The sequence below is a fragment of the Methylobacterium sp. D53M genome, assembly GCF_053345625.1.
The window spans coordinates 54,129-108,577 of sequence record NZ_JBKFAL010000015.1 but is presented as its reverse complement, the minus strand read 5'-3'; the positions used below and the strand labels follow the sequence as shown (position 1 = coordinate 108,577).

The following is a 54,449-nucleotide window of genomic DNA, read 5'->3' as shown; positions in this document are numbered from 1 at the left end:
GCTCTGGCGCTTGAAGCTGCGGCCGCCATCCGTCGAGGCTGCGGCCGTGATCGTGTTGTACCAGCAGGCCATGTAGCTGGCCGCCGGGCAGCGGCCGGGATGCTCGTTGGCCTGGTACTCGTGGTGGAGGAGCGCGGCCACGCGGCTCCCGTCCTCGGTCCAGGTGGCGGTGATCCAGGAGCGGTCGTCGTAGGTGGCCGGATCGGGCTTCTCGCCCGAATCGAGCACCACCGCGCAGTCGATCTTGAGATGCTCGAGGTCGGGACCGCGCAGCGCCCGGTTGCGGTAATGCATCCCGTAGAGCGCCACCGCGCCCGACGCGTCCCGGAAGGCGCGCGCCGGCGCGTCGGGCACGTCGGCGCCGTCGCAGGCGTCGCGCCCCGCCTTGAAGACGAGCGCGGGTGGCCCGACCAGCGTCAGCGCCGAGAGCGGCGGCTCCGGCGCTGACGCTGCAACGCGCGGGATGAGCGGCAGAAGCGCCAGGGGGAGCGCCAGAGTGAGCGTCGGCAGGATCCGGCGCGCCGCCGTCCCGGAGCCGGTTGGGCGCGCGGCGCGCGTCCGTCCGGCGATCCCGTTCGCCCAACCCATGATCGCCACCCGGCTGCGTCCCGGCCGCGCCTGGACAAACAGGCGGAGATTCGCTTGAGAACCATTACAGAGTGCTTGCCGCCGACTGGACGCGCGGCCCGACCGAAAGTCATCCATGGTTCTCCTGATCCTCGGGCTGGTGCTGTTCCTCGGCACGCACGCCTTCTCGATGGCCCGCACCCGGCGCGCCGCGATCGTCGGCCGGATCGGCGAGGGCCGCTACAAGCTCGGCTACACCGCCCTGTCGCTGCTCGGGCTCGTGCTGATCGGGATCGGCTTCCACGATTACCGGCTCGCCGGCTACATCCCGGTCTGGGATCCGCCGGTCTGGACGCGCCACCTCGCCCTGGCGCTGGTCTGGCCCGCCTTCGTGTGCCTCGCGGCCGCCTACCTGCCCGGCCATATCCGCGCCAAGGCCAAGCACCCGATGCTGCTCGCCGTGAAGATCTGGGCGACGGCGCACCTCCTCGCCAACGGCGATCTCGGCTCGATGCTGCTGTTCGGCGGCTTCCTCGCCTGGGCGGTGACCGCCCGGATCAGCGCCAAGCGCCGGGGCCTCGCCCCGGGGGCGGTCGCGGCCCAGCACGGCGGTCCGGCGGCGGCCCCGCTGGGCTGGCGCAACGACGTCCTGGCCCTGGTGATCGGCACGGCCGCGTGGTTCGTCTTCGCCCGCTACCTGCACTACCCGGTGATCGGCGTGCCGGTCTGGCCGGGTACCCCGGCCTGAGCCGGCCCCCGAGACGACACCCGAGACGGCCCCGAGACATGGCCTGTCGCCAACCCGGCGCCCGTGTGTTAGGCGCGGGGCCCGAACGCGACGAGGTGGCCCGCTGAGATCATGCGGGCCGGGATAGAATGGCCGAGAACAACGAGTTCCTCCGCGAAGTCGACGAGGATTACCGCCGCGACCGGATCCTCCAGATCTGGAAGCGCTACAGCGGCGTGATCATCGCGCTCGCCGTGCTGCTGGTGGCGGGCGTCGCGGGCTGGCGCTACTGGCAGGCCCAGCAGCGCGCGGCGGCCGAGGTGGCCTCGGTGCAGTTCGACGACGCCAACCGCCTCGCCAAGGACGGCAAGGTCGCGGAGGCCGACAAGGCCTTCGACGCCCTCGAGGCGCAGGGTCCGGCCGGCTACCGCCTGCTCGCCCGGTTCCGCGCCGCGGCGGAGACCGGCAAGCGCGACCCGGCGGCCGGGGCCGCGGAGTTCGACAAGCTCGCCGACGATACCGGCCTCGGCGACGGCCTGCGCGACCTCGCGCGCCTGCGCGCCGCGCTGCTGCGCCTCGACGGGCAGAACCCGGATCCGGCGCTCGCCAACCTCCAGGGCCTCGCGGCCGGGACCCCGTTCCGCCACACCGCCCGCGAGATGCTGGGCCTCGCCGCCCTGAAGAAGGGCGATTACGAGGACGCCAGCCGCTGGTTCGACCAGATCGTGGCCGATCCCGACACGCCACGGAACCTGCGCGAGCGGATCGAGGTCTACGCGGCGATCGTGGCGGGCGGTCCCGTGACGGTGACCGCGGCCAAGCCCGAGCCCGCCGCGCCGCCCCCGCCGATCACGCGCTGATTTCATCGTCCGGACTGTTTCGAGAACCACCATGGATATGCCGACCGTCGCGATCGTCGGGAGGCCGAACGTCGGCAAGTCGACCCTGTTCAACCGCCTCGTGGGCAAGAAGCTCGCGCTGGTCGACGACCGGCCCGGCGTGACCCGCGACCGGCGCGAGGGTGACGTCGCGTTCGGCGGCCTCCAGTTCCGGGTGATCGACACCGCCGGCCTGGAAGAGGCCGACGCCGCGACCCTCACCGGCCGGATGCGCATGCAGACCGAGGCGGCGATCCTCGCCGCCGACGTCGTGCTGTTCGTGATCGACGCCCGCGCCGGCGTGCTGCCGGCCGACCAGCCCTTCGCCGAGCTGGTGCGCCGCGCCGGCTGCCCGGTGATCCTGATCGCCAACAAGGCCGAGGGCGGCGCCGGCCTCGCCGGCGCCTACGAGGCCTTCACCCTCGGGCTCGGCGACCCGATCCCGTTCTCCGCCGAGCACGGCGAGGGCCTGGGCGAGCTGCACGAGGCGCTCAAGGGCGCCCTGCCCCAGCGCGACGAGGACGAGGAGGCCGACGACGACGCCCCCGGCGGCCGCGCCCTAAAGGTCGCGATCGTGGGCCGCCCGAATGCCGGCAAGTCGACCCTGATCAACCGCATGCTCGGCGAGGACCGGCTGCTCGTCGGTCCCGAGGCCGGCATCACCCGCGACTCGATCTCGCTGGACTGGGAGTGGCGCGGGCGGCGGATCAAGCTGCACGACACCGCCGGGATGCGCCGCCGCGCCCGGATCGACGACAAGCTGGAGAAGCTCGCGGTCTCGGACGGTCTGCGCGCGGTGCGCTTCGCCGAGGTGGTGGTGGTGCTCCTCGACGCGACGATCCCGTTCGAGAAGCAGGACCTCACCATCGTCGACCTCGTCGAGAGCGAGGGCCGCGCCCTGGTGATCGGCCTCAACAAGTGGGATCTGGTCGCCGACCAGCCGGGCCTGCTCAAGCAGCTCCGCGAGGATTGCACCCGGCTGCTGCCGCAGGTGCGCGGCGTCGGGGTCGTGCCGCTCTCCGGCCTCGCGGGCGACGGTGTCGACAAGCTGATGCAGGCGGTGGTGCAGGCCGCCGAGGTCTGGGACCGGCGCGTCTCGACCTCGCGCATCAACGACTGGCTGAACGAGGCCACCTCCCGCAACCCGCCGCCGGCGGTGTCGGGCCGGCGGATCAAGATCCGCTACGCCACCCAGGTGAAGAGCCGGCCACCGCACTTCGCGCTGTTCGGCAACCAGCTCAACGCCCTGCCGAAATCCTACACGCGCTACCTCGTGAACGGCCTGCGCGAGGCGTTCGACCTGCCGGGCACGCCGATCCGCCTGTCCCTGCGCACCTCGCAGAACCCGTTCGACAAGGGCTGATCCGAGCTCCTGTCGTCCTTGCGAGCGGAGCGAAGCAACCCAGGCAGCGTCACGATGGCCGACGTCGCGCAACCCTGGGTCACGTCGCTGCGCTCGTGATGACGGCGCGGATGCGGCAGTGCTCAGCGCGCCGCGTCGGCGATCCAGTCCACCGCGGCCGCCAGCGCGGCGCGCTCGTCCTGATCCGCGGCGAGCGCGGCCTCGTAGGCCGCGATCTGCCCGTCCGCGCTGGTCCCCTCGGCCACGATCGCCCGCGCGCGGGCCACGTCCGCCGCGCAGCCGAGGGCGTCCGCGTCCTCGGCCACCAGCGTGAGCACCGCCTCCAGCGCCTCGGCGAACGGCACGGCCTCGCCGCGCGCCTCGTCGATCAGGGACGCGGCGACGCCGCTGTGCTGGGCGCGCCAGAGGTTCTCCGAGGCCAGCGCCCGCGAGACGCCGTCGAGCCCGGCATGGAGGTCCGGCCGGCGCGCGCACAGGCGCACGAGGCAGCGGAACAGCGCGGCGATGCAGAGCGAATCGTCGAGGCGCGTGCAGGCGTCGGCGATGCGCAGTTCCAGGGTCGGGAACTTGATGGAGGGCCGCAGCGACCACCACAGGAAGCTCGCGTCCGCGATGGCGCCCGACCGGGTCATGATGGCGACGAACCGCGCGTGGGCGGCGGCGTCGGCGAACAGTTCCGGCAGGCCCGTGCGCGGCAATTCCCCGAAGACGCTGAGCCGGTAGGCCCGCAGGCCCGTCGCCTCGCCCTGCCAGAACGGCGAGGAGGCCGACAGCGCGAGCAGCAGCGGCTGGAACGGCAGCAGCCGGTTCATCAGGTCGACCCGGGCGTCGGGGTCCGGAACCTCGACGTGGACGTGCATGCCGCAGATCAGGGCCCGCCGGGCCGCGATGCCGACATCCGACAGGATACCCTTGTAGCGCGCGCCGTCGGTGGCGGTCTGGCGCGACCAGCGCGCGAGGGGATGCGTGCCGCAGGCCAGCAGCCGGAGGCCGTTCTCGGCCGCGATCCCCGCGAGCTGTGCCCGCTGGCCGCCGAGGTTGTCGCGGGCGGCCGCCGCGTCGGTGAGCGGCGGCGTGCAGACCTCGACCTGCGCGGCGACCAGCTCGCGGCCCGTCTCGGGCAGCTCCGCCTTGACCCGCGCGTGGAAGGCGGCGAGGTCGCCCCGCGGCGTCCCCCGGGTCTCGGCATCGGCCAGGAAGTACTCCTCCTCGATGCCGAAGCGGTAGCTCGGGGCGCTCATCGTGGTCTCCGGAAAACGCGACGCGTGCGCGCCAACGCGCCGGCGGGGACGAAGGTGCCGCTCAGGGCGTCCGCAGCGGCCCGCCGACCAGCCAGGCGGGGTCGAACCAGCGGTCGGCCTCGCCGTCGTAGGGCAGGCGCGTGATGTCCCAGTTCTGGATGTACCGCGCGTAGACGTTCCACACCGCGATCCCGCCGCCGACGAAGATTCGCCGCCCGGGATAGCGCTTGAGCACCGCCTCCGGATCCTCGTGGCTGCGGATCACGTCGATGGTGCGGTCCTTGAAGGCGAATTCGGGCACCGAGGCCACCGTCTTCGGCCCGGCGATCAGCACGTGGCCCATGGTCAGCGCGAAGAAGCGCGTGACGTCCTCCACGAAGAGCGGGTCGGTGTTGCCCTCCCAGGGCAGGTGGCCGTTGAGGCCGAGCTGGCCCCGCAGGCCGATCGCGCAGATGCAGCGGACGTCGATCATCGTGATGAACTCAGAGAGGAAGATCAGGCCCGTCCCATACAACCCCTCATCCCGAGGTGCCCGGGCGAGCGGACCGCGAAGGAGGGCTCCAGGGATCGCGCGACCTCCGGGCCGTTCTCGCGAGGCCTCCGCTTCGCTCCGGCACCTCAGGGTGAGGCAGGCGGTGGGATGTGCGTTCGAATAACAGCGCAGGAGCTCACTCGGGTGCGCGGAAACTCAGCACCCGGTCGGTGGGGAAATCGTAGAGCTTGCCGGTCTCGGTCCAGTCCGGGGACGCGAGCCTTACGAAATGGGGCGCGAGCTCCTCGGGCGTCCGGAGGGTCTCGGGGTCCTCGCCGGGCATGGCCGAGCGGCGCATGCCGGTCCGCAGGGGGCCGGGATTGAGCAGCATGGCCCGGATCGCCGCGCTCTCGTTCTCGGCCGCGTAGGTCCGCACCAGGGCCTCCAGCGCCGCCTTCGAGACCGAGTAGGGCCCCCAGTAGGGCCGGCACTTCGCGGCGGCCCCCGACGAGACGAAGATCGCCCGGCCGGCGTCCGACATGCGCAGCAGCGGGTCCAGGGAGCGGATCAGGCGCCAGTTGGCGGTGACGTTCACGTCCATCACCTGCCCCCAGATCTTCGGGGTGATGTGGCCGATCGGCATGAGCGCGCCGAGGATGCCGGCATTGGCGACCAGGATGTCGAGGCGCTTCCAGCGCTCGTTGATCGCCGCGCCGAGGCGGTCGATCGCGTCGTAGTCGGCGAGGTCGAACGGCACCAGGGTGGCGCTGGAGCCGGCGGCGCGGATCGCGTCGTCGAGCTCCTCCAGGGCGCCCACGGTGCGGGCCACCGCGATGACGTGCGCGCCGGCCCCGGCCAGCGCCAGGGCGGCGGCGCGCCCGATGCCGCGGGACGCGCCGGTGACGACCGCGACGCGGCCTTCTAGGGGTCTTTGGGAGTCAGCCATGGGGAGCACGTAGCGCATTCCCGCGCCAAGGGTCGAGGAGTCCGGTTTCAAATGGCCAGTAACCGGGCCCTTTCGACCACTTTCGGTCGATGGCCCCGACCCGCGTCTTTGCGAGCGCAGCGAAGCAATCCAGGCGGCGCCATGCTCACCGATGTTGCGCTACCCTGGATTGCTTCGCTCCGCTCGCAAAGACGGCTGTGCCGAAGCCGTGTCTCTGCTTTGCCGGTCGCGCCCTTCCGGAGAGGCTCAGTCGGCCTCGGCCAGCATGGCGAAGCGCTTCGGGCCGGCGATGGACAGGTCGGTCAGGCCCGTCGGGTAGTCGCCCGTGAAGCAGTGGTCGGTGTATTGCGGGCAGGCCGCGTTCCGCGCCTCCTCGCCCATCGCCCGGTAGAGGCCGGGGATCGACAGGAAGGCCAGCGAATCGGCGCCGATATACTTGCGCATCGCCTCGAGATCGTGGGTCGCGGCGAGCAGCTTCTCCCGCTCGGGCGTGTCGATCCCGTAGAAGTCCGGATAGGTGATCGGCGGCGAGGCGATCCGGAAATGCACCTCCGCGGCGCCGGCCTCGCGCATCATCCGGACGATCTTCACCGATGTCGTGCCGCGCACGAGGCTGTCGTCCACGAGGACGATACTCTTGCCCTCGATCGCCGCGCGGTTGGCCGAGTGCTTCATCCGGACGCCGAGCTCGCGCACCGACTGGGTCGGCTGGATGAAGGTCCGGCCGACATAGTGGTTGCGGATGATGCCCATCTCGAACGGGATCCCGGTCTCCTGCGAGAAGCCGAGCGCCGCCGGCACGCCGGAATCCGGCACCGGCACGACGATGTCGGCGGGCGCCGCGGCCTCGCGGGCCAGCTCCCGGCCGATCGCCTTGCGCACCGCGTAGACGCTCTTGCCGTTCACCACCGAGTCCGGCCGGGCGAAGTAGATGTACTCGAAGATGCAGGGCCGCATCGGCACGGCGTCGGCGAAGCGGATCGACTCGATCCCCTCCTCGGAGATCACCACGATCTCGCCGTTCTCGATGTCGCGCACGAACCGGGCGCCGATGATGTCGAGCGCGCAGGTCTCGGAGGCCAGCATGTAGCGGCCGTCGAGTTCGCCCAGCACCAGCGGGCGGATGCCCAGCGGGTCGCGCGCGCCGATCAGCTTCTTGTTGGTGAGCGCCACGATCGCGTAGGCGCCCTGGATCGCCTGCAGGGCGTCGATGAACCGCTCGATGATCCGCGGCTTCCGCGAGCGGGCCGCGAGGTGCAGGATCACCTCGGTGTCGGAGGTCGACTGCGTGATCGCGCCTTCGCGCACGAGGTCGCGGCGGATCGACAGGGCGTTGGTGAGGTTGCCGTTGTGGGCGACCGCGAGGCCGCCGCTGGCGAGCTCGGCGAAGAGCGGCTGGACGTTGCGCAGGATCGTGCCGCCAGTGGTCGAGTAGCGCACGTGCCCGATGGCGGCGCGGCCCTTGAGGCGGGCGATCGTGTCCCCGTCCGAGAAGGAATCGCCGACGAGGCCGGGGCGGCGCTCGGAGTGGAACACCGAGCCGTCGAAGGAGACGATGCCGGCCGCCTCCTGGCCCCGGTGCTGCAGGGCGTGCAGGCCCAGCGCGACGATCGCCGAGGCGTCCGGATGGCCGAAGATGCCGAAGACGCCGCACTCCTCGCGGAGCGTGTCGCCGTCGAGATCGAGATCGAAGGTGTCGGTGGTGGCGGCGGCGTGTGACATGGGGCTGTCGATCACTCACAGATCCCGGCGGCGACGGGCCGGCGCGCCGGTCGTCGCGGAAGCAATCCGTACACCACCGGAACCGCTATCTAGGCGTTCCGCGCGACGAGACCTACGGCGAATACCGCAGATCAGCGTCGCGTCGGGGTCGGCGCGGTCTCGGTCCGGCGCTGCGGCGCCGCGTCGGTCTCGGCCGGGGCGTCGGCGGAATCGCTCGGCGGCGCGCCGGTCTTCGGCTTCTTGAACTGCTTGAGGAAGCCTTCCGGATTCTCGGGCAGCTGCGCCACCAGGGCGTCGCCGGACTTCTCCAGCATCGGGCGCGTGCGGGCCTGGGCGGCCCAGTCCGGCACCTTGCCCTGCACCAGCCACGACAGGAACACCCAGCCGATCACGCAGATCAGGAAGCCGCGGGCCGCGCCGAACAGGAAGCCGAGGGAGCGGTCGACTGCGCCGATCCGCGAGTCGAGCACGACGTCGGAGATCTTCACCGTGATGATCGACACGACGATCAGGGTGCCGAGGAAGATCGCCGCGATCGAGGCGACGAGCGCCACGGTGTCGCTGTTCACGTGCTGCTTCACGGTGGGCAGCAGCATGGGGTGGAGCGTCCACGCGACCGCGGCGGCCGCCACCCAGGCGACGATCGCCAGGACCTCGCGGGTCACACCACGCACGGCCGCGAGCAGCGCGGAGACCGCGACGATGCCGAGCACGGCGAGATCCAGGACGGTAAACGGCATCGTTGAGCTTTTTGGTACCCGCGGGGATAGCGCGTCGGCCGTGCGGCTCCCCCGGACCGCGGCGGATTTATACCAAGCCCGACCTCGGCCGTCACCCTGGCGCGCCCGCCTGATCGCGCGCCTGTGCCGTCCGTGCATCAGACGCGCCGATCACCGTGGCGCGAGCCGCCGCGGGGAATGCCCGGCTCCACCCGGGCACCGTCCCGGTGCTATGGGTCGCGCCCGGGGTCCGGTCCGCGCGTCCGGACTCCCGGTGGCGAATGGATGGAGGCGTTCCGCGTGTCCGAGGCCGGACCTGTGACGGAGATCGGCGCCCACGGCGCCCGGCTGACGATCGACCTCGGGGCGATCGCGGCCAACTGGCGGATCCTGGCGGCCCGCGGCGCGGGCGCCGACTGCGCCGCCGTGGTGAAGGCCGACGCCTACGGCTGCGGCGTCGGCCGCGTCGGGCCGGCCCTGTGGGCCGCCGGATGCCGGACCTTCTTCGTCGCGCACCTGTCCGAAGGCGTCGCCGCCCGGGCCGCCCTGCCGGACGCCGCGATCTACGTCCTGAACGGTCTGCCCCCGGGCGCCGCGGCGGCCTTCGTGGCCCACGGTCTGCGCCCGGTGCTCGGCAGCGTCGAGGAGCTGTCGGACTGGGCGGCGTTCCCGGGGAACCGGCCGCCCGCGGCGCTCCACGTCGATACCGGCATGAACCGGCTCGGCCTGTCGGTGCCCGAGGCGCTGGACCTCGCCGGGGACGCGCGGATCGCGGCCGCCGGGATCGACCTGCTCCTCAGCCACTTCGTCAGCGCCGAGAAGCCGGAGGACCCGGTCAACGCCCGGCAGATCGCCGATTTCGCGCGGGTCCGGGCGGCCTATCCCGGGCTCCGGGCCTCGCTGGCGAACTCGTCGGGAATCTTCCTCGACGGGGCCCGGCACGACCTGCTGCGGCCGGGCTACGCCCTGTTCGGCGGCAACCCGACGCCGGGCGCCGCGAACCTGATGCGCCCGGTGGTGCGGCTGGAGGCGGCGATCGCGCAGGTGCGCGGCGTCGCGGCCGGCGCCACCGCGGGCTATAACGGCCGCTGGACCGCCGCCGCGCCGAGCCGGCTGGCGACGCTCTCGCTCGGCTACGCCGACGGCTTCCCCCGGGCGATCAGTGGCCGCGGCCACGCGCTGGTCGGCGGCGTCCCGTGCCCGATCCTGGGCCTCGTCTCCATGGACCTAATCATCCTCGACGTCACGGCGGCACCCGCGGCCCGGCGCGGCGCGGAGGCGGTGCTGATCGGCGACAGCCTCGACATCGACGCGGTCGGCCGCGCCGCCGGCACGATCGGGTACGAGATCCTGACCAGGCTGGGTTCTCGGTATGTTCGAACTTATGTAGGCTGACGCGACTCCACCCTGACACGCCGGATCGCCGGCGCCCGGACCCGTATGGCCAAGATCCACCAGACCTTCGTCTGCCAGTCCTGCGGGGCGGTCTACAATCGCTGGCGCGGCCGCTGCGAGGCCTGCAACGGCTGGAACACGATCGTCGAGGAGGCGCCCTCGGCGCCCGGCCAGTCCGGGCCGGCGGCGACCCGGCCGTCGCGCAACCGCGGCCGGGTCTTCCCCCTGGAGGGCCTGACCGGCGAGGCCAAGGAGGCGCCGCGCATTCCCTCGGGAATCGGCGAGCTCGACCGGGTGACCGGGGGCGGCTTCGTGCGCGGCTCGGTGATCCTGCTCGGCGGCGATCCCGGCATCGGCAAGTCGACCCTGCTGATGCAGGCCTCGGCCGCCATGGCGGGCACGGGCGAGCGGGTCGCCTACATCTCGGGCGAGGAGGCGGTCGGGCAGGTGCGCCTGCGGGCCGAGCGGCTGGGCCTGAGCGCGCGCCCGGTCCAGCTCGCCGCCGAGACCAACGTCGAGGACATCGTCGAGACCCTGAGCCAGGGGCGCCCACCCGCGCTCGCGATCATCGACTCGATCCAGACCATGTGGACCGAGACGGTGGAATCGGCCCCCGGCACGGTCACGCAGGTGCGCTCCTCCGCGCAGGCGCTGATCCGCTTCGCCAAGACCACCGGCACGGCGGTGATCCTGGTCGGCCACGTCACCAAGGACGGGCAGATCGCCGGTCCCCGCGTGGTGGAGCACATGGTCGACGCGGTCGCCTCCTTCGAGGGCGACCAGGGCCACCATTTCCGCATCCTGCGCGCCGTGAAGAACCGCTTCGGCCCCACCGACGAGATCGGCGTGTTCGAGATGACCGACGCGGGCCTCAGCGAGGTGCCGAACCCCTCCGCCCTGTTCCTGGCGGGCCGCGACCACCAGGCGGCGGGCACCGCGGTCTTCGCCGGCATGGAAGGCACGCGGCCGCTGCTGGTGGAGATCCAGGCGCTGGTGGCGCCCTCGTCGCTCGGCATGCCCCGGCGCGCCGTGGTCGGCTGGGACCCGAACCGGCTGTCGATGGTGCTCGCCGTGCTGGAAGCCCACGGCGGCATCCGGCTCGGCAGCCACGACGTCTATTTGAATGTTGCCGGAGGCTTGCGCATCACCGAGCCGGCAGCGGATCTGGCGGTGGCGGCAGCGCTGGTCTCGTCGCTGTCGGGGGCCGTGCTGCCGCCCGAGACGGTCTATTTCGGCGAGATCGGCCTGTCGGGGGCGATCCGGCCCGTGGCGCAGGCCGGGTCGCGGCTGAAGGAGGCGCAGAAGCTCGGCTTCGCCAAGGCGCTGATCCCGCAGGGCCGCGGCGAGGGCGAGAAGGCGCTCTCCGTGGAGACGCTCCGCCACATCGCCGACCTGGTGGCGGGGATCAGCGCGGGCGCGCCGCGGCGGGGATCCGGCCAGCGCGGGCGGCAGCAGGCCCGCTACGTCGACGAGGAGATGTGAGCACGCCGTCTTTGCGAGCGAGAGCGAAGCAACCCAGGGCAGCGGGCCCTTTCCGGACGTAGCGCATCCCTGGGTTGCTTCGCTGCGCTCGCAAAGACGAAAGCGTTACCCCCCCGTCACGCTCATGTGCCGCGGCACGGCGGCCGGGCGCTGGCGCTCGATGACGAAGTCGTGGCCCTTGGGCTTGCGGGTGATCGCCTCCACCACCGCCGCGGCCAGCACCGCGTCGTCCTGGGAGGCGCGCAGGACCGCGCGCAGGTCGGCCGAATCCTCCTGGCCGAGGCACATGTAGAGCTGGCCCGTGCAGGTCAGGCGGACCCGGTTGCAGCTCTCGCAGAAATTGTGGGTCAGCGGCGTGATGAAGCCGAGCTTGCCGCCAGTCTCCTCGACCCGCACGTAGCGCGCCGGGCCGCCGGTGCGGTCGGGCAGCGGCGTGAGGGTGTAGCGGGTCTCCAGGCGCTGCCGGGCGACCGACAGGGGCAGGAACTGGTCGGTCCGGTCCGCGTCGATCTCGCCGAGCGGCATCACCTCGATCAGCGTCATGTCCATGCCGAGGCCGTGCGCCCAGGCGATCATGCCGGGGATCTCGTCGGCGTTGACGTCGCGGAGCGCCACCGCGTTGATCTTCACCTTCATCCCGGCGGCGCGGGCCGCCGCGATGCCGTCGAGCACCACCTTGAGGTCGCCGCGGCGGGTAATCTCCCGGAACTTGTCCGGGTCGAGGGTGTCGAGCGAGACGTTGATCCGGCGCACGCCCAGGCTCGCCAGCTCGTCGGCGTAGCGCGTGAGCTGCGTGCCGTTGGTGGTGAGCGTCAGCTCCTCCAGCGCCCCCGAATCGAGGTGGCGCGAGAGCCGGCGGAACAGGTGCATGATGTCGCGGCGCACGAGCGGCTCGCCGCCGGTGATCCGGAGCTTGCGCACGCCCCGGGCGATGAACACGCCGCAGAGCCGGTCCAGCTCCTCCAGGGTCAGCAGGTCGCGCTTGGGCAGGAACTCCATGTGCTCGGACATGCAGTAGGCGCAGCGCAGGTCGCAGCGATCCGTCACCGAGATGCGCAGGTACGAGATCGCCCGCTGAAACGGGTCGATCAGCGGCGCGGGCCTGGCGGGCGCGCCGACCGCGGACGTCTGCGGCGTCAGGGAGCTGTCATCGAGCATCGTCCGGCATATGATGCCACCGGCGGTCGCGGGCAAGCCGATCCCGCGCCGCAGTCCCAGATTGCGTGAGGAGTGTGACCCGTGAGCGAGGATCTGTGGCCGACCGAGATCCGCCTGTCGGCCGACCGGCGGGTGCTCAACGTCGCCTTCGAGGATGGGGCCCGCTACGCCCTGCCGGCCGAGTACCTGCGGGTGTCGAGCCCCTCGGCCGAGGTGCAGGGCCACTCGCCGCTGGAGCGGAAGGTGATCGGCGGCAAGCGCGCCGTGGCCATCCTGGCGGTGGAGCCGGTCGGCAACTACGCGGTGAAGCTCGGCTTCGACGACATGCACGACACCGGCATCTACGGCTGGGGCTACCTCCACACCCTGGGCCGCGAGTACGAGACGCGCTGGAACACCTATCTCGGCGAGCTCGCCGAGCGCGGACTGGACCGCGAGACCGCGCGCACCGCCCCGGTGAAGCAGGGCGGGGGCTGCGGGTCGGGCTCGTGCGGCTGCCACTAAGGGCAGCCGCTCCCGCTCACTCCCGCCCCGAGCCTCGTCTTTGCGAGCGGAGCGAAGCAATCCAGAGTGGCGCCACGATTTTCGGCGTCGCGCATCCCTGGGTCGCTTCGCTGCGCTCGCGATGACGGCGGCGTCGAGCCACGCACCCGTCAGCCCGACCTTCGGAGCCGCCATGGCCTTCGCCTGCACCATCCCCGCGACGCCCACGATCCAGCAGGACGACGCCGCCGTGCGCATCACGCGCTGGGACTTCCCGCCCGGCGGCGTGACCGGCTGGCACGAGCACGGCTGGCCCTACTTCGTGGTGATGCTGGTGGACGGGATCCTGCGCGTCCACGACGGCGCGGCGGTCAGCGAGACGGCGCTCGCGGCCGGGCAATCCTACATGCGTCCCGCGGGCATCCGGCACGACGTGATGAACGGGTCCGACCACCCGATCGCGTTCATCGAGATCGAGGTGAAGCGCCCCGACGCGCTGGTCACCCTGCCCTGATCCGGTTTCCGTTTGAACGCTTCGGTTGATGAGCCTCTCCCGTCATCACGAGCGAAGCGAAGTGACCCAGGGCAGCGCGACCTCTGCAGGCGTGGCGCCGCTGGATTGCTTCGCTCCGCTCGCAAAGACGGCCGTGCCGAAGCCATCAACCGGAAACCCTACGAAACGCGAAAAGGGCCGACCTCGCGGCCGGCCCCCTCGTCGAAGCTCCGAAAAGGAATCAGCGCTGGACGATGACCTTCGTGCCGACCTTGGCGCGGGTGTAGAGGTCCGTCACGTCGTCGTTGGTCATGCGGATGCAGCCCGACGAGACGGCCGTGCCGATCGTCTCCGGCTCGTTGGAGCCGTGAATGCGGTAGATCGAGCCGCCGAGATACATGGCGCGGGCGCCGAGCGGGTTCTCGAGGCCGCCCTTCATGTAGCGCGGCAGGTCGGGCCGGCGCTTCAGCATGGTCGCCGGCGGGCGCCAATCCGGCCACTCGCGCTTCATCGTGATGGTCTGCACGCCGCCCCAGGTGAAGCCCGGCCGGCCGACGCCGACGCCGTAGCGCAGGGCCTGGCCGCCGCCCAGAACGTAGTAGAGCCGCCGCTCGGCAGTGGAGACGACGATCGTGCCGGCGCCGTAGGGGCCGTTATACGCCACCGTCTCGCGCGGGATCGCCGACATCTGCGGGACCGCCGCGTCGGCGCTCAGCGGGTCGGCGGGGTTCAGGGCGGCATTGGCCACCGGCACCGCGACGGTCTCGACGGCCTGCGGGCGGACGCGCACGGTGAGCGCGTCGTTCAGCGGCTGGCGGGTCAGCGGGTCGATCTCGTAGGCCAGTGCCGGCGCGGCGCAGGCGGCCGCGCCGAGAAGCCCGATCAGGGCGGGGAGAAAACGACGCATCAAAGCCTCTCGGGGCAGGCGCGGACTATGGCGGGAACGCGGCGAAGACCGCGGCACGATGCCGTGCCGATCCTCGCCAAGGGGTAAACGCTCGCGCCTCAAATCCAAGCCTGAAACCGCCCGGCCGGGGCGGTTCCGCCCGCCCGTGACTCGATGGCAACACTGTGGCAGCTTGGCCGTTACAGGCCGGGATGACGGGTGCGGATCCGCGCGTTCGCGCCTCTTGTCAGGCCTCGTCGGCGGCGAGCCAGATCGCCGGCTCGCGCGCGGCCGGGCGGAGGGGGGCCGGCGCGGCGGGCAGGCCGCGCAGCTGGGCGAGTTCGGCGAGTTCCGGCGCCTGCGCGGTGTCGTCGGCGTTCAGGAACAGGCCCCGCGCCCGGGCGGCGCGGCCGAGATCGGCCCGGCTGGTCCAGACGCTCTGAGCCGGGCTCGTGAGCAGCGCCAGGGCGATCGGCGCCAGCCAGAGGGCGAGCCATGGGTTCCCGACGAGGACCAGGGCGAGCACCATCAGCGCGCCGACCACCACGGCGTCGGCCTGGAGCCGGAACGCCTCCGCCCAGGAGACCTGCCGGTCGTCCCGGTCCTGCGTCTCCCAGCGGACCACCCGGCCGAAGAAGGTCGAGACCACGGCGCCGGCGGTGAACAGGGTCAGGACCGGCCACAGGACCACCCACACCGCCTGCTCCAGGGCGGCGCTCGCGAGCAGCGCCCGCGCGCCGCCGAAGGCCGCCCGGCGCTCCGCGGAGGCGAGGACGTGGCCGAGGCTCAGGAGCTTCGGCAGGGCCAGGACGGCGACGCTGAGGGCGGCGAGCGCGTGGGCGGCGGCGCCCTGCCCGGTCAGACCGTAGGCCAGGAGGCCGAGATCGCCGGTCCGGGCGGCCTGCCACGCGGCGAGGCCCAGGAAGGCGATCCAGAGCGGCAGCACCCCGTAGGAGAGGATGCCGACGAGGAGGTGCCAGCGGCTCGCGCCGTGAAGGCCCGCCCAGGGCAGCACCCGCAGGTGCTGGAGGTTGCCCTGGCACCAGCGGCGCTCGCGGCCGAGCAGGTCGACGAGGTTGGTGGGCATCTCCTCCCAGGTGCCGCCCATCTCGGGCAGCAGCCGCACCTCCCAGCCGGCGCGCACCATCAGCGCGCCCTCGACGATGTCGTGGCACAGGATCTCGCCGCCGAGCGGTTCCCGGCCCGGGAGCTTCGGGAGCTGCGCGTTCTCCGCGAAGGCCTCGACCCGCAGGATCGCGTTGTGGCCCCAGTAGCTGCCCTCCGGGCCCTGCCAGGTCTCCAGGCAGCGCAGGGCCAGCGGCGCGTAGAGGCGGACGGCGAATTGCTGGATGCGGGCGAAGAGCGTGTCCCGGCCGGCCGCGTACGACACGGTCTGGATCAGGCCGGTGCGCGGGCTCGCCTGCATCAGCCCGACGAGCCGGCCCATGGCCGCGCCGGTCATCAGGCTGTCGGCGTCCAGCACGATCATGAAGGCGTACTCGCCGCCGTAGGTGCGGCAGAACTCGCCGATATTGCCGGCCTTGCGGCCGACATTCTCCGTCCGGCGCCGGTAGCGGATCCGCGGCAGAGCCGGGTCGGAGGCCGCCCAGGCCTGGATGCGGGCGTACTCGTGCTCCTCCACGGCGGCGATCGCGCCGTCCCGTGTGTCGGAGAGGACGAAGATGTCGATGCCCCGCGCCTCGGCGCGGGCGAGCGACCGGGCCATCACCCGCAGGCGGGCGAAGACAGCGACCGCGTCCTCGGCGTGGATCGCCACCACGGCGGCGGTGCGTCCGGCCCCGGCCGGCACGGCGCCCGCCTGCTCGGAGCGGCGCTCCAGCGCGGACTTCGCCCGATCGCCCAGGAGGGCCGCGACGAACCCGTAGACGTACTGGCAGGCGACGAAGGCCTGCCAGCCCATCACGAGGCCGAACAGCACCAGGACCGCCCAGGCCAGCGGGCTGACACCCGCCGGGTAGGCGAGCGCGGCGAGCCAGACGAGGCCGCCGGCGGTGGCGAGGCTCGGGACGGCCAGGGCGAGGCGGCGGGCGCGCAGGGCGCCGCGCGGCGCGTCGGTCCAGACCTCGCGGCAGGCTGCGTTCTCCGACGGATCGGGTATGGCGGGAGCCGCGTTCCGGTGCGACCGCTCGGCGGAGGAGGTGACGCGTGACGACATGGCGCGAGGAACTCGACCGTGGAAGGCTGCCGGCCGCCCGGCCGTGCGGGGCCGGGAACCGATGACCGTGGATACCGATGTGCGGGGTGAGGATACGGAGCCGACCCGGCAGCCCAGGCCGCCGGAAGCCGAACGGATCAATCCCCCCTCCCGGCGCCGCGTTCTTCGAACAGTCCTGGCCGCGGCTGCCGGCACGGTTCTACCTAGCGCGACGGATCTGAATGGGTCCAGAACGTGGGCCGGGCCGGCGCTTCCGCCGCAGGGCGACGCGATGACCTTCGAGAGCCTGTCGGCGCAGGCGGCGCAGTGCGCCGCAGCGCCCTACGCCCCGCCGCCCGAGGACCTGCCGCCGGCGCTCGCCGCCCTCGACTACGACGGCTACCGCGCGATCACCTTCCGGCCGGACGCGGGCCTGCGGCTCGGTGCGCATTTCAGCGCGCAGCTGTTCCACCGCGGCTTCCTGCAGCGCCGGCGCGTGGCGCTCCACCTCCAGCCGCTCCGGGGGCCCGCGCGGCCGATCCCCTACGACACGGGGCTGTTCGACCTGGGCGCGCGGCTCGCCGGCCAGGGCTTCCCGGCGGATCTCGGCTTCGCGGGCTTCCGCCTGCACTACGCCTTCCCGGACACGCCCGCCTGGCGGCCGAAGGGTTTTCAGGAGGAGTTCCTCGTCTTCCTGGGCGCCTCCTACTTCCGCCTGCGGGCGGCGAACCAGGAATACGGGCTCTCGGCCCGGGGGCTCGCCATCGGCACCGGCGCCCCGGAGGGCGAGGAATTCCCCGACTTCGTCGCCCACTGGATCTGCGAGCCGGAGCCGGAGGCGCGCACCCTCACGGTGCTCTCCCTCCTCGACAGCCCGAGCGTGGCCGGCGCCTACCGGTTCGAGATCGCGCCCGGCGACCCGGCCCGGATCGCCGTCACCGCGGCGCTCCACCCGCGCCGGGCGCTCCCGAAGCTTGGGCTGGCGCCCCTCACCAGCATGTTCCTGTACGGCCAGAACGGGCCCGGGGCGCGGGGCGCCAAGCCGTTCGACGATTTCCGGCCGCAGGTGCACGATTCCGACGGGCTCTGCGTCGCGGCCGGGGCCGACCCGGCGCGGATCGACCGGATCTGGCGGCCCCTGGTCAACGGGCGGGCGCAGCCGCAGATCTCCGCCTTCGCGGCCCGGCCGCTCGCCGGCTTCGGGCTGCTGCAGCGGGAGCGGAGCTTCGCGGCCTACCTCGACGTGGAGGCGCGCCACGAGGCGCGGCCGGGCCTGTGGGTGGCGCCGGATTCCGCCGGGGGCGCCTTCGCGGACGGCGCCGTGCAGCTCTTCGAGATCCCGTCGGGCGAGGAGTACATGGACAACATCGTGGCGGCCTTCGTGCCGGCGGCCCCGGCGCAGCCCGGCGCGCCGCTGCACGTCCGCTACGGGCTGACCACGGTGGGGGCCGAGCCCGTGCCGGCGATCCCGGAGACCGCCCTCGCCCGGGTGACGTCGACGCGACTCGGCTCGGCGGAGCGCCTGCGCCCGTCGAACCCGCCCGACCCGCGGCGGCGGCTCTGCGTCATCGACTTCGAGGGTCCGGGCCTGCCGAAGGGTCCCGACGACGCGGTCGCCGCGGAGGTCTCGGCCAGCGCCGGCACGCTGCACGATCCGGTGGCCAACTTCGTGCCGCAGACCGGAGGCTGGCGGATCTACGTCGAGTGGCGCCCGCCGGAGCCGGTGCCGCCGGGCGACGTCGTCCTGCGCGCCCGGCTGGTCCGCGGCACGGCACCCCTCAGCGAGACCTGGGACGCCGCCGTGTAGGCTCCGTCATCGCGCGCGTGGCGAAGCGACCCGGGGCGGCGCGACATCCCCGAAGGTGGCGCGACACTGGGCCGCTTCGCCGCGCTCGCGAAGACGGCGTGTCTCAGGCGGTCCGGCGCTCCTGCTCCAGGCGCCGGGCCAGGCGGGTGGCGCCGTAGACCTCGCTCAGGCGGCGGCGGGCCGCGGTGACCGGCGGCGCCTGCCGCTCGTCGTGGGCGGCCGCGATGACGCGCAGGGCGGCGGCGACCGAACGCTCCAGGCGACGCTCGGCCTGGACGGCCGCGTCCCGATGATGGTCCAGCATGTGATGATCCCTCGTGCTGCGCCGTCTCCACCCTCTGGCGGGGCGGTATCCGGCAGCGCCGACAGATTTCACATCCGGCTTGACCGTATCAAGGCAGCTTGGCCGTGAGCCGCGGCGCGTCGTTACCGCAATTCCTCGTGCCACGTCCGGCCGTCGCGCTCGATCAGCGCGATGGCGGCGGTCGGGCCCCAGCTCCCGGCCGGGTAGGGCCGCGGCGCCTCGGGCCGGTCGGCCCAGGCCTTGAGCACGCCGTCAGCCCAGGCCCAGGCGGCCTCGACCTCGTCGCGGCGCATGAACAGCGTCGCGTTGCCGCGGACCACGTCCATCAGCAGGCGCTCGTAGGCGTCGGGGTAGCGCTGCTTGAAGGTCTCCTCGAAGGAGATGTCGAGGTCGGTCGGGCGCAGCCGCAGGCCGCCGGGCCCCGGATCCTTGGTCATCACCTCGAGCTTCATGCCCTCCTGCGGCTGCAGGCGGATCACGAGGCGGTTGGGCTCGCGGCCGAAGGCCTCCTCGGGGAAGATCGAGAACGGCGAGGCGCGGAACTGCACCACGATCTCGGAGAGCTTCTGGGGCAGGCGCTTGCCGGTGCGCAGGTAGAACGGCACCCCGGCCCAGCGCCCGGACTGGATCTCGACCTTCATGGCCACGAAGGTCTCGGTCCGGCTCTCGTGGCCGAGCTCGGCGAGGTAGCCCTCGACCGGTTTGCCGTCGACGGCGCCCGCCACGTACTGGCCGCGCACCGTCACCAGCGGGATGTCCTGGCTGGTGATCGGCTTCAGGGCACGCAGCACCTTGAGCTTCTCGTCGCGGACGGAGTTCGCCTCGAGATTGAGCGGGCTCTCCATGGCGGTGAGGCAGAGGAGCTGCAGGATGTGGTTCTGCAGCATGTCGCGCATCGCGCCCGACGTGTCGTAGTAGCCGGCCCGGCCCTCGACCCCCACCGTCTCGGCGACCGTGATCTGGACGTGGTCGATCACGTCGGAGGTCCAGAGCCGCTCGAAGATCGTGTTGGCGAAGCGGAGCGAGAGCAGGTTCTGGACCGTCTCCTTGCCGAGATAGTGGTCGATCCGGAAGATCTGCGATTCGGGGAAGACCTCGCCGACCGCGTCGTTGATCGCCCGGGCCGATTTCAGGTCCTTGCCGATCGGCTTCTCCAGCACGACGCGGGACTTCTCCCCCACGAGCCCGTGGGCGGCGAGGTTGCGGCAGATCGAGCCGTAGAGGTCGGGCGAGGTGGCGAGGTAGTAGGGCCGGACCTGGTCGGGCCGCTCGTCGAGCTTGGCGACGAGGTCGGTCCAGCCGCTGTCGCCGGCCCCGTCCACCGCGACGTAGTCGACGTGGTCGAGGAAGCGGTGGAGCATGTCGTCGGACAGGTCGGCCGCCGGCACGAAGCGCTTGAGCGCGTCGCGGGCGTGCTCGCGGAAGGCGTCGAGCGACAGCTCCGAGCGCGAGGCGCCGATGATCCGGCTGGTCTCGGGGATCTGGCCGTCGCGGAATCGGTAGAACAGGGCCGGCAGGAGCTTGCGCGCGGTCAGATCGCCGGTGGCGCCGAACACGACGCAGTCGAAGGAAGCGACGGGGATGATCGTGGCCAAGTGCGGCTCCCGGGTGTCGTGCGCTGGTCTCGTGCGGCGGCTGCGTCGCACTGACCTAGCCCGTGTGCAAGGGCTTCGCCAGACGAGGGGCGCAGGCCAGCGCTGTCCGGTTCAGGGGGCGGCCGGGACAGATCCGGGCAAGTCCACGCTGCCACGCTCCGTCCTTGCGAGCGCAGCGAAGCAACCCAGCGCAGCGCGGCGGCGCCGAAGGACAGCACGATACGCGAGCCGGCCGTCTACATCATGGCGAGCCGCCGCAACGGCACGCTCTACACGGGCGTGACCGCGAATCTCGCCAGGCGGGTCTACGAGCACCGGGAGGCGCTGCTTCCCGGTTTCACGAGCCGCTACGCTTGCGAACGCCTCGTCTGGTACGAGCGCTATCCGACGATGAATGAGGCCATCACCCGCGAGAAGCAGATCAAGGCGGGCTCACGGAAGAAGAAGCTCGCCCTGATCGAGGCGATGAATCCGGACTGGAACGACCTGTATCCCGATCTCGCGTGAACGGATCCGGCGTCGCGGATCCCTGGATTGCTTCGCTGCGCTCGCAAAGACGGCGTCGTCTGGCTCATCGCGCGCCCCAGGCCGCCTTCACACACTCCGTCATCACGAGCGGAGCGAAGTGACCCAGGGCAGCGCGAGGCCGCGCGGGTCACCCCGCCATGTACCGCTTGAACGCCTCGGCGTAGTCCGGGTGCCAGCGCGACAGGGCGGGCCGGTTCTCGACGATGTCGCCGGACGCCCAGGCGATCCGCTTCGCGTCCTGGGCGCGGGTGGTCTCGTTGTCCGGGCAGAGGATGTAGAAATCGCCGGCGGCGAGCCGCTCCAGCAGGAAGGCCACGGTCTCGTCGGGCGTCCAGGCCCCGGCGGGCTTCTCGGCGACGCCGCGGGCCTTCGTGAGGCCCGTGTAGACGAAGCCCGGGATCAGCAGGTGGGCCGTGGTGTGGCAGCCCTCCCGGTTGCGCAGCTCGTGGGCGAGCGCCTCGGTGACCGCCTTCACGCCCGCCTTCGAGACGTTGTAGGGCGCGTTGCCCGGCGGGGTGGTGATGCCCTGCTTCGAACCCGTGACGACGATCGCCCCGGGCCTGCCGCCCTCGATCATGCCGGGCGCGAAGGCGTGGATGCCGTTGACCACGCCGCCGAGATTCGTGCCCAGGATCCGCGTCCAGGTGTCGGCGTCGGAGAACAGTTTTCCGCCGGCCTCGATCCCGGCGTTCAGCATCACCAGGGCGGGCGGCCCGCCCTTGGCGACGGCGGTCGCCAGGGCCTCGACGGCGCCCCGGTCCGACACGTCGGTGGGCACGGCGCGCACCTCGACGGCGGCGAGTTCGGCGACGGCGGCCCGGGCCGCGTCCAGGGCCGGGCCCGGCAGGTCGGCGAGCCAGACGTTCATGCCGGCCCGGGCGAAGGCCTGCGCGGCGGCGAGCCCGATGCCGCTCGCAGCCCCGGTGACGACCGCGCTGCGGCCCGGACTGATCGCGGGGTGCTGGCTCATGACGGATCCTCGGCTGACGGGCGCCCATCAGATGGGGCGCCCCGGGCGGAAGGCGAGTTCGCGCCGCGGTCCCGCGCCGCCCCGGCAGAACCAGCGGATCGCCGCCGCGGCGGCTTCTGCTAGGGTGGCGGGCACGTCACGGAACGAAGCACCCGGATGCCCCCTCTCCCGCACCGCCGGTCGATCCTCGCCGGCGCGGCCGCCCTCGGCCTCGCCGGCGCGGCGCGCGCGGCCGGCCCGGCGGGGTTCGGTCCCCTCGGCCGGCCGTCCTGGTCGGCCGACAGCCTCCAGGCCGCCGCGGCCGCCAAGGGCCTGACATACGGCTGCGAGGTGCCGTTCCACCGCTTCGACGCGACGCCCGCCTACCGGCAGGCGGTGGCGCGGGAATGCGGCATCCTCGTCTGCGGCACCGAGATGAAGATGGAGGAGGTTCTGCCGGCGCCGGGCAAGACCGACTTCGCCCGCGGCGACGCCATCCTGCGCTTCGCGAGGGGAAACGGCCAGCGCATGCGCGGCCACACGCTCGTCTGGCACGCGGCGCTGCCGCCCTGGGTCGGGCCGCTGCTCGGCCGGGCGAGCGCCGTCCAGGCCGAGGACTTCATGCGGCGCTGGATCGAGACGGTGGCGGGCCATTACCGCGGCCAGATCGTCGCCTGGGACGTGGTCAACGAGATCCTCGGCAACGAGGCCGATCCCGACCGAGGCGGCGGCCTGCGCGACTCGCCCTGGCTCGCCTCCATCGGCCCCGGCTACGTCGACCTCGCCTTCCGCATCCTGCACGAGACCGATCCGGCCGCCGCCGGCACGTGGAACGAGGACGCGGTGGAGCAGGGCGTGCCCTGGATGGAGGCCAAGCGCACCAAGGTCCTGCGCCGCCTGGAGGCGATGCGGTCCCGGGGCGTGCCGATCCGGCGCTTCGGGCTCCAGTCGCACCTCACCAGCACGATCCCGATCGACCAGGGCCAGCTGCGGCGCTTCCTGCGGGAGATCGGCCAGATGGGTCTCGGCATCGAGATCACCGAGCTCGACATCGACGACCGCGCCTTCCCGTCCGACGTGGCGACCCGCGACCGGATGGTGGCCGACTACGCCCGGCGCTACCTCGACGTGGTGCTGGACGAGCCCGCCTGCCTCGACGTCCTGACCTGGGACGTCTACGACCCGGACACGTGGCTGAACGACCACCCCTACCGGAAGCGGCCCGACGGCCTGCCGCAGCGGGCGCTGCCGCTCGACGCGCAGTTCCGGCGCAAGCCCCTGTGGCACGCGATGAAGGCGGCCTTCGAGGCAGCGCCGGATCACCGGGCCGCCCGCGACAAGCTCAGGCGGGCGTGACGCCGGCCCGGCGGCCGTCCTCGCCCAGGCTCGGCTCCGGCGGCCGGTCCGCCAGGAGCCGGCGTCGGAGGCGCGCGCAGGGGCGCTCGACGAGGCCGTACATCCCCCAGCACCACAGCAGGGTCACCGGGAAGGCCGCCAGCATCAGGCCGACGCCGTGCAGCCCGGGCCGCAGGTGCAGCACCAGGGCCACCACGGTCATGTGCGCGAGGTAGAAGCTGTAGGACCAGAGCCCGAGCCGGCGCATCGGCCGGCTGGCCAGCAGCCGCACCAGAGGTCCCTCGCCGTGCAGCAGGTACGCGAAGGGCACGAACAGGGCGGCGCTCTGGAGCGTGTAGCGCAGGCTCTCCCGGAAGGCGGGATCGCGGACCGCCAGGGTCCCGAGGATCACCGCGAGGCTCGCCGCGACGTGCCAGGGCGCGGGGCGCCACGCGCGGTCGGCCGGGACCACCGGGTTGTTCCACAGCCCGAGGCAGCACCCGAACAGGATCGCGTCGATCCGGGTGTGGGTCCAGCTGTAGTTCAGGCTGTAATCCGGCAGCCGCCAGACGTTGACGTACCGGATCGCCAGGACGGCCGCGCAGAGCCCCAGGCAGGCCAGGGCCGCGCGGCGCGACCGCAGGCGCCCGAGCCAGAGCAGGAAGACCAGCGGGAAGACGAGGTAGAAATGCTCCTCGATGGCGAGGCTCCAGAGCGGCACCGGCAGCACCGCCTCGGTGCCGAATAGGCCGGGATAGTTCGTCAGGAAGGTCACCTGCCCGAGGACCGCCGCCGGCGCGACCGGCATCCAGTCGAGCCACCCCGCCGCGTACAGCGCGCCGGAGGCGAGCAGGGTCAGGTACATGGGCGGCAGGATGCGCAGGCTCCGCCGGAGGTAGAAGGCGGGAAGCGACACCGTCCCGGTCCGCGCCCGCTCGATCCGCAGGAGCGTGGTGATCAGGTAGCCGCTGAGGAAGAAGAAGACGGTCACGCCGAAGCCGCCCGGCACCACGTGGCCGTAGCCGCAATGGGCCGCGAACACGATCAGGATGGCGAGCGCCCGCACCCCGTCGAGCTGCGGCAGGTAGGGCATCGTCTTCGGGATCGGATCACCGGAATCCGGCATGCTGGGGACCGATCTCCTGTCCGGGCCTGGGCAGCCGTGGTGGCTTGGCCCTGCGGTGTCCGACGGAACGCTTCGATGAAGGTGTCCTACTCCGTCATCGCGGGCGGAGCGAAGTGACCCGGGGCAGCGCGACGACGGGCGGCGTCGCGCCGTCTGGATCGCTTCGCTCCACGCGCAAAGACGCGGGCGCCGGAGCCAGCAACGCACGAATGTATGAGCGGGACGTTCACGCCGACCGACATCCGCGACGTCACACGCGGATGAATCAATGGCGGCATCGTGAATCCCGATCCTGCCCGCTTTCAGGGTCGGAGGAGATTGGTAACCACGCCGGCCCATCATCCGGCCCGGTCGCGCCGCCTGAGCGCGTCGGGAGTGTTGCGTATGGTCCCGGTCCAGCCCCGCCGTCACGCCCGCCCGCACGCCCGCCCGCACGCCGCGCTGGGTGCGGGCCTGTCCCTGCTGGCCCTGCTCGGAGCGCCCGGCGTCGCCCTGGCGCAGGGGACCGGCGCGGCGCAGGGCGGCCCCGCGCCGGTGCCGCCGCTCGCCGCGCCGGTCGCGGTGCCGCCCGCCGCGGGCGAGACCGCGAAGGGCCAGGAGCCCCGCGCACCGGAGGCGAAGGGTGAGGCGAAGGGCGCGGCCGTCAAGCCGGCGGAGGCCAAGCGGGCCGACACCAGGCCGGCCGAGACCAGGCCAGCCGAGCCCCGGGCGACCGAGGCCGCGCCGGAGCCAGTCCCGGCGCAGGGCAAGGCGCAGGATGCCAGGGCGCAGGACGCGAAGGGACAGGACGCGAAGGCACAGGACAGCAAGGCGTCGGAGAGCAAGGCGTCGGACGCCCGATCGGCCGAGACCAAGTCCCAGCCGGCCAAGCCTCAGGAAGCGGCGAAGAGGTCCCGCGAGCCGGCGCCGCTGGTCTACGCCAAGGTCTCCGCCGACCCGAACCCGACGCTGACGCCGCGGACGTTCCTCGACACGCTCCGGGCGGCCGAGCGCTACGCAGCCTTCGCGGAGGCCGGGGGCTGGGAGCGGCTGCCAGACGATCTCGCGCGCCTCAAGCCCGGCGAGCGCCACCCGGCGATCCCCGCCCTGCGCCACCACCTGACGCTGACCGGCGACCTGCCGGCGGATGCCCCCCCGAACGACCGCCTCGACCCGCCCCTGGTGGCGGCGATCACCGCCTTCCAGGGCCGTCACGGCCTGCCCGACAGCGGCATCCTTGGCCGGCTCACGATCAACGCGCTCAACGTGCCGGCCGCGGTGCGCCAGCGCCAGCTCGCCGCCTCCGCGGCCCGGCTGATGGGCTCGAAATTCCCGTTCGGCGAGCGCTACGTGGTGGTCAACATCCCGTCCGCCGCCGTGGAGGCGGTGGAGAACGGCGCCGTCACGCGCCGCTACGTCGCGGTGGTCGGCTCCCCCGACAAGGCGACGCCGTCCGTCGAGACGCGGATCACCGACATCAACTTCAACCCGACCTGGACCGTCCCCGCCTCGGTGGTGAAGAACGAGATCATCCCGGCGATGCGCAAGAACCCGGGCTACCTCGCCAAGAACCGCATCCGGATCCTGGGCCCGGCGGGCGAGGTCGACCCGACCCGGATCGACTGGGCGGGCCAGAAGGCCGTCAACTACACGCTGCGCCAGGATTCCGGCCTCGACAATTCGCTGGGCCAGGTGCGGATCGACATGCCGAACCGCTTTGCCGTCTACATGCACGATACGCCGGCGAAGTCGCTCTTCGCCGCGAGCGTCCGCTTCCACAGCCACGGCTGCGTCCGGGTCGGACAGGTGAAGGAGCTGGTCGGCTGGCTGCTGCAGGGCACGGACGGCCCCAACGGGCCCGGCACGAGCTGGGGCCCGATCGAGATCGAGACCGGCATCGCCGACGGCGAGCGCCGCGACATCAAGCTCACCAAGCCGATTCCGGTCACCTTCGTGTACCTCACCGGGTTCGCCACGCCGGACGGGAAGGCGCATTTCCGCGACGACATCTACAACCTCGACACGCCGGCGCCCGAGCCCGCCGCCACCGGCGCGATCCCGCCCGCGGCGGGCGCGGACGCCGCGAAGCCGGCCCCCGCCACCGCGCCGGCCCCGCCCCGGCCCGGTGCCGCCCACGACGCGAAGCCGGCTCCCGCGCGGGCTGCCGCGGCCAAGCCCGCGACGGTCGGGCCCGCGCCGGTCAGGCCCGCACCGACGAAGCCGTCGCCGGAGCGGCCCGTTACCGAGCACCGCAGTTTGGAATCCGTCGAACCTACCCGCTAAAGCCAACCCAGCTATGCGATTCTCGGCACGCCGGAACATCCCGGCGAGCCGGCCATTGGCCTGCAGAAGGCGCGTTCGTCCCTCCGCGGCGTGACGGAGCGGCGCGCCGAGCCAGCGAATCGCATTGGAGACGACCATGGCCAAGGCCAAGCCGAGCAGCCGCATCGAGAGCGCGCGCCTCAACACCCCGACCGACCTCGATCCGAGCGACGTCCGGACGATCGCCGAGGGCCTGACGGTCCTGAGTTCGGACCTGTTCGCCCTCTACATCAAGACCAAGAACTTCCACTGGCACATGAGCGGGCCCCATTTCCGCGACTACCACCTGCTGCTGGACGAGCAGTCGGCCCAGATCTTCGAGATCATCGACGCGGTGAACGAGCGCGCCCGCAAGATCGGCGGCACGGTCCTGCGCTCGCTCGGCCAGGCCAAGAGCCTGACCCGCGTGGCCGACAACGATGCCGAGTACGTCTCGCCCCTCGACATGCTCAAGGAGCTGCGCGACGACAACAAGGCCCTCACCGCCAACATGCGGACGCTCCACGGGGTCACCGACGAGGCCGGCGACGTGGCGACCACCTCGCAGCTCGAGGAGTGGATCGACCAGTCCGAGGAGCGGACGTGGTTCCTCTACGAGACCACCCGCAACGCGACCGACAGCGGCCACTGAGCCGCGCGCCCCGGCACCGGCACCGGCGCGGCCGGCGCCGGGTCGGGCCTCGCCGCGCCGCTAGCCGGTTGCGAGATCGAGGTGCACCTTCACGAGGCCCGGATCGTCCGGGTCGCGCCCCTGCGTGAAGCCCAGGCGGCGGCACACCGCCAGCATCGGCCGGTTCTCGGCGAGCACCGTGCCCTCGACCCGGCCGATCCCCTCGGAGCGCGCCCAGTCGATCATCAGGCGCATCAGCGCGAAGGCGAGGCCCGTCCCGCGGGCGTCGCGGCCCACCGCGATCGCGTACTCGCCGCTCTCGTGGTTGGCGTCGGCGTGGAGCCGGACCGCACCGAGCATGCGCTCGCCGCCGCCCGGCCCGATCTCCGTGGCCACGAACGCGATGGCGCGGGCGTAGTCGAGCTGCGTCAGGCGGGCCAGGAAGGCGTGGCTGAACTCGCGCACCGGCCCGAAGAACCGCAGCCGCAGGTCCTCCGGGTCAAGACCCTTGAAGAAGGCCAGGAACAGGCCCTCGTCCTCCGGGCGCACGGGCCGCACCCGCACGGTCCGGTCCTTGAGGTTGAGCGTGCGGATCCACTCGGCCGGATAGGGCCGGATCGCGAAGCGCGGGTGGCCGCGGCCGTGGGCGCTACCGTGGGCGCTGCCGTGGTCGCCGCGCTCGGCGCGCCCGATCCGGACCCGGGCGTCGAGGGCCAGCACGCCGGTCTCGTCGGCCAGGAGCGGGTTGATGTCGAGCTCGCGCACCTGCGGCAGGTCGGCGGCGAGCTGGGACAGCTTCACCAGCGTCAGCGCGATCGCCCCGAGATCGGCCGCCGGCACGTCGCGGTAGGCCTCCAGGCGGCGCGCGACCCGGGTGCGGGCGATGAGGTCGCGCGCCAGGGTCAGGTCCAGCGGCGGCAGGCCGAGGGCGCGGTCGTCGATCACCTCCACGGCGGTCCCGCCCCGGCCGAACACCACCACCGGACCGAACACCGCGTCCTCGGCGAGGCCGGCGATCAGCTCCCGGCGCTGGCCGCGGCGGACCATCGGCTGCACGGCGAAGCCGGTGACCCGGGCGTCGGGCCGCTCCCGGCGCGCGCGGGCCAGGATGCTGCGGGCGGCTTCCGCGACGTCGGCCTCGCTGGTCAGGTCGAGGTGGACGCCGCCGATGTCGGATTTGTGCACGATGTCCGGCGAGACGACCTTCAGCGCCACCGTCCCGCCCGCCGCGATGATCGGCCACGCGGCCGCCGCGGCCGCGTCCGTGTCGGGGGCGAGCGTGATCGGGACGGTCGGGATCCCGTAGGCCTGCAGGAGGCCGTTCACCGCCACCGGGTCGAGCCACGCGGCGCCCTGGCGCAGGGCGCCGGCGACGATCGAGCGGGCCCGCGCCGTGTCGGGGGAGAAGTCCCGCGGCAGCGAGTCCGGCGTGCGCATCAGGTCGTCCTGAGCCTCGCGGTAGCGCACGAGGTGCAGGAAGCCCTCGATCGCCTCGGAATCGGTGGTGAAATGCGGGATCCCGGCCTGCGCGAAGGTCTCGCGCGCCGCCTCCGCGTCGCCCAGCGTGACCGCGAAGACCGGCTTCTTGCGGGTCTGGCCGGCGCGGGCGGCCTTGACCGTCGCGGCGACGGCCTCGGCCACCGCGTCGGCCTCCGAGCGGGTCGTCGGCACGTGGATCGCCAGCACGGCGTCGCTCGTCCGATCCGTCAGCAGCGGCGTCAGCGCGGACGCGAAGGCCGGACCGGCGGCGTCGACGCCGAGGTCGAGGGGGTTTCCCGGCGCGCGGCCCTCCGCCTCGGCGGGCGCCGCCAGGGTCCCGGCCCGCTCGATCAGCCGGTCCGCCGCGAGGAGGCCGATGCCGCGGCCGTTGGACACGATCGCCAGCCGGTGGCCGGGGAACGGCCGCTGCCGCCCCAGGGTCTCCACGGCGGAGAACATCGCGTCGAGGTCCGGCACGGCCAGCAGGCCGGCCCGCCGGAAGGCCGCAGCGTAGACCGCGTCCGGGCGAGCCAGGGCGCCGGTATGGGTGACGGCGGCGCGGGTGTCGGGCCGGTGCCGGCCGGCCCGCAGGACCACGACGGGCTTGGCCCGGGCCGCGGCGCGGGCGGCCGACATGAACCGGCGGGCATCCGCGACCCGGTCGAGGCAGAGCAGGATCGCGCGGGTGCGGAAATCGGCGGCGAAGTGGTCGAGGCAGTCGGCCACGCCGATGTCGAGGACGCTGCCCAGCGACAGCACTGCCGAGAAGCCCGTGCCGTGGCGGGCGCCCCAGGCGACGATGGCGGCCGCGACCGTGCCGGATTGCGAGACGAGGGCGAGGTCGCCGGCCTCGGGCGCCTGGGCGAACAGGCTGGCGTTGAGCCTCGCGCCCGGGACCGCCAAGCCGGCGCTGTCGGGCCCGAGCAGGCGCAGGCCGTGGGCGCGGGCGATCCCGTGGGCGACCGGACCGGGATCCTCCGGCCCGGATCCGAGCCGCGCCGTGAGGATCACGGCCGCCCCGGCGCCGATCGCGGCGGCCTGCGCGACGACCTCGGGCACGCTCGGCGGCGGCACCGCGATCAGGACGAGGTCGGGGGCGGCGGGCAGATCCGCGACCCGCGGCACGCAGGCCAGCCCGTCGACGGTCGTTTGGTCGGGCTGGACCGGCATGATCGCGCCGGGAAAGCCCGCGGCGCGCAGGCTGTCGAGCACGCTGCGCCCCAGCGAGCCCTCGCGCCCCACCGCCCCGACCAGGGCGATCGAGCGGGGCGCCAGCAGTTTGTCGAACCGGTAGGTGCTCACGACCGGCGGCTCACGACATCGTCACGGGACGCGGTCCCGCAGGCCGTTCCTGGCGGCACGCATCTGGCCTCTCGCTCACGTCCGAACGGACGAGGCGCCGGGGCGCCCGCCGCCCTCCCAGATGGCGCGATCCGGCGCGCCTGCAACGCCCGGTCGGCACGCGCCGGCCGGAAATCGCGTGGTCGACGCGAACGCGGTCTCCAGACCTCCTTTTGTTCAATATCGGGCGCCATTTATCCACTCTAAGACGGCACTTGTGGGCACGTGTGGATTGGACTTGCTATTGAATTCACACCACCATAGTAACTGCCCATTAACTACCCTGTATCGGGTCGAGCAGAGACAGATCCCGGCCGGCGTCGGTGGCCGGCTGGGATCGAGTGGAGGTTACGGGATGGACGCCACGGGTGAAGGGCAACCGGACTATCTCACGCTGTCCGTCGACATCGTGTCGGCCTTCGTGAGCAACAATCCGGTCCCCGCGCCGGAACTGCCCGGGCTGATCGCGGCCATCCACGCGACGCTGCACGGGCTCGGCGAGCCGTCCGCCCCGCCGGCGGAGCAGCTGCGGCCGGCCGTGCCGGTCCGGCGCTCGGTCCAGCCCGACTTCATCGTCTGCCTGGAGGACGGCAAGAAGTTCAAGTCGCTGAAGCGCCACCTGCGGACGCACTACAACCTGACGCCCGAGGAGTATCGGGGAAAGTGGGGCCTGCCGCCCGACTACCCGATGGTGGCGCCGAACTACGCCGCGGCGCGCTCCAGCCTCGCCAAGAGCATGGGCCTCGGCCACCAGCGTCGGAAGGGCTGACGGCGCGGCGCTCTCATCCGCGCCCGCGTCCACAGCTTTCGGAGGCGGGTTAGGCATCGGGCAAGCCGCGCTTGCGAGGGTCGGGGGCCCGTCAGCGCCCCCGAGACCCGATGCCCGGCAAGCCCAGCCTCGTCGCCCGCCTGTTCTGGACGGCCGTGATCGGCTTCCCCTTCGGGCTCCTGTACGGCCGGCCGGCGCTCGTCGCGACGGGACTCGCCCTCGCGCTCGTCCTGGTGCGGCATCTCGGGCGCCCGCGCCGATTCCGGGCCCGGGTGCGCCGGATCGCCCGCGCCCATGCCGAGACGCTGGCGCTGCGGCGGCGGCAGGAGAGCTACACCGACCCCTACGGCAACCGGATCGAGGACGGCTGGCTGCGCGAGCGCGAATATTTCCTCGAGCGGACCGTCCTGCCGCAGCTCGGTCCCCGCTTCGCCGACCTCGCCGAGGCGGAGCACGCGCGGATGCTGGCGATCGTCGAGGTCGAGGCCGCCGCCGTCGCGCTCCCGGAGGAGGACGAGGCGCCCGGGGACGGGCTGGACTACGAGCGCTACTGCGCCGAGCGCCTGGTCCGGGCGGGCTGGCGGGCGCACCGGACGCCGGCGAGCGGCGACCAGGGCGCCGATATCGTGGCGGTGCGGGACGGGCTGCGCCTCGTCGTGCAGTGCAAGCGGCTGAGCAAGCCCGTGGGCAACGCCGCCGTGCAGGAAGCCGCCGCGGCCCTGCGCTACTGGGACGGGGACCGGGCCGCCGTGGTGTCGAACGCCGGCTTCACGCCGGCGGCGCGCCGGCTCGCCACGGCCACCGGCGTCCTCCTCCTGCACCACGACGCCCTCGAGGCGATCGAGGCGTTCGACCTCGCGGAGACGTGATGCCCGTCAGGCGAGCGGGCCCGGGATGGCGATCTCCGCCTCGCTGAGCAGGCGCGCCTCGTGGCGGCGCACGAACAGCCACAGGGCCAGGCCGCCGAACACCACCAGGGCGAGCAGGGTCAGGCCCACCGGGCCGACGATGTGCTCGATCTGGCGCCCGCAATAGTACGAGCCGATGCCCATGCTGCCGGCCCAGACGACGCCGCCGAGGGCGTTGAAGGCGAAGAAGCGGCGCGCGTCCAGGCGGTTGACCCCGGCGAGCAGGGCCGCGTAGGCGCGCAGCATCGCGGTGAAGCGGCCGAAGAACACGATCTTCCCGCCGTGCTGGCGGAACAGGTACTGGCCGAGCTTGAGCCGCCCGTGGTCGAGGGCGATGAGATGGCCGTAGCGGAGCAGCAGCGGCATGCCCCAGCGCCGCCCCGCCCAGTAGCCGACATTGTCGCCCAGGATCGCGGCCGTCGCCGCCGCGGCGATGACCAGGCCGATGTTCAGGTTCCCGGTGCTGCCGGCGTAGACGGCGGCCGAGATCAGCACCGTCTCGCCGGGGCACGGCACGCCGGCGCTCTCGAGGGTGATGATCACGAAGATCGCGATGTATCCGTAATTCGCGATCAGGTCGGCGATGGGCAGGTCGTTCAGGAAGGCCATGCGGTCCTCGGGCCGGTCTCCGGGCAGAGCCCGGCGACACAAGCGGACGGAACGTGGCCTTAAGAGGGCCGATCTGCGGCCGGCGGCGTCCTCAGAGGACCTTCAGCAGTGCCTCGGCGCCGGACGCCTCGGCCTTCGAGGGCGTCTCCTCGACGTTGAGGATCCGGACGACGCCGTCCTCGACCAGCATCGAGTAGCGCTTCGAGCGCATCCCGAGGCCGAAGCCGGTGCCGTCCATCTCCAGGCCGAGGGCCTTGGCGAAATCGGCGTTGCCGTCGGCGAGGAATTCCAGCCCCTCGGCGCCGCTCGCCTTCGACCACGCGTCGAGCACGAACACGTCGTTGACGCTCGTCACCGCGATGGCGTCGATACCGCGCCCGAGGATCTCGTCCTTGTGGGTGACGAAGCCCGGCAGGTGGTTGCGGTGGCAGCTGGGGGTGAACGCGCCCGGCACGCCGATCAGGACCACGCGCCGGCCCTTGAACACGTCGTCGGTGGTGCGCGCGATCGGGCCCTCGGGGCCGATCACCCGGAAGGTGGCCTGGGGCAGGTGGTCGCCGACCTGGATCATCGCGGGTCCCTCGTTGTCGCGCGCTGGGATGGCGCGCGTGAGCAGCGCGCCTGACCTAGCGTGGCAGGGGGTGCCTGTCGAGGATGCGGCCAGCTCCGGCTTGCACCGCCCTCACGGGCCGATCAGCTTGATGAAGGCCGCCCCGGCCCCGAAGAAGGCCGCTCCCGCCGCCATGCCCGAGAGGGCCACCTGCCAGGGCGCCAGGGCCCGGTCACGGCCGAGCTTGGCCTGCTCGGCCAGCAGCTTCGCCTGCTCGGCGATCAGCTTGTGCTGCTCAGCGACGAACTTGCGGGTCTCCTCCTGGGACCGCTCGATCCGCGCCCGCTGCTCCTCGATGTCGAAGGTGGGAGAGGGTGCGACATCCGCCATGACCAGCGAGCCCCAACGGTGACCGCGCCGGCCGCGACGCGGACCGACCCGGGTATTGTGGGACAGGGATTGAGACCCGCACAAGCTTGGGGGAGGCTTGCTGCGTCCCTTTTGCCCGCTGGACAACGGAGGGGCGCGGCGTAGCATGGACGCATGGCGCACCCTCCGCACCGCAGGCCCGATCCCATGTCGGCAGCGTCGTCCCAGGCCGGGAAGGCGGCGCCGCTCCGCACGGAGCTGTCGGGCCCGCACTTCCTCGACGGGCAGTTCCTCGTGGCCATGCCCGGCATGGCCGACGAGCGCTTCGCGCGCTCGGTGATCTACATCTGCGCCCATTCCGCCGACGGGGCCATGGGCATCATCGTCAACAAGGCGGCGACCGACATCAGCATGCCGGACCTGCTGGTCCAGCTCGACGTGGCACCCGAGGCGGACGCGATCCGCCTGCGCGAGCGGGTCGGCCACATGCCGGTCCTGATGGGCGGCCCGGTGGAGGGACGGCGCGGCTTCGTGCTCCACAGCGACGATTTCCACATCCAGCAATCGACGCTGATCATCGACGACGGCATCTGCCTGACCGCGACCGTGGAGATCCTCCGCGCCATCGCCAGCGGCGAGGGGCCGGCCAGCGCCGTGCTGGCACTCGGCTACGCCGGCTGGCAGGCCGGGCAGCTGGAGAGCGAGATCATGGCCAACGGCTGGCTCAACTGCCCGGCCGACCCGGCCCTGATCTTCAACGCCGACCTCGACGCCAAGTACGACCTCGCCCTGCGGGCCAACGGCATCGACCCGGCGATGCTGTCGATGACTGCCGGCCGGGCCTGACCCGGCCGCGCTCGCCGGGGCGGCACGCCGTCTTTGCGAGCGGAGCGAAGCGATCCAGGAACGCTACGCTGGCCAGCCTCGCGCTACCCTGGGCTGCTTCGCTCCGTTCGCAAAGACGGCGTGCCGGGCCGTTACGGGGCGGTCTTACTCCGGAACGGCGTCGCCGCCGCCGACCGCGTCCGGGTTCATGCCCTCGACCGCCGGCTTGGGCCGGGGCCGCCGGGGGGCCACGGCGGCGGTGGGCGTCGCCGTGTTGGCGCCGAGCCGGGTGGCCAGGGCCAGGGCGCGGTTCTCCGTCACCCGCAGATGGCAGAACCCGTGCGTGCCCTCGCGCGCGTAGGTGCGGCAGAGCTGCTCCCGGTCCGAGGAGAACGCCGCCTGCTCGCTGACGATCGGCCGCACGTCCTCGCGCCGGGCCCGCTGAGTCATCAGCTTGTAATTGTCCCGTACGGCCTTGTCGGCGACGCCCCGGGCCGTGTCGAACTCGCCGGCCCGCGGGATCAGGGTGGCGGCGCCCGGCCCCCAGAGGCCGACCGGCGTGGTCGCGCAATCCGCCGCCGAGAAGGTGCAGACCGGGCCCGAACCCAGGCTCGAGACCAGGACGCCGCCGTCGGTCACGTCGAAGCGCAGCGGGCACTCGGCCCCGGCGGCCTCGAAGCGCGGCACGCCCTCGGGCTTGCCCTCGGCGGTGAGCGCCACCGGATTGCCGCCCGCGAGCGGGACGGTGCACGAATCCGCCGGCTGCGAGATCTTGGTCCCGGGCAGCTTGATCCGGGCCGTGACGGCCGTGCCGGAGCGCTCCAGCTTCAGGGACCCGGACAGGCCGTTGAGCTGCAGCTCCTGGCCGATCACGCCGTCCTCGGAGGGCGTCTTCAGCACGACCGGGCGGGCCGGGGCGGGGGCGGGCCGGGGCGCCTCGGGAGCCGCCGCGGGCGGGCCCGGCTCACCCGGCCCCCCCGGGACGGGCGCCGGCTCGGGCAGGCCGCGCGGCGGCACCGGCGGCCGCTCCGGCTTGATGCCGAACAGGCGCTCGAAGAAGTTCTGGGCCCGCGCGGGGGGGGCGACGAGCATCCCGGGCGCCGCGACGGCGACCGCCAGGATCGGGAGCAGGAGGCTGCGGGTCGGGCGCATCGGACTCTACGACGGGGACACGAAGTGGCGGGGCCACGCGCAACCCCTTGTCGAAACGTTAACACGCCGTCGATGGCGCCGACGTGGCAGCGGAGCAACAAAATGCAGCCACGCCACCGGGCCGGCGCCGGCCGTGCGGCGAGATCCTGCCGGAATGCCAAGGGGATGGCCCGGATCCGCGGGACCGATCCCGCCGCGCAGGCTTCGCCTTGCGGGCCCGGAACGGGCTTCTTATATCGCCCTCGACGCGGGATTGCGCGCTGGGTTTCAGCCGTTCACGGCCCTTGATCCGGCCCGGGTCCCATACTCACATCACCCCCGACACCGCCATGGGCCGAGCTGCTTCGGGGCTCGGCGGTCTGCTTGAACGCGACACAAAGAGGGATCCCACCATGGGTAAAGTTATCGGCATCGACCTCGGCACCACCAATTCCTGCGTGGCCGTGATGGAAGGCACGCAGCCCAAGGTCATCGAGAATTCGGAAGGCGCGCGCACCACGCCGTCCATCGTCGCCTTCACGGACGACGGCGAGCGGCTCGTCGGCCAGCCGGCCAAGCGCCAGGCGGTCACGAACCCCGAGCGCACGTTCTTCGCCATCAAGCGGCTCATCGGCCGGACCTACGACGACCCGATGACCCAGAAGGACAAGGGCCTCGTGCCCTACAAGATCGCCCGCGGCGACAACGGCGACGCCTGGGTCGAGGCGGACGGCAAGAAGTACTCGCCCTCGCAGATCTCCGCCTTCACCCTGCAGAAGATGAAGGAGACTGCCGAGTCGCATCTCGGCCAGCCGGTCACGCAGGCGGTCATCACGGTCCCGGCCTACTTCAACGACGCCCAGCGTCAGGCCACCAAGGACGCCGGCAAGATCGCGGGCCTCGAGGTGCTGCGCATCATCAACGAGCCGACCGCGGCGGCGCTCGCCTACGGTCTCGACAAGAAGAAGTCCGGCACGATCGCGGTCTACGACCTCGGCGGCGGCACCTTCGACGTCTCCATCCTGGAGATCGGCGACGGCGTCTTCGAGGTGAAGTCGACGAACGGCGACACCTTCCTGGGCGGCGAGGACTTCGACAACCGGATCGTCGAGTACCTGACGGCCGAGTTCAAGAAGGAGCAGGGCATCGACCTGACCAAGGACAAGCTCGCCCTCCAGCGCCTCAAGGAGGCCGCCGAGAAGGCCAAGATCGAGCTGTCCTCGGCCACCCAGACCGAGATCAACCTGCCCTACATCACCGCCGACAACACCGGCCCGAAGCACCTCGCGCTGAAGCTCAGCCGCGCGAAGTTCGAGTCGCTCGTCGACGATCTGGTGCAGCGCACGATCGAGCCCTGCCGCAAGGCGCTCAAGGATGCCGGCGTCTCGGCCTCCGAGATCGACGAGGTGGTGCTGGTCGGCGGCATGATCCGCATGCCGAAGATCCAGGAGGTGGTGAAGTCCTTCTTCGGTAAGGAGCCCCACAAGGGCGTCAATCCGGACGAGGTCGTGGCCATCGGCGCCGCCGTGCAGGCCGGCGTGCTCCAGGGCGACGTCAAGGATGTCCTGCTCCTCGACGTGACCCCGCTGTCGCTGGGCATCGAGACGCTGGGCGGCGTGTTCACCCGGCTCATCGACCGCAACACGACGATCCCGACCAAGAAGTCCCAGACCTTCTCGACCGCCGAGGACAACCAGAACGCGGTCACGATCCGGGTCTTCCAGGGCGAGCGCGAGATGGCGGCCGACAACAAGCTGCTCGGCCAGTTCGACCTCGTCGGCATCCCGCCGGCGCCCCGCGGCATGCCGCAGATCGAGGTGACCTTCGATATCGACGCCAACGGCATCGTCAACGTGACGGCCAAGGACAAGGCGACCAACAAGGAGCACCAGATCCGCATCCAGGCCTCGGGTGGCCTGTCGGACGCCGACATCGACCGGATGGTGAAGGACGCCGAGGCGAACGCCGAGGCCGACAAGAAGCGGCGCGAGCTCGTCGAGGTGAAGAACCAGGGCGAGAGCCTGATCCACGCCACCGAGAAGTCGGTGACTGAGTACGGCGACAAGGTCCCGGCCGCCGACAAGGGCGCGATCGAGACCGCGATGACCGCGCTCAAGACCGCGCTCGAGGGCGACGACGTCGAGACCATCAAGGCCCGGACCACGGACCTGATGCAGGCTTCGATGAAGCTCGGCGAGGCCATGTACGCCGCCAACCAGGCGGCCGGCCCGGATGCCGGTGCCGAGGCGGCGGCCTCCGAGAAGAAGGACGACGTCATCGACGCCGACTTCCAGGAGGTCGACGAGAAGGACCAGAAGAAGCGCGCCTGAGGCGCGGATCTGATACGACCGCGCGGGGCCGGAGCGATCCGGCCCCGCCTTTGCGTGAGAAGCGTATTCAGAAGCTCCGTCATGCCGGGCCTGCGGGGCCCGGAACCGGGAGCCGCCGGCCGATCGCGGATCCGCGTCGTCGGCGCCTCCGGTTTCCGGGCTCGTCGCGGCCTCCCGGAACGGCGGCGCGGTGGTAGAGAAGCGTCGCGGCCCGGGGTACGGGACGGGACGGGAAGGCACCTGAGGGCGGGATGTCGAAGCGGGACTACTACGAGATCCTGGGGGTCACCAAGACCGCCACGGAAGGCGAGATGAAGGTCGCCTTCCGCAAGCTCGCGATGACCTATCATCCCGACCGGAATCCCGGCGACAAGGACGCCGAGATCAAGTTCAAGGAGATCAACGAGGCCTATCAGTGCCTCTCCGACGGCCAGAAGCGCGCCGCCTACGACCGGTTCGGCCACGCGGCCTTCAGCCAGGGCGGGGCCGGCGGTCCCGGATTCGGCAACGAGTTCGGCGACTTCATGTCGGACATCTTCGACAATTTCTTCGGCGACGGCCGCGGGGCCGCCGGCGGTGGCCGCGGACGCGGCGGCACGCCGGGCCGCGAGCGCGGGGCCGACCTGCGCTACAACCTCGAGATCACTCTGGAGGAGGCCTTCACCGGCAAGGCCGAGACCATCAAGATACCGACCTCGATCACCTGCGAGGTCTGCGACGGGTCCGGCGCGAAGCCCGGCTCGAAGCCGCGGACCTGCCCGACCTGCGCGGGCTACGGACGGGTCCGGGCGGCGCAGGGCTTCTTCGCCATCGAGCGGACGTGCCCCAACTGCCACGGCCGCGGCGAGATCGTCGACGACCCCTGCACCGCCTGCCAGGGCGCCGGGCGCGTCAACCGCGAGCGCACCCTCTCGATCAACGTGCCGGCGGGCGTCGATGACGGGCTGCGGATCCGGCTCGCCGGCGAGGGCGAGAGCGGGCTGCGCGGCGGGCCGGCGGGCGACCTCTACGTCTTCCTGTCGATCAAGCAGCACGAGTTCTTCCAGCGCGACGGCGCCGACCTGTTCTGCCGGGTGCCGATCTCGATGGTCACGGCCGCGCTCTCGGGCGAGATCACCGTGCCGGTGATCGATGGCTCGCAGACGCAGGTGCGCATCCCGGCGGGGACGCAGACCGCCAAGCAGTTCCGCATCAAGGGCAAGGGCATGCCAGTGCTGCGCTCGCGGGAGGTCGGCGACCTCTACATCCAGGTCTTCGTCGAGACCCCGCAGAACCTGACCAAGCGCCAGCGCGAGCTGCTCCAGGAGTTCGACCAGTCGGCCTCCCCGGAGAACCATCCGGAGTCCGCGGGCTTCTTCTCGAAGGTGCGGGACTTCTTCGGGGGCGCGGTCCGGCCGTGAGGCCGGATCCGAATCCCGGGAAGACCCGTTATGCAAGCGGCCGGCGTGGCTTGCATCCCCTAGGCGCGGCGCCGGCTTGACTGTAAGACAGCGCCGTCCCTAGCCATTCATTCTCATCCGGCATCAAGGAATCCAGGACTTGCCGCCGCTCCGCCGTCCCAACGCGAAGGCTCCTGCGGGCAGGAGCGCGATTTTCGGGCCGCGGCGCGACCCCCTCGAGGACGAGGCCCGGTTCCTGCGATCCTGGCTGGAGCGCCCCCTGGTCACGGGGGCCGTGACGCCCTCGGGCAAGATGCTCGCCCGGACCATGGCGGCCTACGTCGACCCGCGCCTCGAAGGGCCGGTGGTCGAGCTGGGCCCCGGCACCGGTCCGGTGACCGAGGCGCTGATCCGGCGCGGCGTCGCGCCGGAGCGGCTGATCCTCGTGGAGTTCAACCCCGATTTCTGCCGCCTCCTGACCCATCGCTTCCCGGGTGTGCGGGTCATCCAGGGCGACGCCTACAACATGCGCGCGAGCCTCCAGGACGTGCTGACGGAGCCCGCCGCCGCGACGATCTCGAGCCTGCCGCTGTTCACCAAGCCGCTGGAGCAGCGGCTCGACCTGCTCAACACCGCCCACGACCTGATGCGGCCGGGCGCGCCCTTCGTTCAGTTCACCTACGCGGTCGTTCCGCCGATCCCGGCCCGCTGCGAGGCCGGCAGCTACACCGCCGATCGCTCCAACCGGGTCTGGCTGAACCTGCCGCCGGCGCGGGTCTGGGTCTACCGCCGGCCCTGACCTGAACACGGCCTGAGCGAACAGGTCACGTTTGCGTCAACTGGAAAGGCGCACACCTGGGACACGGCCGGACGTCACAGGGCGACCGGCGTGGATCAGGAGAACGCCGATGTTCACCAAGACCGCACGGACCCGTTTGGCCGCCGCCCTGGCCTTCGGCGGACTCGCCTTCGCGGCGCCGGCCATGGCCGCGCCCCTCGGCCGCGACGCCGGCCTGCAGGCGGAAGCCGGCGACGTCCAGACCGTCCAGTACGGCTACGGCTACGGGCACCGCCACGGCGGCTGGGGCCACCGCGGCTACGGCCCGCGCCATCACCACCACGGCTGGGGCCGGGGCCACCATCACGGCTGGGGGCACCGCGGCTTCGGCCCGCGTCACCATCACCACGGCGGCTGGGGCCATCGCCACGGCTACGGCCGCTGGTAAGGGCTCCGAGCCCGCCGCGCCCGGCCACGGATCCGTGATGGCCGGGCGCGCCCGCTAGCCGGCGCCCACCCGCTCGAGGACGGGCGGGCGCGCCGGCGGCGCGTCGCCCATCCGGTAGGCCGCCCGCAGCGCGGCCTCCGCCCGGTCCGCGGCGGCCTCGTCGGCCGCGTGGACGATCCCGAGCAGCCCGCCGGACGATCCGGGACCGGCGAGATCCGTGAAGCCGACCCGCGGGTCGACCGGATCCTCAGGCCGCGTGCGGCCGCCGCCCAGCCCGATCACCGCCAGGCCCAGCGCCCGCGTCGCGATCCCCGCGACGGTCCCGTCCTGACGGACCGCCCGGCGCACCGGCGCGGCCGGCAGGTGCGCCTCCGGCCGCTCCAGGAGATCGCCCGGTCCGCCGAGCGCCGCGACCATGCGGCCGAAGCCCTCGGCCGCCCGGCCCGAGGCGAGGGCCTGCTCCAGCCGCTCCGCGGCGCTGTCGCGGTCCGGCGCCAGGCCGCCCACGACCAGCATCTCGGCGCCCAGCGCCACCGTGACCGCGTGGAAGCGCGGCTCGCGGCGCACGCCCGTCAGGTAGTCGATCGCGTAGGCGACCTCGACGGCGTTGCCGGCCGCGCTGGCGAGCGGCGCGTCCATGTCGGTGATCAGCGCGGCGGTGTGCAGGCCGGCCCCCTCCGCAACCGTGACGATGCTCTGGGCCAGCGCCCGCGCCTCGGGCACGCCCGCCATGAAGGCGCCGGAGCCCTGCTTCACGTCCATCACGAGCCCGTCGAGCCCGGCGGCGAGCTTCTTCGACAGGATCGAGGCGGTGATCAGGTCGCGGGACTCGACTGTGCCGGTGACGTCGCGGATCGCGTAGAGGCGCCGGTCCGCGGGCGCGAGTTCGGCGGTCTGGCCGATGATGGCGCATCCGACCTCCGCGACGACCCGGCGGAACGCGTCGAGCCCGGGCGTGGCGTCGTAGCCCGGGATGCTGCCGAGCTTGTCCAGCGTCCCGCCGGTATGGCCGAGGCCGCGCCCCGAGATCATCGGAACGTAGCCGCCGCAGGCCGCGACCATCGGGGCGAGCGGCAGGCTCACCGCGTCGCCGATGCCGCCGGTGGAGTGCTTGTCGAGGACGGGCCCCGGCAGGTCCCAGGCGAGGATCCGGCCCGATTCCGCCATCGCGCGGGTGAGCGCCACCCGCTCCGGCAGCGACAGGCCGCGGAAGAACACCGCCATGGCGAAGGCCGCCGCCTGCCCCTCCCCGACCGTGCCGTCGGTGAGGCCGCGGATGAAGGCCCCGATCTCGTCCGGATCGAGGGGCTGGCCGTCGCGCTTGGCCCGGATCGTCTCCTGAGGCAGCCGCACGCTCACAGCGTCCGTGCCCGCATCAGGGTCTCGAACAGGCTGCTCGCCCCGAGCCGGAAGGTTCTCGGGCTCACCCAGCCGGGACCCATCAGCCGGTCGGCGAGGTCGAGGTAGGTGGCGGCGTCGGCGACGCTGCGCAGGCCGCCGGAGACCTTCAGGCCCGCGGCGCGGCCGCCGGCGCGGATCTCGGCCAACATCGCCTCGGCGGCTTCCGGGGTCGCCGAGACCGGGCTCTTGCCCGTGGAGGTCTTCAGGAAGTCGGCGCCCGCCTCCAGGGCGATCCGGCTGGCCTCCCGGATCCGCTCCGGCTCGGCGAGCGCGCCCGTCTCCAGGATCACCTTCAGGGTCGCGGATCCGCAGGTGTCGCGCACGGCCTCGACCATGTCGCTGGCCACCGCCGCCTCGCCCCGCAGCAGCGCGCCGTAGGGCAGGACGAGGTCGATCTCGTCGGCGCCGTCGCGCAGCGCCTCGGCGGTGTCGTCGGTGGCGCGGGCGCAGTCCTCGCCGCCCGCGGGGAAGTTGATGACCGTGGCGATCCGGATCTCGGTGCCCGCGAGCGCCCGCGCGCCCTGCGCGACGAAGCGCGGCCAGACGCAGATCGCCGCGACGCCGCCGCGCTTCGCGTCCCGGCAGAGGACGTCGATCCGGGTCTCGGTGCAGGTCTCGCCGAGATCGGTGAGGTCGAGGAGCGGCAGGGCCCGGCGGGCGACCGCGCCGGCTTCGGGGTCAGTCATCGGCTGTCTCTCCGTCGGGCAGGCCGGCCACGAAGGCCCGGACCAGGCGGCCGAGATCCTCCGCGGCCCGGGCCGCGACTTCCTTCGTCTCCGCGTGGTGCGGCGCGCCGCCGGCGATGCCGGCCGCGAGGTTCGTCACCACCGAGACCGCCGCCACCGGCAGGTCGAGGAACCGGGCGAGGATCACCTCCGGCACGGTGGACATGCCCACGAGGTCGGCGCCCAGGATGCCGGCCATCCGCACCTCCGCGGGCGTCTCGAAGCTCGGGCCCGAGAACCACGCGTAGACCCCCTCCCCCAAGGGCACGCCGCAGGCCCCGGCCGCCGCGCGGAGCCGCGCCCGCAGGTCCGGGTCGTAGGCCTCGGTCATCGGCACGAACCGGGCGTCGCTGGCCTCGCCGATCAACGGGTTCAGGCCGGAGAGGTTGATGTGGTCGGCGAGCAGCACGAGGCTGCCGGGCCCGGTCGCGGGCCGCAGCGATCCGGATGCGTTGGTGAGGAGCAGGCGGCGGGCGCCGAGGTGCCGGGCGCAGGCGAGCGGCACCCGCATCGCCGCCGGGTCACCGCGCTCGTAGGCGTGGGCCCGCCCCTCGAAGATCAGGACCGGCCGCCCGGCGAGGCGGCCGCGATGCAGCCGGCCGCCGTGGCCGCTGACGCCGGGCCCCGGAAATCCGGGGATCGCCGCGTAGTCGACGGCGCTCGCGTCCGTGAGGGCCGCCGCGATCCCGCCGAGGCCGGTGCCGGTCACCACCGCGCAGGCGTAGGGACCCGCGAAGCCGGCGGCGCGCAGGGCGTCGCGGGCGGCCGCCTCACTCACCGAGCGTCTCCGGGCCGAAGGATTCCGGCAGCAGCTCCGCCAGCGTGAAGGTGCGGGCGACCCCGCCCGGACCGGCGGCGTGGATCGGGGTGTCCGGCCCGGCGAACTCGCGGATGCGCTGGCGGCAGGCGCCGCAGGGCGTCACCAGCCCGGCGCCGTCGCCGCAGACCAGGATCGCCGCGATGCGCCGGCCGCCGGCCGCCACCATGGCGGCGATCGCCCCGGCCTCCGCGCAGGTCCCGACCGGGTAGGCGGCGTTCTCGACGTTGCAGCCCGCGTGGATCGCGCCGCGCTCGTCGCGCAGCGCGGCCCCGACGGGGAAGCGGGAATAGGGGGCGTGCGCGTGCGCGCGCACCGCGCGCGCCGCGTCGAACAGGGCTGCGAGCCCGTCATCGTCCCGTGCCGGGTCCCGTGCTGGATCCGTGGCCTGCATGGCCGATCTTTGGCACCCGCCGGGGCGCCCTGTCGAGGCCCCGGGCGGGAGGCCGGCGCGCGCTCAGCGGGTCGCCGGACCGGCGCCGAGGAGGCTCGCCGCCTGCCGCAGGTCCGAGTCGCTGCGCGGACCGCTCAGGGCGTAGGCGGTGTCGCCCGCGTTCCACGAGACGACGTCGCCGTCGTCCGAGCCGGTGATGAGCGTCGTTGGTCCGCCCCGGATGCCGCGGGTGGCGAACAGCGACGCCTCGCCGAAGCGCTCGGTCTCCAAGGCGACCTCGATCCCGGTGCCGTGCCGGGCGGGGAAGACCTGGATGTCGCGCACCCGCCAGCCATCGGGCAGGGCCGGCAGGTCGATGCCCGTCGCCGAGCGGAGGCGCGCCCGGTCGTAGACCGGATCGTCGGCCTGGCCACCGATGCTCTTGCGCAGCTGCGCCACGACCCGGGCCTGCCGCGCGTCTGCGATCAGGGCCGGATCCGGGGTCGCCGCCAGGGTGTCGGGAACGCCGAAGCGGCCGATCTCGTCGTGGGCCAGCCAGCCCGCGCCCACGAGCACCGCGATCGCGGCGGCCCGCTTCAGGCGCGAGGCGACGCGGCGCCAGCGCAGGTTCCGGTCGAAGCGGCGCGCCAGGACCATGTTCCGGTCCGGCCCGGGCCCCGGAACGCGCTCGAAGCAGGCCCGCAGGGCGTCGCGATCGTGCATCTCGGCCATCACCCGGGCCGCGGCCTCGGGATTGGCCGCGAGGTGCGCCTCGACGTCGAGACGGCGCATCGGGTCGATCTGGCCGTCGACGAAGGCGATGAGATCGTCGTCTGTGATCGGATCGATCATCGTGAAGTCCTCGAATCCAGCGTGCCCGGAGGCGATCCGCCGGTCGCAATCGTCAGTCGGCACCGGCGCCCGCGGGTGCCGGTCCTTCATCAGCTCCGCGCTCAGCTCTCTCCGACGGCGCGTCGCAGAGGCCAAGCGGACCTTTCCCGCGGCTCGTCGGACACGACGAGCCGGAGGGTGGAGGGCGGTCCGCGCCGCGTCTCGGGTGTCTTGGCGGGCTCCGCCTCGTCGGAGCCGCGGTCGGTCCGCGTCCCCTCCTCGAAGGCCCGCAGGGCCGCCCGTCCGCGGCCGAGACGGGACATCAGCGTGCCGATCGGGATGCCGAGCACGGCCGCCGCGTCGGCGTAGGCCATGCCTTCCAGGGTGACGAGGTGGAGCGCGGCGCGCTGCTCCTCCGGAAGCTTGAGGAAGGCCTGCCGGATCTGGGCGAGGCGCACCTGGCCCTCCTGGGCCGGCGGCGCCATGTCCTCGGTCATCCGGACCAGCGTGTCGGCGTGCCGCGCCTCCACCTGCCGGCGGCGCTGCTCGTCGATGAAGGCGTTGTGCAGCACCGTCATCATCCAGGTGCGCAGATTGGTGTTCGGCCGGAGCGAGCCCTGCATCTCCAGGGCCCGCACCAGCGTGTCGTGCACGAGGTCATCGGCCCGCAGCGTGTCGCGGGTGAGCGACCGCGCGTAGCGCCGCAGGGGCACCAGCAGGTCGAGGAGGTCCGGGCGCTTGTTCTTGTCCGATGCCATGATGTGTAAACGCGCGGCTCGCGCGTTTAATCCCGCCTGCCGGCCCGGCGTCGCGGTCAGGCCTGGTCGAGGGTGGCGGCGATCCCCGAGATCACCCGCGGATCGGTCGGCTCGACCTGCGTCGCGAAGGCCGCCGCGAGGGTGCCGTCGCGGGCGATCAGGTACTTGTGGAAGTTCCAGCGCGGCGTCTCGGCGGGGCGCTCGGCCGCCGCCCAGCGGTAGAACGGGTGGGCGCCCGGCATCTTCACGCGGGTCTTGGCCGTGAGCGGGAAGGTGACGCCGTGATTCCTCCGCGCCGCGTCGGCGATGGCCGGGCCGTTTAGGGGTTCCTGGTTGCCGAAATCCGGCGACGGCACGCCCAGCACGACGAGCCCGCGATCGCCGAACCGCGTCCAGAGCGCCTGCAATCCGGTGAGTTGCCCGGCATAGCCGCAGGCCGTGGCCGTGTTGACCACGAGGATCGGCTTTCCCGCGTAGGCCGAGAGCGGCATCGGCGCGCCCTCGGGCGTCTCGAAGGTGAACTCCGTGGCCCGCGCGGCCTCGGCGGCGCGGGCGGCGCCGGCGAGGCCGGCACCGATCAGGATGAGAGCCTCGCGGCGCAGCAGGGTCATGTCAGATCTCCGGCTCGGACCGCCCACGGCCCCGATGGGCCGGGTCGGACGCGGGATTACCTCACTGATATGCCTGCTGCAGGTCGACCGTACAGTCTCGGCCGACTGCGTCATAATTCTCGGCGAGCCAGGCCTGCGCGGCGGCGCGGCCCTTGTCGCGCAGGCGCTTGAACACGGTCCAGCGCGCGTCGAGCTTGGAGGCGGCGTTGTAATCCTCGAGGGCGTCGGTGCCGTCGATCCGGTGCACGAGGACCCGGCGGTACTGGCCCTGGCCGAGGGTGCCCTCCTCGATCAGCCCGTCGAGGAAGTCGATCGCCCGCAATTCCCGCATCAGATTCGCGTTGAACGTGATCTCGTTGAGCCGGTCGCGGATCTCGGCCTCCGTGCGCGGGGTCTCGCGCCGCTCCACGGGGTTGATCTGCACGAGCAGGATGTCGCGGGTCTGGGCGCCGCGGTGCAGGGGGTAGAGGGGCGGGTTGCCGAGATAGCCGCCGTCCCAGTAGGGCACGCCGTCGATCTCCACCGCCTGGAAGACCGTGGGCAGGCAGGCCGAGGCCATCAGGTGGTCGACGGTCAGGCGCTCGCGCTCGAACACCGCCAGCTTGCCGGTCCAGACATTGGTCGCCGAGACGAACAGGCCCGCCGTGTCGGCCTCGCGCAGGCGGTCGAAATCGACCTGCTCGGCGAGCGCCTTGCGCAGCGGATTGATGTTGAGCGGGTTCGACACGTAGGGGCTCGGCGCCAGCATCTTGGCCCAGAACTCGGCCACCGGGTTGCCCTTCCACAGGCTGAACAGGCCGCTCACGAGGTTGCGCTGGGCCGGCCCCAGGTCGCCGTCGAGGCTGACCTCGCGCCAGAACCGCTCCAGACCCTCGCGGGCCCCGTCCGGGCCGCCCTTCAGCCAGCCATCCACCAGGACGACGGCGTTCATCGCCCCGGCGCTCGCCCCCGTCACCGCCTCGAAGCCGAGGCGGCCGTCCTCGATGAGCGCGTCGAGCACGCCCCAGGTGAAGGCGCCGTGCGCGCCTCCGCCCTGGAGGGCGAGCGCCACCGGCTTCTCGAACTTGGGCCCGGCGAGCGCGGGGCCCGGCGCCTGCGCCGGCTGCGCCTCGATCGCGTCGGTGACGGGCGATTCGGGAACGGCGGTGGCGGGGTTGTGCGGCTCGGCGCCACCGAATTGCTCGCTCATGTCGGCCTCCTGATCCACCACACAGATGGGATGCTGCGATGCAGCATCAACCGTGCGACGGGATCGCGGCGGGGTGCCCGCCCCGCGCCGGCACCTGTCCCGGCCCGAGCGAATCGGCAACAGAGTCCGACGAAAACCGGCTGGCGGCGGCGGCGGGTGCCTCCGGGACGTGCAGGAAACTCGACATCCGCGCCCGGATACGACATGACAGCCGCGATGCTGTCCTGCGCGATGCTGCCCCGCGCGGCGCCGGGTTGACGCGGCGCCGGGTCATCCGCAGCTAACCCGCGGCAGCCCCGAAGTTCCGGCGAGGCGTGTCCCCGGGACCGGCCCGGCAGCCGTCACGGCTCCGGCACCCGCGAGGCGCGCCCGCGAAAGTCCACGATGGAAGTCATGGAAGCCACCCGTTCCGAGAACCCCGCCGACAACCCGCTGGCCGGCGGCGGACCGGAGATCGCCGGCCCCGCCCCGCGCCACCGCACCGTCGGCGTCACGGTCGGCGAGGGCGAGGGCGCGGTCACCGTCGGCGGCGGCGCCCCGATCGTCGTCCAGTCGATGACCAACACCGACACGGCCGACATCGATGCCACCGTGGCGCAGGTCGCCCAGCTCGCCCGGGTCGGCTCGGAGCTCGTGCGCATCACGGTCGACCGCGACGAGGCGGCGGCGGCGGTGCCCAAGATCCGCGAGCGCCTCGATCGGATCGGCGTCCACGTGCCGCTGGTGGGCGACTTCCACTACATCGGCCACAAGCTGCTCGCCGACCACCCGGCCTGCGCGGAGGCGCTGGCCAAGTACCGGATCAACCCCGGCAATGTCGGCTTCAAGGACAAGAAGGACACGCAGTTCTCGGCGATCATCGAGCAGGCGATCAAGCACAACAAGACCGTGCGGATCGGCGCCAACTGGGGCTCGCTGGACGGCGAGCTACTCACCCACCTGATGGACGAGAACGCCAAGGCTCCGCGGCCGATCGACGCCCGGGCGGTGATGCGCGAGGCGATGGTTCGCTCGGCGATCAGCTCGGCCGACCGCGCCGTGGAGCTCGGCCTACCGCAGAACAAGATCATCCTCTCGGCCAAGGTCTCGGCGGTGCAGGACCTGATCGCCGTCTACCGCGAGGTGGCGCGCCGCTCGGACTATGCCATCCATCTCGGCCTCACCGAGGCCGGCATGGGCTCGAAGGGTCTCGTGGCCGCCTCGGCCGCCATCGGCGTGCTGCTTCAGGAGGGGATCGGCGACACGATCCGGTACTCGCTGACACCCGAGCCCGGCGGCGACCGGACCGTCGAGGTCAAGGCGAGCCAGGAACTCCTGCAGACCATGGGGTTCCGCACCTTCGTGCCGATGGTGGCGGCCTGCCCGGGCTGCGGCCGCACGACCTCGACCACGTTCCAGGAACTCGCCCGCGACATCCAGAACTGGATCGTCACCTCCATGCCGGAGTGGAAGAAGACCTATCCGGGCGTCGAGGGGCTGAACGTGGCCGTGATGGGCTGCATCGTGAACGGCCCGGGCGAATCGAAGCACGCCGATATCGGCATCTCGCTGCCCGGCACCGGCGAGACCCCGACCGCGCCGGTCTTCATCGACGGCAAGAAGGCGATGACGCTCCGCGGCCCGACGCTGGCCAAGGACTTCGAGACGATCGTGATCGACTACATCGAGCGCCGATTCGGCCAGGGCGGGAACCGCACCGCCGCCGAGTGACGGGCGGGCCGCCGCGCAGGTCCCGCGAGACGGAGACCGCCTCGCCTCCCGCCGTCGCTCCGGGGCGCCGCGCGTCCCGTTGACGTTGGCGGGGCGGCCCGCCGTGCCGAGACCCAGCTCCGCGTTCTTCGCGGGTGCACACGGTTTCCGGGCGCACGAGGGCATGATAGCAAGGCCGCACGATCCCGCGAGCGGTCGGCCCGGTGGCCGGCCCGCACGGTTCGGCGGAGTCTTCGCGTTTTCTGCCCGGCCCCGACTGGCCCCTGAGCCGAACCGCGAAGCGCCGGCCACGCCCGAGCTTCCGACATCCGCATGAGCCAAACCTTCGCACCCGGCGTAGCCCCCCAGCCCGCGCCCGCAGCCCCCGACGCCGCGCGCGCGGCCGCCCAGGCCGCCGACGAGACCGGCGCCCCGGCGCCGACGCACGGGCCGGCCACCGCCGGCAGCCTCGACGCCCCCGAGAAGGCCGAGACCCAGCACGGCCATGCCGGGTTCTGGACGCTGCTGGTCGGCTCCGTCGGCGTCGTCTACGGCGATATCGGCACCAGCCCGCTCTACGCTTTCCGCGAAGCGCTGGTCCCGGCCCGGACCGACGGCATCCTGCTGCCCGAGGAGGTAATCGGCACCGTGTCGCTGATCCTCTGGGCTCTCTTCATGATCGTGACGGTCAAGTACGTCGCGATCCTGCTGCGCATGGACAACAACGGCGAGGGCGGCATCCTCTCGCTGATGGCGCTGGCCCGGAAGGCGCTCGGCGGCTCGCGCATCGTGTTCATGCTGGGGCTGCTCGGCGCCTCGCTGTTCTACGGCGACGCGGTGATCACGCCGGCGATCTCGGTCCTCTCGGCGGTGGAGGGCCTGAAGCTCGTCACGCCCGCCCTCGACGAGTACGTCCTGCCCATCACCGTGGTGATCATCGTCGCGCTGTTCCTCGTGCAGAACCGCGGGACCGGGAAGGTGGCGGCCTTCTTCGGGCCGGTGACCGTCGTGTGGTTCCTCGCCATGGCGCTCGCGGCGCTGCCACACATCACCCTGCACCCGGAAGTGTTCCGCGCGCTCAATCCCTGGCACGCCGTGCACTACCTGCTCGGCCACGGCAGCGGCGCGCTGATTGCCCTGGGGGCGGTGTTCCTGGCGGTGACCGGGGCCGAGGCCCTGTTCGCCGATCTCGGCCATTTCGGCCGCAAGCCGATCCAAGTGGCCTGGATCTGCCTCGTCTTCCCGGCGCTCGCCCTCAACTATCTCGGGCAGGCGGCCCTGGTGCTGGAGAAGCCAGACACGGCCGATCCGTTCTTCCAGCTCGTGCCCGCCTGGGGCCTGCTGCCGATGGTAGTGCTCGCCACGATCGCCACCGTGGTGGCGAGCCAGGCGGTGATCACCGGCGCCTTCTCGCTGTCCCGGCAGGCGATCCAGCTCGGCCTGCTGCCACGGCTGGAGATCCGCCACACCTCCGAGTCGCATGCCGGCCAGATCTACCTGCCGCAGATCAACGCCCTCCTGATGTTCGGCGTCGTGCTGCTCGCCGTGCTGTTCAAGACCTCGTCGTCGCTGGCCTCGGCCTACGGCATCGCGGTGACCGGCACGATGCTGCTCACCGCCTCGCTGACCTTCCTGGTGATGTGGCGTATGTGGAAGTGGTCGCCCGTGGCGGCCGCGGCCGTGATGCTGCCCTTCATCGTCCTCGAGTTCCTGTTCCTGCTCTCCAACCTGATCAAGGTCGTGGAGGGCGGCTACGTACCCCTGCTGCTCGCGGGCGGCCTCATCATCCTGATGTGGACCTGGGTGCGCGGGGTGACGATCCTGTTCAACAAGACCCGCAAGACCGACGTGCCGCTGGTCGAGCTGGTCGGCATGCTGGAGAAGAGCCCGCCCCACCACGTGCGCGGCACCGCGGTGTTCCTGACGAGCGATCCCGAGATCGCCCCGGCGGCGCTCCTGCACAACCTCAAGCACAACAAGGTGCTGCACGAGAAGAACGTGATCCTCACCGTCGAGACGGTGGACACGCCGCGCTCGAACGAGGCCGACAAGGTGCGGATCGAGCCGGTGGGCCCGCATTTCTACAAGGTCGTGATGAAGTTCGGCTACATGGAGACGCCGAACATCCCGAAGACGCTGGTGCTGCTGCGCCGCCAGGGCTTCAAGTTCGACATCATGGCGACGTCGTTCTTCCTGTCGCGCCGCTCGATCCGGCCGGCGGCGCATTCGGGCATGCCGCTCTGGCAGGACCGGATCTTCATCACCCTCGCCAAGAACGCCAACGACGCGACGGACTTCTTCCAGATCCCGACCGGGCGCGTGGTGGAGGTCGGGACGCAGGTGACGGTCTGAGGGCCGCACGCTGGTGTAGATCGGCGGAAGAGCTTATCTACATCGTGCCCGAGGGCCGACCGCATGCCGATCAACGTCAACAATCCCGAGGCCGACGCGCTGACACGCCGGTTCGCCGCCCTGGCGGGAGTCGGCATCACCGAGGCGATCGTCATCGCCATGCGCGAGGCGATCGAGCGCCGCCACCGGGAGGAGTCCCCGCGGGAGACCGCCGCACGGGTGCGTCAGAAGCACGGGGTCGCGCTCAGCGAGACCGCCCGCGTGCCTCTCGCGCGGGACGCGTATGACGCGATGTGGGAAAGCGTCTGATGTTCGTGGATGCGTCCGCGATCGTGGCCCTGCTCGCCGACGAGCCCGAGGCCGAGCGGATCTCCACGGCGCTCGCCTCGGCACGCCAGTGCAGAACGTCGCCCGTTGCCGTCCTCGAACCGGTGCTGGCCCTCGCGCGGCCCGACAAGTTCGACATGACGGTCGAGGCGGTCGGGCCGATCGTCCTCGAATTTCTCGAAGCCAGGGGCATCGAGATCTGCGACCTGCCGCCGGCCATCGAGACGACGGCGCTCGCCCTGTCGGCCGCGCATCGATACCGGGCCGGCCGCCACGGCCTCAACCTCGGCGATTGTCTCCACTACGCGGCGGCACGGTTCTACCGCACGCCGATCCTGGCCACGGCCGACGAGTTCCGCAGGACGGATCTGGAGACCGTGCCGTGACGGTCTGCGACCGACGTGCCTCGATTGCTACCAGAATGGGTCAGTGCCAGGGGATCTGAGTTGGACGCGAAACGCCGTCCTCGCGAGCGAAACGACTGAGGATCGACACGCTATGTCGGGGCGTAACGATGCGTTCGCACTTCGAACCAACCGCGGCCACGGCGCGCGGCTGACCGGAACGCCGGCCTGAATCGACTGGCCCGCGTCTCCGCATCGATGGTCGCCCATGTGCGCCGCCGCACGCGGCATGCCCGGGGCGCAGAGGCTCGGGGATGACCGGCCGCGTCCCCGCGTTGCGCCGACCCCGCCGCGTGCCTTAGAATATTTATTATTCTGAGCTTGAGCGTTCGCCCCGCGGCCTGTCCGCACCGGGGAACGTGAGCCGGCTAAGCCGGCCGAGGCCCCCGGCCCGGCTCGGACCCGACTGATCGCCGCTCCGGCGCCGCCAGACAGGACGCAACGATGATCAAACTCACCGTGAACGGGGCTGCGCGCAGCTTCGACGGCGACCCCGACATGCCGCTGCTGTGGTACCTGCGGGACGAGCTCGGGCTCACCGGCACCAAGTTCGGCTGCGGCGTGTCGCTCTGCGGGGCCTGCACCATCCATCTCGGCGGCGCGGCAACCCGCGCCTGCATCACCCCGGTCTCGGCGGCCGCCGGCCAGGAGGTCGTGACCATCGAGGGTCTGTCGCCGGACGGCAACCATCCCGTGCAGGTGGCGTGGCGCGACCAGAACGTCGCCCAGTGCGGCTTCTGCCAATGCGGCCAGATTATGCAGGCGGCCGCCCTCCTCAAGGACACGCCGAAGCCCACCGACGACGACATCGACACCACGATGAGCGGCAACATCTGCCGCTGCGGCACCTACCCGCGCATCCGCGCCGCGATCCATCAGGCCGCCGGCCAGCCGGCGCCCGCCAGCAAGGGAGAGCGCCTGTGATCCACGACGCCAAGCTCACCGCTGAGCGCGCCGCCGGCACCAGGCCGGCCCTCGACAATGTCAGCCGCCGCGGCATCCTCGGCGGTGCCGGCGCCCTGGTGCTGGCCCTCTCGCTCCGCCCCGCTCGGGCCGACGAGACCCAGACCCAGGAGCAGAAGGAGCAGAAATTCGGCGCCGACGGCATGCCGCACGGCTGGCGCGACGACCCGAAGGTCTTCGTCGCGATCGCGCCGGACGGCACCGTCACCGTGACCAACCACCGCTCCGACATGGGCCAGGGCATCCGCACTTCGGTGGCCTTCACGGTCGCCGACGAGCTGGAGGCCGACTGGTCGAAGGTGAAGGTGGTCCAGGCCTGGGGCGACGAGACCCGCTTCGGCAACCAGGACACGGACGGTTCGCGCTCGACCCGCCACTTCTTCCAGCACTTCCGGCACGCCGGCGCCGCCGCGCGGCTGATGCTGATCCAGGCGGCGGCCAAGCAGTGGGGCGTGCCGGCCTCCGAGGTGACCGCCGTCAACCACACGCTGACCCACGCCAAGTCGGGCCGCACCCTCGGCTACGGCGCGGTCGCAAAGGCCGCCGCCGAGCTGCCGGTGCCCACCGACGTCAAGCTGAAGGATCCCAAGGACTTCCGCTACATCGGCACCGGCAAGATCGGTCTGATCGACAACTTCGACATCACCACCGGCAAGGCCGTCTACGGCCTCGACACCAAGCTCGACGGGATGCTGTACGCGGTCGTCGCGCGCCCGGCCGTCTACGGCGGCAAGGTGAAGTCCTTCGACGACAGCGAGGCCAAGAAGGTCCCGGGCGTCGTGAAGATCTTCAAGATCGACGCCACCCCGATCCCCTCGGAGTTCATGCCGCTCGGCGGCGTCGCCGTGGTGGCCAAGAACACCTGGGCAGCCCTGAAGGCCCGGGACGCGCTCAAGATCACCTGGGACGACGGCCCGAACGCCGGCTACGATACCGACGCGTTCCGCAAGGAGCTGGAGGCCGCCGCGCGCAAGCCCGGCAAGGTCGTGCGCACGCAGGGCGACGTCGACGGCGCCTTGGCCAAGGCCAAGACCAAGGTCCAGGCCGAGTACTTCGTGCCCCACCTCGCCCAGGCCCCCATGGAGCCCCCGGCGGCGGTGGCCCGGGTGAAGGACGGGTTTTGCGAGGCCTGGGCCTGCGTCCAGGGTCCGCAGGCCGCCAACGACCGCCTGATGAAGGCGCTCAAGCTGCCCGACGACAAGGTCAAGGTGAACGTCACGCTGCTCGGCGGCGGGTTCGGGCGCAAGTCGAAGCCCGATTACGTGGTCGAGGCGGCGCTCTGCTCGCAGGCCGTCGACGGCGCGCCGGTGAAGCTGGCCTGGACCCGCGAGGACGACCTCCACCACGGCTTCTACCACACGATCTCGGTGGAGCGGCTGGAGGCCGGCCTCGACGACAAGGGCATGCCGGTGGCGTGGCTGCACCGCTCGGTGGCGCCGACGATCGGCTCGATCTTCGCGCCCGACCCGAAGCACGAGCTGCCGTTCGAGCTCGGGATGGGGCTGGTCAACACGCCGCTCGACATCCCGAACATGCGGCTGGAGAACCCCGAGGCCGCCGCGCATGCCCGCATCGGCTGGTTCCGCTCGGTGTCGAATATCCCGCACGCCTTCGCGATCCAGTCCTTCGTGTCGGAGCTGGCGCACGCCGCCGGCCGCGAGCCGAAGGAGTACCTGCTCGCGCTCATCGGACCCGATCGCAAGATCAGCCCGACCGAGATCGGTGACGTCTGGAACTACGGCGAGGACCCGAAGCGCTACCCGATCGAGACCGGCCGCCTGCGCGGCGTGATCGAGGCGGCCGCCAAGGGCGCGGGCTGGGGTCGCCAGATGCCCAAGGGCACCGGCCTCG

The 54,449-nt window shown here is 72.3% G+C and carries 51 protein-coding genes (2 of these 51 cut by a window edge); 25 read left to right on the top strand and 26 right to left on the bottom strand.

The window, feature by feature from the left end; translation table 11 throughout:
- Positions 1-588: the 5' end (the start) of a hypothetical protein gene (locus tag ACLBYG_RS20080; RefSeq protein WP_447682579.1), read on the bottom strand. It extends 669 nt beyond the left edge of the window; only the first 588 of its 1,257 coding nucleotides appear in the window; it begins with the start codon at positions 586-588; its stop codon lies off the left edge, out of view.
- A gap of 115 nt (positions 589-703) precedes the next feature.
- Between ACLBYG_RS20080 and ACLBYG_RS20075 the strand changes: the two genes are divergently transcribed.
- The 3 genes from ACLBYG_RS20075 (at position 704) to der (ending at position 3,535) form a co-directional block, all read left to right on the top strand.
- Positions 704-1,315, top strand: coding sequence for an NnrU family protein (locus ACLBYG_RS20075; RefSeq protein ID WP_447682578.1), 612 nt, complete (start codon positions 704-706; stop codon positions 1,313-1,315).
- Between the two features lie 128 nt (positions 1,316-1,443).
- Positions 1,444-2,154, top strand: coding sequence for a tetratricopeptide repeat protein (locus tag ACLBYG_RS20070; protein WP_091927367.1), 711 nt, complete (start codon positions 1,444-1,446; stop codon positions 2,152-2,154).
- Between the two features lie 31 nt (positions 2,155-2,185).
- The gene (gene der, locus ACLBYG_RS20065) at positions 2,186-3,535 is read left to right on the top strand and encodes a ribosome biogenesis GTPase Der (RefSeq protein ID WP_447682577.1); all 1,350 of its coding nucleotides are present in this window, start codon (positions 2,186-2,188) and stop codon (positions 3,533-3,535) included.
- A gap of 122 nt (positions 3,536-3,657) precedes the next feature.
- Here the strand turns inward: der and ACLBYG_RS20060 are convergent, their stop codons facing one another.
- The 5 genes from ACLBYG_RS20060 to ACLBYG_RS20040 form a co-directional block, all read right to left on the bottom strand.
- Positions 3,658-4,776 (bottom strand): carboxylate-amine ligase, encoded by a 1,119-nt coding sequence (locus tag ACLBYG_RS20060; RefSeq protein ID WP_447682576.1) that lies wholly within the window; start codon positions 4,774-4,776, stop codon positions 3,658-3,660.
- 61 nt (positions 4,777-4,837) lie between these two features.
- Positions 4,838-5,248, bottom strand: coding sequence for a dihydrofolate reductase (locus ACLBYG_RS20055; protein WP_012320823.1), 411 nt, complete (start codon positions 5,246-5,248; stop codon positions 4,838-4,840).
- A 196-nt stretch (positions 5,249-5,444) separates the two neighbouring features.
- Complete coding sequence (locus ACLBYG_RS20050) at positions 5,445-6,194, bottom strand: SDR family NAD(P)-dependent oxidoreductase (protein WP_447682575.1); 750 nt, start codon at positions 6,192-6,194, stop codon at positions 5,445-5,447.
- A gap of 246 nt (positions 6,195-6,440) precedes the next feature.
- Positions 6,441-7,916 (bottom strand): amidophosphoribosyltransferase, encoded by a 1,476-nt coding sequence (gene purF, locus ACLBYG_RS20045; protein ID WP_447682574.1) that lies wholly within the window; start codon positions 7,914-7,916, stop codon positions 6,441-6,443.
- A 131-nt stretch (positions 7,917-8,047) separates the two neighbouring features.
- Entirely contained in the window at positions 8,048-8,656 is a 609-nt protein-coding gene (locus tag ACLBYG_RS20040) for a CvpA family protein (RefSeq protein ID WP_056523728.1), read from the bottom strand.
- A gap of 264 nt (positions 8,657-8,920) precedes the next feature.
- Here ACLBYG_RS20040 and alr point away from each other — a divergent pair, with 264 nt between their 5' ends.
- Together alr and radA are read left to right on the top strand one after the other, a co-directional pair.
- On the top strand, positions 8,921-10,030 hold the full coding sequence (gene alr, locus ACLBYG_RS20035; RefSeq protein ID WP_447682573.1) for an alanine racemase: 1,110 nt from the start codon (positions 8,921-8,923) through the stop codon (positions 10,028-10,030).
- 45 nt (positions 10,031-10,075) lie between these two features.
- Positions 10,076-11,512: a DNA repair protein RadA gene (gene radA, locus ACLBYG_RS20030; RefSeq protein ID WP_447682572.1), complete on the top strand. Its 1,437-nt coding sequence runs from the start codon at positions 10,076-10,078 to the stop codon at positions 11,510-11,512.
- Between the two features lie 105 nt (positions 11,513-11,617).
- On the opposite strand, the gene moaA is transcribed toward radA, so the two are convergent.
- On the bottom strand, positions 11,618-12,670 hold the full coding sequence (gene moaA, locus ACLBYG_RS20025) for a GTP 3',8-cyclase MoaA (RefSeq protein ID WP_447682571.1): 1,053 nt from the start codon (positions 12,668-12,670) through the stop codon (positions 11,618-11,620).
- Positions 12,671-12,751: 81 nt separating this feature from the next.
- Between moaA and ACLBYG_RS20020 the strand changes: the two genes are divergently transcribed.
- Together ACLBYG_RS20020 and ACLBYG_RS20015 are read left to right on the top strand one after the other, a co-directional pair.
- On the top strand, positions 12,752-13,174 hold the full coding sequence (locus tag ACLBYG_RS20020) for a gamma-butyrobetaine hydroxylase-like domain-containing protein (protein WP_056523722.1): 423 nt from the start codon (positions 12,752-12,754) through the stop codon (positions 13,172-13,174).
- 172 nt (positions 13,175-13,346) lie between these two features.
- A complete protein-coding gene (locus tag ACLBYG_RS20015; RefSeq protein WP_091980002.1) occupies positions 13,347-13,667 on the top strand; it encodes a cupin domain-containing protein in 321 nt (106 codons plus the stop codon).
- Between the two features lie 220 nt (positions 13,668-13,887).
- Here the strand turns inward: ACLBYG_RS20015 and ACLBYG_RS20010 are convergent, their stop codons facing one another.
- On the bottom strand, positions 13,888-14,553 hold the full coding sequence (locus ACLBYG_RS20010; RefSeq protein ID WP_447682570.1) for a L,D-transpeptidase: 666 nt from the start codon (positions 14,551-14,553) through the stop codon (positions 13,888-13,890).
- 226 nt (positions 14,554-14,779) lie between these two features.
- The gene (gene mdoH / locus ACLBYG_RS20005; RefSeq protein ID WP_447682569.1) at positions 14,780-16,708 is read right to left on the bottom strand and encodes a glucans biosynthesis glucosyltransferase MdoH; all 1,929 of its coding nucleotides are present in this window, start codon (positions 16,706-16,708) and stop codon (positions 14,780-14,782) included.
- 271 nt (positions 16,709-16,979) lie between these two features.
- On the opposite strand from mdoH, the gene ACLBYG_RS20000 reads away from it, so the two are divergent.
- Positions 16,980-18,494, top strand: a complete 1,515-nt coding sequence (locus ACLBYG_RS20000; RefSeq protein ID WP_447682568.1) for a glucan biosynthesis protein — start codon at positions 16,980-16,982, stop codon at positions 18,492-18,494.
- Between the two features lie 103 nt (positions 18,495-18,597).
- Here the strand turns inward: ACLBYG_RS20000 and ACLBYG_RS19995 are convergent, their stop codons facing one another.
- Positions 18,598-18,798, bottom strand: coding sequence for a hypothetical protein (locus ACLBYG_RS19995; RefSeq protein WP_056523710.1), 201 nt, complete (start codon positions 18,796-18,798; stop codon positions 18,598-18,600).
- A 122-nt stretch (positions 18,799-18,920) separates the two neighbouring features.
- Positions 18,921-20,393 carry a glucose-6-phosphate dehydrogenase gene (gene zwf / locus ACLBYG_RS19990; RefSeq protein ID WP_020093813.1) on the bottom strand — a complete coding sequence of 491 codons (1,473 nt, stop codon included), beginning with the start codon at positions 20,391-20,393 and terminating at the stop codon, positions 18,921-18,923.
- A gap of 219 nt (positions 20,394-20,612) precedes the next feature.
- Between zwf and ACLBYG_RS19985 the strand changes: the two genes are divergently transcribed.
- A complete protein-coding gene (locus tag ACLBYG_RS19985) occupies positions 20,613-20,900 on the top strand; it encodes a GIY-YIG nuclease family protein (RefSeq protein ID WP_447682601.1) in 288 nt (95 codons plus the stop codon).
- A gap of 148 nt (positions 20,901-21,048) precedes the next feature.
- Here ACLBYG_RS19985 and ACLBYG_RS19980 read toward each other — a convergent pair whose 3' ends face one another.
- On the bottom strand, positions 21,049-21,891 hold the full coding sequence (locus tag ACLBYG_RS19980) for an SDR family NAD(P)-dependent oxidoreductase (RefSeq protein ID WP_091979990.1): 843 nt from the start codon (positions 21,889-21,891) through the stop codon (positions 21,049-21,051).
- Between the two features lie 156 nt (positions 21,892-22,047).
- On the opposite strand from ACLBYG_RS19980, the gene ACLBYG_RS19975 reads away from it, so the two are divergent.
- Complete coding sequence (locus ACLBYG_RS19975; RefSeq protein WP_447682567.1) at positions 22,048-23,226, top strand: endo-1,4-beta-xylanase; 1,179 nt, start codon at positions 22,048-22,050, stop codon at positions 23,224-23,226.
- On the opposite strand, the gene ACLBYG_RS19970 is transcribed toward ACLBYG_RS19975, so the two are convergent.
- Positions 23,213-24,331: an acyltransferase family protein gene (locus ACLBYG_RS19970; RefSeq protein WP_447682566.1), complete on the bottom strand. Its 1,119-nt coding sequence runs from the start codon at positions 24,329-24,331 to the stop codon at positions 23,213-23,215. The two genes, ACLBYG_RS19975 and ACLBYG_RS19970, sit on opposite strands and share 14 nt — an antisense overlap.
- 384 nt (positions 24,332-24,715) lie before the next feature.
- Here ACLBYG_RS19970 and ACLBYG_RS19965 point away from each other — a divergent pair, with 384 nt between their 5' ends.
- Positions 24,716-26,593, top strand: a complete 1,878-nt coding sequence (locus ACLBYG_RS19965; RefSeq protein WP_447682565.1) for a L,D-transpeptidase family protein — start codon at positions 24,716-24,718, stop codon at positions 26,591-26,593.
- Positions 26,594-26,729: 136 nt separating this feature from the next.
- Positions 26,730-27,263 (top strand): Dps family protein, encoded by a 534-nt coding sequence (locus ACLBYG_RS19960; protein ID WP_020093819.1) that lies wholly within the window; start codon positions 26,730-26,732, stop codon positions 27,261-27,263.
- A 60-nt stretch (positions 27,264-27,323) separates the two neighbouring features.
- Here the strand turns inward: ACLBYG_RS19960 and ACLBYG_RS19955 are convergent, their stop codons facing one another.
- Positions 27,324-30,023 carry a bifunctional acetate--CoA ligase family protein/GNAT family N-acetyltransferase gene (locus ACLBYG_RS19955; RefSeq protein WP_447682564.1) on the bottom strand — a complete coding sequence of 900 codons (2,700 nt, stop codon included), beginning with the start codon at positions 30,021-30,023 and terminating at the stop codon, positions 27,324-27,326.
- A 394-nt stretch (positions 30,024-30,417) separates the two neighbouring features.
- On the opposite strand from ACLBYG_RS19955, the gene ACLBYG_RS19950 reads away from it, so the two are divergent.
- Positions 30,418-30,831: a MucR family transcriptional regulator gene (locus ACLBYG_RS19950; RefSeq protein WP_020093821.1), complete on the top strand. Its 414-nt coding sequence runs from the start codon at positions 30,418-30,420 to the stop codon at positions 30,829-30,831.
- 110 nt (positions 30,832-30,941) lie between these two features.
- Positions 30,942-31,700, top strand: a complete 759-nt coding sequence (locus ACLBYG_RS19945; RefSeq protein ID WP_447682563.1) for a restriction endonuclease — start codon at positions 30,942-30,944, stop codon at positions 31,698-31,700.
- 6 nt (positions 31,701-31,706) lie between these two features.
- Here the strand turns inward: ACLBYG_RS19945 and ACLBYG_RS19940 are convergent, their stop codons facing one another.
- From ACLBYG_RS19940 to ACLBYG_RS19930, 3 genes are all read right to left on the bottom strand, one after another.
- Positions 31,707-32,348, bottom strand: coding sequence for a DedA family protein (locus tag ACLBYG_RS19940; protein WP_091681812.1), 642 nt, complete (start codon positions 32,346-32,348; stop codon positions 31,707-31,709).
- A 91-nt stretch (positions 32,349-32,439) separates the two neighbouring features.
- On the bottom strand, positions 32,440-32,919 hold the full coding sequence (locus tag ACLBYG_RS19935) for a peroxiredoxin (RefSeq protein ID WP_091979978.1): 480 nt from the start codon (positions 32,917-32,919) through the stop codon (positions 32,440-32,442).
- A gap of 111 nt (positions 32,920-33,030) precedes the next feature.
- On the bottom strand, positions 33,031-33,288 hold the full coding sequence (locus ACLBYG_RS19930) for a hypothetical protein (protein ID WP_447682562.1): 258 nt from the start codon (positions 33,286-33,288) through the stop codon (positions 33,031-33,033).
- A gap of 186 nt (positions 33,289-33,474) precedes the next feature.
- On the opposite strand from ACLBYG_RS19930, the gene ACLBYG_RS19925 reads away from it, so the two are divergent.
- A complete protein-coding gene (locus tag ACLBYG_RS19925; protein ID WP_100252769.1) occupies positions 33,475-34,113 on the top strand; it encodes a YqgE/AlgH family protein in 639 nt (212 codons plus the stop codon).
- Between the two features lie 144 nt (positions 34,114-34,257).
- Here the strand turns inward: ACLBYG_RS19925 and ACLBYG_RS19920 are convergent, their stop codons facing one another.
- Entirely contained in the window at positions 34,258-35,244 is a 987-nt protein-coding gene (locus tag ACLBYG_RS19920) for a hypothetical protein (protein WP_447682561.1), read from the bottom strand.
- Between the two features lie 392 nt (positions 35,245-35,636).
- On the opposite strand from ACLBYG_RS19920, the gene dnaK reads away from it, so the two are divergent.
- The 4 genes from dnaK (at position 35,637) to ACLBYG_RS19900 (ending at position 40,158) form a co-directional block, all read left to right on the top strand.
- On the top strand, positions 35,637-37,553 hold the full coding sequence (gene dnaK, locus ACLBYG_RS19915; protein WP_029359089.1) for a molecular chaperone DnaK: 1,917 nt from the start codon (positions 35,637-35,639) through the stop codon (positions 37,551-37,553).
- 251 nt (positions 37,554-37,804) lie between these two features.
- The gene (dnaJ, locus tag ACLBYG_RS19910) at positions 37,805-38,953 is read left to right on the top strand and encodes a molecular chaperone DnaJ (protein ID WP_020093829.1); all 1,149 of its coding nucleotides are present in this window, start codon (positions 37,805-37,807) and stop codon (positions 38,951-38,953) included.
- A 139-nt stretch (positions 38,954-39,092) separates the two neighbouring features.
- Complete coding sequence (locus tag ACLBYG_RS19905; RefSeq protein ID WP_020093830.1) at positions 39,093-39,731, top strand: class I SAM-dependent methyltransferase; 639 nt, start codon at positions 39,093-39,095, stop codon at positions 39,729-39,731.
- 109 nt (positions 39,732-39,840) lie between these two features.
- Positions 39,841-40,158, top strand: coding sequence for a hypothetical protein (locus tag ACLBYG_RS19900; protein WP_020093831.1), 318 nt, complete (start codon positions 39,841-39,843; stop codon positions 40,156-40,158).
- Positions 40,159-40,212: 54 nt separating this feature from the next.
- On the opposite strand, the gene deoA is transcribed toward ACLBYG_RS19900, so the two are convergent.
- From deoA to ACLBYG_RS19860, 8 genes are all read right to left on the bottom strand, one after another.
- On the bottom strand, positions 40,213-41,511 hold the full coding sequence (gene deoA, locus ACLBYG_RS19895; RefSeq protein ID WP_447682560.1) for a thymidine phosphorylase: 1,299 nt from the start codon (positions 41,509-41,511) through the stop codon (positions 40,213-40,215).
- 2 nt (positions 41,512-41,513) lie between these two features.
- Positions 41,514-42,245, bottom strand: coding sequence for a deoxyribose-phosphate aldolase (gene deoC / locus ACLBYG_RS19890; protein WP_447682559.1), 732 nt, complete (start codon positions 42,243-42,245; stop codon positions 41,514-41,516).
- A complete protein-coding gene (locus ACLBYG_RS19885; protein WP_447682558.1) occupies positions 42,238-43,062 on the bottom strand; it encodes a purine-nucleoside phosphorylase in 825 nt (274 codons plus the stop codon). Before ACLBYG_RS19885 ends, deoC begins: the two co-directional genes overlap by 8 nt.
- Entirely contained in the window at positions 43,055-43,495 is a 441-nt protein-coding gene (locus ACLBYG_RS19880) for a cytidine deaminase (RefSeq protein WP_427509691.1), read from the bottom strand. The genes ACLBYG_RS19885 and ACLBYG_RS19880 overlap by 8 nt, the downstream gene beginning before the upstream one ends.
- 63 nt (positions 43,496-43,558) lie before the next feature.
- Complete coding sequence (locus ACLBYG_RS19875; protein WP_447682557.1) at positions 43,559-44,326, bottom strand: anti-sigma factor family protein; 768 nt, start codon at positions 44,324-44,326, stop codon at positions 43,559-43,561.
- A 101-nt stretch (positions 44,327-44,427) separates the two neighbouring features.
- On the bottom strand, positions 44,428-45,063 hold the full coding sequence (locus tag ACLBYG_RS19870) for a sigma-70 family RNA polymerase sigma factor (protein WP_056523653.1): 636 nt from the start codon (positions 45,061-45,063) through the stop codon (positions 44,428-44,430).
- Between the two features lie 56 nt (positions 45,064-45,119).
- Positions 45,120-45,674 (bottom strand): glutathione peroxidase, encoded by a 555-nt coding sequence (locus ACLBYG_RS19865; protein WP_447682556.1) that lies wholly within the window; start codon positions 45,672-45,674, stop codon positions 45,120-45,122.
- A 61-nt stretch (positions 45,675-45,735) separates the two neighbouring features.
- Positions 45,736-46,863 carry a patatin-like phospholipase family protein gene (locus tag ACLBYG_RS19860; RefSeq protein WP_447682555.1) on the bottom strand — a complete coding sequence of 376 codons (1,128 nt, stop codon included), beginning with the start codon at positions 46,861-46,863 and terminating at the stop codon, positions 45,736-45,738.
- A gap of 384 nt (positions 46,864-47,247) precedes the next feature.
- Between ACLBYG_RS19860 and ispG the strand changes: the two genes are divergently transcribed.
- From ispG to ACLBYG_RS19830, 6 genes are all read left to right on the top strand, one after another.
- The gene (gene ispG / locus ACLBYG_RS19855) at positions 47,248-48,573 is read left to right on the top strand and encodes a flavodoxin-dependent (E)-4-hydroxy-3-methylbut-2-enyl-diphosphate synthase (protein WP_026605032.1); all 1,326 of its coding nucleotides are present in this window, start codon (positions 47,248-47,250) and stop codon (positions 48,571-48,573) included.
- A gap of 312 nt (positions 48,574-48,885) precedes the next feature.
- A complete protein-coding gene (locus ACLBYG_RS19850) occupies positions 48,886-50,904 on the top strand; it encodes a potassium transporter Kup (protein ID WP_056523636.1) in 2,019 nt (672 codons plus the stop codon).
- A 63-nt stretch (positions 50,905-50,967) separates the two neighbouring features.
- Entirely contained in the window at positions 50,968-51,213 is a 246-nt protein-coding gene (locus ACLBYG_RS19845) for a type II toxin-antitoxin system VapB family antitoxin (protein WP_447682554.1), read from the top strand.
- The gene (locus ACLBYG_RS19840; RefSeq protein WP_447682553.1) at positions 51,213-51,617 is read left to right on the top strand and encodes a type II toxin-antitoxin system VapC family toxin; all 405 of its coding nucleotides are present in this window, start codon (positions 51,213-51,215) and stop codon (positions 51,615-51,617) included. The genes ACLBYG_RS19845 and ACLBYG_RS19840 overlap by 1 nt, the downstream gene beginning before the upstream one ends.
- 462 nt (positions 51,618-52,079) lie before the next feature.
- Positions 52,080-52,559: a (2Fe-2S)-binding protein gene (locus tag ACLBYG_RS19835; protein ID WP_012320864.1), complete on the top strand. Its 480-nt coding sequence runs from the start codon at positions 52,080-52,082 to the stop codon at positions 52,557-52,559.
- Positions 52,556-54,449 carry the 5' portion of a molybdopterin cofactor-binding domain-containing protein gene (locus ACLBYG_RS19830; RefSeq protein WP_447682552.1) on the top strand. It continues 437 nt past the right edge of the window, so the window shows 1,894 of its 2,331 coding nt (coding positions 1-1,894); its start codon is at positions 52,556-52,558; its stop codon lies beyond the right edge, outside the window. The genes ACLBYG_RS19835 and ACLBYG_RS19830 overlap by 4 nt, the downstream gene beginning before the upstream one ends.

Excerpts from the sequence above, each read along its gene's own strand:
- ACLBYG_RS20075 (WP_447682578.1), top strand. The coding sequence starts at position 704 with ATGGTTCTCCTGATCCTCGGGCTGGTGCTGTTCCTCGGCACGCACGCC.
- ACLBYG_RS20070 (WP_091927367.1), top strand. The coding sequence starts at position 1,444 with ATGGCCGAGAACAACGAGTTCCTCCGCGAAGTCGACGAGGATTACCGC.
- der (WP_447682577.1), top strand. The coding sequence starts at position 2,186 with ATGGATATGCCGACCGTCGCGATCGTCGGGAGGCCGAACGTCGGCAAG.
- ACLBYG_RS20060 (WP_447682576.1), bottom strand. The coding sequence starts at position 4,776 with ATGAGCGCCCCGAGCTACCGCTTCGGCATCGAGGAGGAGTACTTCCTG.
- ACLBYG_RS20055 (WP_012320823.1), bottom strand. The coding sequence starts at position 5,248 with ATGATCGACGTCCGCTGCATCTGCGCGATCGGCCTGCGGGGCCAGCTC.
- ACLBYG_RS20050 (WP_447682575.1), bottom strand. The coding sequence starts at position 6,194 with ATGGCTGACTCCCAAAGACCCCTAGAAGGCCGCGTCGCGGTCGTCACC.
- purF (WP_447682574.1), bottom strand. The coding sequence starts at position 7,916 with ATGTCACACGCCGCCGCCACCACCGACACCTTCGATCTCGATCTCGAC.
- ACLBYG_RS20040 (WP_056523728.1), bottom strand. The coding sequence starts at position 8,656 with ATGCCGTTTACCGTCCTGGATCTCGCCGTGCTCGGCATCGTCGCGGTC.
- alr (WP_447682573.1), top strand. The coding sequence starts at position 8,921 with ATGGAGGCGTTCCGCGTGTCCGAGGCCGGACCTGTGACGGAGATCGGC.
- radA (WP_447682572.1), top strand. The coding sequence starts at position 10,076 with ATGGCCAAGATCCACCAGACCTTCGTCTGCCAGTCCTGCGGGGCGGTC.
- moaA (WP_447682571.1), bottom strand. The coding sequence starts at position 12,670 with ATGCTCGATGACAGCTCCCTGACGCCGCAGACGTCCGCGGTCGGCGCG.
- ACLBYG_RS20015 (WP_091980002.1), top strand. The coding sequence starts at position 13,347 with ATGGCCTTCGCCTGCACCATCCCCGCGACGCCCACGATCCAGCAGGAC.
- ACLBYG_RS20010 (WP_447682570.1), bottom strand. The coding sequence starts at position 14,553 with ATGCGTCGTTTTCTCCCCGCCCTGATCGGGCTTCTCGGCGCGGCCGCC.
- mdoH (WP_447682569.1), bottom strand. The coding sequence starts at position 16,708 with ATGTCGTCACGCGTCACCTCCTCCGCCGAGCGGTCGCACCGGAACGCG.
- ACLBYG_RS20000 (WP_447682568.1), top strand. The coding sequence starts at position 16,980 with ATGACCTTCGAGAGCCTGTCGGCGCAGGCGGCGCAGTGCGCCGCAGCG.
- ACLBYG_RS19995 (WP_056523710.1), bottom strand. The coding sequence starts at position 18,798 with ATGCTGGACCATCATCGGGACGCGGCCGTCCAGGCCGAGCGTCGCCTG.
- ACLBYG_RS19980 (WP_091979990.1), bottom strand. The coding sequence starts at position 21,891 with ATGAGCCAGCACCCCGCGATCAGTCCGGGCCGCAGCGCGGTCGTCACC.
- ACLBYG_RS19975 (WP_447682567.1), top strand. The coding sequence starts at position 22,048 with ATGCCCCCTCTCCCGCACCGCCGGTCGATCCTCGCCGGCGCGGCCGCC.
- ACLBYG_RS19970 (WP_447682566.1), bottom strand. The coding sequence starts at position 24,331 with ATGCCGGATTCCGGTGATCCGATCCCGAAGACGATGCCCTACCTGCCG.
- ACLBYG_RS19965 (WP_447682565.1), top strand. The coding sequence starts at position 24,716 with ATGGTCCCGGTCCAGCCCCGCCGTCACGCCCGCCCGCACGCCCGCCCG.
- ACLBYG_RS19960 (WP_020093819.1), top strand. The coding sequence starts at position 26,730 with ATGGCCAAGGCCAAGCCGAGCAGCCGCATCGAGAGCGCGCGCCTCAAC.
- ACLBYG_RS19950 (WP_020093821.1), top strand. The coding sequence starts at position 30,418 with ATGGACGCCACGGGTGAAGGGCAACCGGACTATCTCACGCTGTCCGTC.
- ACLBYG_RS19945 (WP_447682563.1), top strand. The coding sequence starts at position 30,942 with ATGCCCGGCAAGCCCAGCCTCGTCGCCCGCCTGTTCTGGACGGCCGTG.
- ACLBYG_RS19940 (WP_091681812.1), bottom strand. The coding sequence starts at position 32,348 with ATGGCCTTCCTGAACGACCTGCCCATCGCCGACCTGATCGCGAATTAC.
- ACLBYG_RS19935 (WP_091979978.1), bottom strand. The coding sequence starts at position 32,919 with ATGATCCAGGTCGGCGACCACCTGCCCCAGGCCACCTTCCGGGTGATC.
- ACLBYG_RS19930 (WP_447682562.1), bottom strand. The coding sequence starts at position 33,288 with ATGGCGGATGTCGCACCCTCTCCCACCTTCGACATCGAGGAGCAGCGG.
- ACLBYG_RS19925 (WP_100252769.1), top strand. The coding sequence starts at position 33,475 with ATGTCGGCAGCGTCGTCCCAGGCCGGGAAGGCGGCGCCGCTCCGCACG.
- ACLBYG_RS19920 (WP_447682561.1), bottom strand. The coding sequence starts at position 35,244 with ATGCGCCCGACCCGCAGCCTCCTGCTCCCGATCCTGGCGGTCGCCGTC.
- dnaK (WP_029359089.1), top strand. The coding sequence starts at position 35,637 with ATGGGTAAAGTTATCGGCATCGACCTCGGCACCACCAATTCCTGCGTG.
- dnaJ (WP_020093829.1), top strand. The coding sequence starts at position 37,805 with ATGTCGAAGCGGGACTACTACGAGATCCTGGGGGTCACCAAGACCGCC.
- ACLBYG_RS19900 (WP_020093831.1), top strand. The coding sequence starts at position 39,841 with ATGTTCACCAAGACCGCACGGACCCGTTTGGCCGCCGCCCTGGCCTTC.
- deoC (WP_447682559.1), bottom strand. The coding sequence starts at position 42,245 with ATGACTGACCCCGAAGCCGGCGCGGTCGCCCGCCGGGCCCTGCCGCTC.
- ACLBYG_RS19880 (WP_427509691.1), bottom strand. The coding sequence starts at position 43,495 with ATGCAGGCCACGGATCCAGCACGGGACCCGGCACGGGACGATGACGGG.
- ACLBYG_RS19875 (WP_447682557.1), bottom strand. The coding sequence starts at position 44,326 with ATGATCGATCCGATCACAGACGACGATCTCATCGCCTTCGTCGACGGC.
- ACLBYG_RS19870 (WP_056523653.1), bottom strand. The coding sequence starts at position 45,063 with ATGGCATCGGACAAGAACAAGCGCCCGGACCTCCTCGACCTGCTGGTG.
- ACLBYG_RS19865 (WP_447682556.1), bottom strand. The coding sequence starts at position 45,674 with ATGACCCTGCTGCGCCGCGAGGCTCTCATCCTGATCGGTGCCGGCCTC.
- ACLBYG_RS19860 (WP_447682555.1), bottom strand. The coding sequence starts at position 46,863 with ATGAGCGAGCAATTCGGTGGCGCCGAGCCGCACAACCCCGCCACCGCC.
- ispG (WP_026605032.1), top strand. The coding sequence starts at position 47,248 with ATGGAAGTCATGGAAGCCACCCGTTCCGAGAACCCCGCCGACAACCCG.
- ACLBYG_RS19850 (WP_056523636.1), top strand. The coding sequence starts at position 48,886 with ATGAGCCAAACCTTCGCACCCGGCGTAGCCCCCCAGCCCGCGCCCGCA.
- ACLBYG_RS19845 (WP_447682554.1), top strand. The coding sequence starts at position 50,968 with ATGCCGATCAACGTCAACAATCCCGAGGCCGACGCGCTGACACGCCGG.
- ACLBYG_RS19840 (WP_447682553.1), top strand. The coding sequence starts at position 51,213 with ATGTTCGTGGATGCGTCCGCGATCGTGGCCCTGCTCGCCGACGAGCCC.
- ACLBYG_RS19835 (WP_012320864.1), top strand. The coding sequence starts at position 52,080 with ATGATCAAACTCACCGTGAACGGGGCTGCGCGCAGCTTCGACGGCGAC.